We start from the raw sequence: 56,765 nt of genomic DNA, 5'->3' as shown, positions 1-56,765 counted from the left end.
CCGAGCTGATCGGCGACCTGGTCGAATGCAGCATCGGTGGCATCCTGATCGGTCACGTCTAGACGGTGGCCGATGGCTTGGACGCCGAACTCGTCGCTGATCTGCGCGGCTGTGTCAGATACGGTGTCGAGGAGGTCAAGAAGGGCGATGGAAGCTCCATCGGCGGCCAGGGCGCGCGCGACGGTGAGGCCAATACCGCGGCCTCCGCCGGTGATGATCGCTGTTTTTCCGGAGAGGTTGGTGTCCATGATGATGCTCCTTTTCTAGTGTGCGTCGAATTTCGATGCGTTGAAATTCCTGGGGGAGTTCGAGTGCGCCGTATTCCAGCCGGCTCGCGTTGCGGCGATGAACCGGCGTGCCGCGGCAGGCGGGTCAATCGCGCCGAGGACTCCGCTAGTCGATCCGGTGCCGTCCGCCCCCGCGGCCATAATCGCTTCCGCGATTTCGGGGGATCCGACGCCGCCAGCATGCATCATGAGCACGTCCGGATAGGCCCGATGGACCGACTGATTCGACTGTGCGATCCAGTTGCGCGGGGATCCACCGACTGTGCCGATGAGCTCGGGTGGTTCGAACAAGATGACATCCGGCTCCAACGATGCGAACCGCTCGGCATCCGATTCGGTCCCGGCGCACACGATTGCGGCCAGGCCGACCTCTTTGGCTCTGGCTACCGAGAGGCTGAGGGAATTGGGGTCGAGCGGGTTGCTGTCATGGTTCAGCATCACGCCGGCAGCGCCGGCATCGAGCAGCGCCTCCGCGGTCACGGTTCCGAATGACGGACCGGGCTTGTCCACGCTCATCTCCTGGGCGAAGACCAGGACGCCCGTGGACAGCCCGGCGATCAGTGACACGAACGCGGTGGGCACCGTCACCACGACGCTGACACCGAACTCGGCTCCGGCGGCTCCCGCGATTTTCGTGATCTCTTCAAGTTCCGCCAGACGGAGGAGATTCTTGGGGCCGATCTCGAAGAATGGCCCGCTCAGCGAGGAGTTCATGCGTCGAGCAGCGTTCGTAGGAACACAGCCGTTGCGGGAAGGGTCGATGCGGGATCGCCTTCCGTGGAGCACTCGAGGTTGAGGTAGCCGTCGTAGCCGACATCCCGAAGCGCCCGGATGATGCCCGGCCAGTCGAGGTGCCCGTGTCCGGGGAGGAGTCGGTTGTTGTCGCCGAGGTGCACGTGCACGATCTGGTCGGCTGCGGCGCGCAGTGTGGCCGGGATGTCCGCCTCCTCGATGGACATGTGGAACACGTCGGGCAGGAGCCCAGAGTTCGGATGGGCGACCGCCTCGATGATGGCCAGGTTGTCCGCCGCGAGGTTGAGATAACGGCTCTCATAGCGGTTCAGCGGCTCGAGCAGAACGCGCCCCTCAGACCCGTCCACGATGTCGAGCATCTCCTGATAGAAGGCGATGAAGTCGGTTGTCTGCCGCGCGTCGAGCTGTTGAAACGGCTCGAACAAGGGGAGCGGGTTCTGCGCACCGTACTGAAACTCGATTTCAGTGACCGCCCCGATCTCGGCGCATACCGCGGCGGCTTCCCTGTACATGGCGCGGCACCGGCCACGAAGATCAGCATCAGAGGACATCGCATTGCCGTAGATGTCGTCGGTGAGCACGAATTCGACTGGGCGCACGCCAGTGCGACTAGTCAGGGAGGACAATTCGCGACGGACAGTGTCGTTCCAGTCGGCGAGCGGCTGGAAGACCGCGATCGCGTCGTATCCCCAGTCGGCCAGCAGTACTGCTTTCTCGGTGAGAGTTGCTCCCGGAACCATTGGGGAGGAGCAGGCAAGCTTCATCGGTTTCTCCATCTTCCTTAGCCTCCGTAGAGGCGATTGAGGTAGCTCTCAAAAAGTCCGTACCGCGCTTCGTGCGCGGAAGATCGGGTCGTTGGGAATCGGGCCATTGAGGGCGGGTTGAGCGAGGCGACGTCATTGATCTCGTCGATGACTCCCGCCGCGACGAGTGCCAGGGCAGCCGCTCCGCGACAGGTCGCTTCACGTTCCTCGGGCACGACGACATCCACGCCACACACATCCGCTTTCAGTTGACTCCAAAATGTAGACTCGGCTCCTCCTCCTGTCGACACGATCTCGTTCACAGGCGCGGGGGTGAGGTAATCGATGTTCCTTCGCAGGAGATGAGCGATACCCTCCTCCACCGCGAACGCCATGTCGATGCGATCGTGTGAGAGATCCAGGCCGAGAAATGCACCGCGTGCCGCGGCGAGGAAGTCCGGCGGATTCACGCCGGTCAGGTATGGGAGGAAAATCGGCGCTTCTGGGGAGGATCGCTGCCGGAGCCGTCGTTCGAGCTCGGCGAACGGCATCCCACCGAGTCCCTGCTGCCTGAACCATTCCAGCGCCACGCCGCCGCTGTCGGCGCCATTAAAGAGAATGGTCTCTCCGGGACGGAGTCCGGCATGAAATGACACTTTTCGCTGAGCGTCGAAATCCCAGTCGTCGACGAGCATCGACAGGGACAGGACGGTTCCCGCAGACTCGCTCACCACTCCCGGCGCGTAGGATCCCGTTCCCACCATCGCGCAGAAGTGGTCGAGCGCGCCTGAGTTGACGCGATAGCTGCGCGCAGCGGGCAGCAGGTCCGCTACTGCCGAGGTGACCCGCCCCAGGTCCGCTCCAGCCGGTACAACCTCTGGGAGGGTTCCGTCTGGGATACCGCAGACGTCGAGCATCGCGTCCCAGTAGGTCCGTTGGCGCACGTCCCAGAAATAGGTGAACCCACGAGTGGTGACCTCTCCCATCGCGAGCCCGGTTAGACGTTGAACTACATAGTCCTTCACCATGAGCACGTGTGCCGAATCAGTGAGTGATGTCGGCTCATGGCGCCGGAGCCAGAGCATCTTCGAGGCCGGCCAGGTCGTGCTGGGGAACGGTTCACCGGTAACCGCGAACGCCGCGTCCTCTCCGAATAGGTCGCCCAGCGTGTCGGCCTCATCTGCGGCGCGCTCGTCAAGCCAGGACATCGCTGGCCGCACCGCCACCCCCTCACGGTCCGTCAGCACCAATGACTCCGCCTGACCGGTGAGGGACACGATGACGTCGTGATCATGTGTACCGCCAACCTGAACGGCGCAATCGGCGATCAACGAGACGATGCGGTCGAACAGTTCCGACGGATCGAACTCGACCCGCTCGCCGGTGCGCGTGTACCGAGCAGCCTCGAATGCTGTCGCCAGGGGACGTAGCTGTTCGTCATAAAGTACCGTCTTGAGATTGGTCGTGCCAATGTCGACCGCGTAGACGAGCACAATCAGTCGCCAAGAAGGTGAAACTGCACGGTTCGGGTGCGGGCGCGAACGGAGTCCAGATCACCGAAATACACCCGGCCGAACTCACCAAGAATGGCCGCCCCGTCGGTAACGGGGATGGTCTCAGACCTCCCAAGGATTGACGAGATGATGTGGCCGTCCGTATTAAGGCCCCACTCGGGCAGCTCACCGCGAAGATCGCCGGCATTCTTGATATGAATCGGTCCCGGGTGGAGGTATTGACCCTCGTGACGCGTGGGCGGCACGATTTTCGCCAGTACGTTCAGAGTGTCCTGGAGTAGCAGCTGCGTGCCGTAATAAGTTGTGTCCTCTGACTCTTCCTGCAACAGCACGCAGCAGCTGGTGTGCTGGGAGTAGACGACAGCAATCCCGTCCGAGAATTTGCATTCCTCGATGAACGATTGCAACTGATGGGTGACATCAAAGAATTCCTGACGAGCGGGAGTTTCGACTTCGATCGACCGGCGGTGACTGACCATGGGATACCTCTTCGTAGTCGAACTAGTGGGAACTTCACTCTCTCGTGACAGGTCGCTGAGGGGAATTACGAAACCACGATGAGGGGATAACCTACGGTTATCAATCGGATGGAGGTCAGCAAGTGCAGCAAGACGTGACGCTTCGGCTCCTGCGCTATTTCGAGGCACTTAGCGACGAGTTGAATTACCGTCGAGCCGCCGAGCGACTGTACATCTCTCAGCCCGCGCTCTCGGCCGCCATCCGGCAACTCGAACAGTTCGTCGGCGACCGGCTGTTCGACCGGGACACCCGATCGGTATCGCTGACTTCCTTCGGAAAAGCGTGGTTGCCATCAGTCCGGTCTGCCCTTCGAGAAATCGAGGCAGCGCTGGATTCGGCAGCAAGTCTCGCTGATCACGCTCCCGTTCGAATTGGGTACCTCATTGGGACCGGTGCCGACCTCCTCTTTCGACTGCTTGAACATGTCGATCAGGAACTGCCCGGAATCACAATTGAAACCACAGAGTACGACTTCTCTGATCCCACTGCGGGTCTTGATGGCGGGGCCTCGGATATCGCTCTCATCCGTCCGCCGGTGGATACGCAAGGGCTGGAAATGGCAGTCGTCGCGGAGGAATTCTGGGTCGCGTGCTTGCCGCGAGATCATCCGTTGGCAGAACGGGCGACGCTTCGGATCGATGAACTTTTGGACGAACCCATTGTGGTTGCACCTGAATCCGCCGGCCATTGGCGTGACTATTGGATGGCTGCCGATGCCCGAGCCGGCAAACCCGCCGTGATTGCTGCGGAGGCGGCGACTTACGAGGCAGAGACGACGCTCGTTTCCCGAGGTGTGGGGTTGAGCTTTACTACGTCGTCGATGATCCGCCTCTACGACCGGCCGGGCATCGCGTTCGTTCCAATTGTCGATCGCCCGGTGAGTTACACCACGCTGGCATGGAATCCGTCACGACTTACCGTGTCATCACGGAAGCTCGTTCAATTCATGCTGAGCCGAATCCCGAGGCCTCCGCTTCTGCGCTCCTAAGCGCGGATATGGAGGGTACGCGTTCCCGTCATAGAAGCTGGGCGAGACTAGCCATCTGGCGATAAGGGTCAGCGCCGGCCGGAATGAGGATCAGGTGGTCAGCTCCGGCTTCACTGAGCTGCGCGAGACGCGCTGTGGTCGATGCGACGTCTCCGACAACAGCGAGCTGGTCGACCCACTCGTCGGGAAGGCTGTTTGCGAAGTCCTCGCGCGAGTCGGCGGTCTTTCGAAGGCTTGCAAATTCCGCGGCAAACGATAGCGGCGAAATATGGGGCGCCCATTCGGGTTCACCGATCCAATGAAGGCCCTGTCGCGCGAGCGCACGCGCTCTCTCCGGTGACTCATCAACGGCGGCAATGTTGTATGCGGCGATCTTGTGGCCTGTACCCGGTTTTCCGATGTGTTTGCGCACAGTACGGATGTATTCGGGGGTAGCGGGCTCGGCGAGGATCGTGCCGTCCGAAATCCGCCCGGAAAGGGCCATGGACTTGGGGCCGCGTACTCCGGCGTAGATCGGCGGTACCTTAGCGGGAGGTGCGGCGAACCGAACTTCACGGAGTTTGACGTAACGGCCTTCAGCCGTCACTGTCTCGCCCGACAGAATGGCCCTCATCGCAGAAATGTACTCATCGAGGAGGGTCAGCGGGCTCGCTGGCCATGACCCGGTTTGACGCATCCAGGTCTGCATTCCATGGCCGATTCCCACGATGAGCCGTCCGGGAAAGATCGAACATATGGTCGAGAGGTCCATGCCGACAAACGCGACGTTGCGTGCCCCGGCCGGCAGAATCCCAATTCCGACACGAATGCGACTGGTGGACGCGAGGGCGATACCGGCTTGGGCGATTCCGCCCTGGAGGAAGCAGTCTTCTACGATCCACAACTCAGCGAAGCCTAATCGCTCTGCCTGCTGCGCATACTCGACGAATTCGGTAGCGGGCAGATCAGGAGGCGCCATAACGCCGATCGGGCTGCGCATGGAATTGTCCATTCTGATTGAAATGTTCCCTGCTCCTACTGTGACTGACCATAGTCGCTCACGCTGCAAGTACTGTTCCCGCGCCACCAGCGCGGAGTACTTCACCTTGCTCGTCACATCAGAAAAGCGAGCGCTAATGAACGCCATAACCTGGCGATTCAGCTGATAACCCCTACCTATTGGAAGATAACGGCTTCAACCTTCCGGTGGGAACTTTCTCACGGTTCACTTACGACACCAGAACAAGACCGTTCGGCCGCGGTCTCCCCGAAGCAAGGAGTACCTGCAATGCCCAAATCGTCGTCCACCAACTCTCCCCTCATCCCGCCTCCTGCTCGAGTGGGTGAGGACGAGGACTCGCGACTTGCAGAGTTCGGCTACAAGCAAAAACTCGATCGCTCCGTCGGGAGAGTCGCCTCGTTTGCGATCGGCTTCTCCACGATCAGCGCAACCACCGCCGTCTTCACCGGTTTCGCCGGCGGCTACGGAAATGCGGGTTCGCCATTTATCTGGACCCTGTTCCTTGCTATCCCGGTCTTTCTTCTTTGGACTCTGATTGCCGCCGACGTCGCCGCGAAGATTCCGCTGGCCGGTTATGCCTACCAGTGGACGAGTCGCCTCAACGGGCCCAGTCTCGGCTGGTTCACAGGGTTCGCGGCCCTCATCGGCTGGATCAGCGGCATCACCAGCCTTGGCTACATCTTTGCGGGGTATCTCGGCAGCGTCTTCGGGTGGAAGCTCACGCAGCCGCAGCAGATCTTCATTGCCATCGGGGTCGTCGTCGTGTGCGTGCTGATTAACGCCTATCGCGTGCGGCTGGCGACCTTCATCAACAACATAGGCGTTGCTCTCGAGCTCGTCGTCACTATCGTGGTCACATTGATCATCGCGGTGGTCGCGTTTGCTGTGCCCGACAATGCACAGCCGATCTCGGCGCTCTTTACGGGAACTAGCCCCGACGCGCAAACGCCGTACCTCTTCGCGTGGTTGGCAGCGTCACTCGGCCCGTTCTTCGGCCTGATCGGCGTGGAAGCGGTCGCAGACGTGGCTGAGGAGACAAAGAATGCACGCCGGGTGATTCCTCGCACCATGTTCATCGCCTTCGCAACCTCCTGCATCCTCGAATTCCTGATGTACCTCGTGTACGTTCTCGCGATCAAGGATCCCGCAGCGTTGGCGGGCAATTCGGCGCCGATCGAAGCGATCATCTCGCAGCAGCTCGGTCCGATCTTCGCCCGGATCGTCGTCGCCTTCGCGTTGACGAACATCGCGGTCTGCCTGCTTGCGAATGTCCTGGTGGGCACTCGCCTGCTTTACTCGCTCTCCCGCGACAACATGATGCCGTTCTCCCGGGCCCTGCGTTACGTGTCGCCGAAGCGGAAGACCCCGTCGACGGCTGTCGTCACGCTCGGCGCGGTATCCGTGCTGCTCCTGTTGTCCGCCCTGGTCAGCCAGCAGGCTTTCAACTACTTCCTTGGCATCGCCACACTCGCTTTTTTCACTACCTATTTGCTGCAGACGATAGGTCTGCTTGTCGCGACGGTACGAAAGAGGATCCCGGTGGCTGAACCAGGAACTTTCAACCTGGGTCGGGCTCGTATGCCGGTCCTCATCGTGAGCCTGGTCGTCTTCCTGATCGTCGAAGCGGCCCTGCTGTTCCTGCCGGCTTTCGCGGGCAACGGCCTGGTCTTCGCAGGCGTCCTCGCCGTGGCGGCGATCTGGTGGCTCCTAGTGCTGCGGCGCAGGCTCGCTGGCGGCCAGGCCGGTCCGCTCTACGCGCAGGATCACCCGGACGAAGTCCCAACTCCGAAGATCGGCTGAGCCCATGGTCGCGTGGATGATACTCACTGGAGTGGTCGCACAGCGACTGGTAGGTCGACCCCCGTCTACTCGGCGTGGCCCGTCGTTGGTATCAGCCGCGACCACGGAGTCCCAGTCATTGCCCTCACTTGCGCAGCGCAACGAAGGTAATCAAACGCACCGGTTATGTGACTAAACACTGTCGCGAACCCTTGCAGCAGACTGGTCGCGCCGATTGTGGGCGTACCTTCGCTGAGACAAACTATGTGCCATCACCACGGCGAGCAACACTCGGTCGGGTCGGCAACGGAGGCGATCCAGCGTGGCGGTAAAGGAGTTTCCTGCCCGCTGCCACACAAACGTCGAGTCATGCCTATCGGGGGCCGTGGCCTACACCTCCAATTTCGTTTTGGTGACTAGAACCTCTAGGCTAATATAGAGGGGTTCTAGGAAAAGGGAGGGCGCGAAAATGGCACGTGCAGGACTTACGTCGACACGCATCATCGCCGCTGCAGCGGACCTGGCCGACACGGGCGGATTCGACACGGTGTCCATGTCTGCCGTAGCTCGGCACTTCGTCGTCAAAGACGCCAGTTTGTACGCCCACGTGCGCAGCCTCCACGAGCTCCGTTCCGGAGTTGCAGTACTCGCGTTGGCGGAGCTTGCAGACGAAGTGAGTGCGGCACTGGCGGGCCGCGCCGGACGAGACGCTCTCGTCGCCTTCGCCAACGCGTACCGCTCGTATGCACAAAACCATCCCGGGCGATACGCGTCAACGCAGATAAGCCTTGAACCCAATGTTGCACAGCAGAGCGCTGCTCGCCGCCATGCGGACATGACGCGAGCCATGCTGCGCGGGTACGCACTGAGCGAACCCGACGAGACGGATGCCCTGCGCCTGCTGCACTCCACATTTCACGGCTATGTGCTGTTGGAGCGAAGCGGAGGGTTCGGTCACGGCACCAGGTCCGCCAAGGCGTCCTGGGACAGCGCACTGAATGCACTGCACTTCACGCTCGGTAACTGGCCATCCAGCTGAAACTGACTCACCATGGAAAGAAGGAGCTCCCTACTGTGAAAGAACTCAGCGCAGCTGACGTGCGCACATCCTTCGTCAATACGTCCCTTCGGGAACGGAAAGCAATCACCCTTCCAGCCGACTTCAACACCCTTGTCTGGGCGGACCTGGACTACCTGGGGTGGAGGGATCCCAAGCTCCCCACGGTCGGCTATGTCGTGAGCTACCTCGATGACGGCCCGACCGGGGTCATGCTCCGGCAGTCCGAGGGCCGGACTCGCTCGCGAGCGCAATGCTCGTGGTGCGAGGACGTCACCCTCCCCAATGACGTGCATTACTTCACCGCACGACGAGCGGGCCTCGCAGGACGGGCCGGCAATACGGTCTCGACTCTAATTTGCGCGCACTTCGAATGCTCCGCCAATGTGCGAAAGCTCCCTCCTCTCGCTTACACCGGGTTCGATCGGGACGCGGCGCGAGTCAAGAGGATCGAAAGCCTCGGACTGCGAGCGGGAAGGTTCGTCGCAGACCTCCGCGACTCCACCTGACCACCTATGGACGCCCTCAAGGCATCGCCCAGTCCAAGTCACATCATGCTCCTCTCTCCGCCTGAGGCTGCGATGAACACGGCCGTTGCTGCCACCGAATCACGTCTGGCCCACGACAGCATCATCGACAATGCGCCGGACGCACTCGACCCGGGCCCTAGCGCCATCGATTTGACCATGCCCGAAGGGCGTCGACTTGGCACCAATCAAAGAGGAGCGGACGTGGCTTGGAGCACCAGCCAACTGGCGCAACTCGCCGGCACCACCGTCAAAGCGGTACGGCACTATCACAAGATGGGTCTCCTCGATGAGCCTGCGCGAAAGACGAACGGGTACAAGCAGTATCAGGTCTCGCACTTGCTGCGACTGTTGCAGATCTCTCGACTTGCGGAGTTGGGCGTCTCACTAGCGCAGATCGCGTCCTTCGGTCGCGCGGGAACAGCGCCCGACGAGTCGATCCGCGTGGTGGATGCAGAACTTGCGGCCACAGTCGACCGGTTGCAGCGCATCCGTGTGGAGCTCGCCCTCATTTTGCAGCATCGCTCACCGGCCGAACTGCCCGCTGGATTCAGCGAAGTGGCGAAGGATCTGTCGGATGCAAATCGTTCGCTCGTCATGATCTGTGCTCGCGTGTTCGACGAATCCGCGATGGGTGACCTGCGCCGGGCAATAGAGCACGAGCCCCGCACCCCTGCAGGTGATGAGTTCGAGGCGCTCACCCCCGAAGCCGACCGGGAATCCCGGCAGCGGCTTGGCGAACTCCTCGCTCCGGCGATCACTCGGCAGATCGAGCGATCACCCTGGCTGCGAAATCCTGCGTCGAAGGCTCGTCGGGATGGCTTGGACGTCGAGGCCACCATCGCTGCCGCGATGCAGGAGATCTACAACCCAGCTCAGCTCGAGGTGTTGTATCGGGCCCACTTGGTCGGCACCGGAGATTCCGAAAAGCTGATGGCTCTCGAAGCGGCGCTGGACGGCGCATCGGCAACGCGGTGATCATTACTTCCCCGCGGCGCTGGCCAGCGAGATCGTGAGCTCAGTTCAAGGGGGAAACGTCTCCGCGCCGTTTCGATCACGGTCTCACGCGGAGCCCCGCCACTGATTCATTGGCAGCGGAAGCGATGAGGGCGTCGTTGTACTTCGCGTGCTCGGTCGATTTGTTGGACATCACAGCGACCACAACCGGCGCCCCTGCGCTAGGCCACACAATGGCGATGTCGTTCCGTGTTCCATAACCGCCGCTGCCGGTCTTGTCACCCACCGTCCAGTCAGAGGGCACGCCGGCGCGGATCAGGTTCGCTCCCGTAGTGTTGCCTCGAAGCCACTCTGTCAAAATCGCTCGCTTGGCTTGCGACAAGGCGCTTCCAAGAGCGAATTTACGCAGATCAGAACCGATGGCTCGTGGAGTCGTAGTGTCTCGAGGGTCACCCGGAGTGGCTTCGTTGAGTTCGGGTTCGACGCGGGCGACCTGTGTGGTTCGGTCACCGATCTCGATCAGCGTCTTTCCAAGGGCTGCGGGTCCACCGAGTCGGCGGAACATCAGGTTTGCGGCGGTGTTGTGACGGCGCTCAGCGAATTTCCCCAGTCTTGATCGTTGAAACTCCCCAGGTCGCGGGGTTAGGTTAGCGCAGGTTTGTGCCGGTGGTGATGCGGCGTAGTTCGTCGGATGCTGCGGTGTGGTTGCGGAGCCGGTAGGAGGCTCCGTCGAGGGTGATGACGACGGAGCGGTGGAGGATTCGGTCGAGCATCGCGGCGGCGACGGTGGTGTCGCCGAGGATCTCGCCCCAGGCTCCGACGGGCCGGTTCGTGGTGATCACGATCGACGTTTTCAGGTAGCGCTGGTTGATGACCTGGAACAGGGCTGACGCTGCCTCGGCTGGCAGCGGAAGGTAGCCCAGTTCGTCGATGACGAGGAGGGTGGGACCGGCGAAGAAGCGCATCATCGTGCCCCACTTGCCCTCGATCGCAGCCCTATGGCAGCGGGCGGCGAGGTCGGCGGCGGAGGTGAAGTAGGTGCGGTAGCCGGCCTGCACTGCTGCGTGTCCGAGGCCGGTGGCGAGGTGTGTTTTCCCGACGCCGGGCGGGCCGATGAGGAGCACGTTCGTCGCGGTGTCCAGAAACCGGCAGGTGCCGAGCTCGGCGAGCAGGGACCGGTCGATGCCGGAGGCGGCGTCGAGGTCGAAGTCGTCGAGGGTGGCGCCGGTGGGGAGGTTGGCGAACCGGAACCGGCCAGCCAGGCGGCGGGCGTCGGTGGCGGTGACCTCGACGGCGAGCAGGTGCTCGAGCGTCTGGGTCAGCGACCAGCCCTCGGCCTGCGCCTGGTCGAGGACGCGCGGCAACGCCTCGGCTGCGTCGGCAAGCTTCAGTTCGGCCAGGTGGCCCTTCAGCTGCTGATAGATACTCGCCGACGTCGCGGTGGTCATCGTGGTCGAGGCGGTCTGGGGTCTCGTCGGTGTTGTCATTGGAGTGTGTTCCTGTTCTTCGCGGCCTGCTCGTAGGCGGCCAGGTTGATCACGGTTGTGGTGGGGGCTGGGGTGCCGGCAAGTTCAGCGGCGGCGGCGCGGGCGCCGGTCCCCGGTGGGATGCGTTCCTTCTTCCGGTGCGGGCGCCCGGGAGGCGCCGACGCCAAGGCGATCGCTTCGAGTGCGGTGACGTGTCCGCTGTCGCGGATCGTCACCCCGAGCCCCGGCTCAGCAACTTGGTGGCGGGCGAGGACCACACCAGAGACTGTGGCGATATCGATGGTGTTCGCGCCGAGCCGTTGATAGACGACAACCTTCGTCGCGGCCAGCTCGGGCGGGACCGAGTACCGGTTGCCACGCCAGTCGATCAGCGCCTGCCGGGTCGCAGTGCGCTCTTCCGTCACGACGACGGGGAACAACGTCGGGGGCAGCGGGGCGAGGCGTTCCGCGGCGAACATGACCGCCGCGGTCGTGGACCCATCCCGGCCCTCGCGGCGCCGCCCGTCCTGGCGGGAGGCGAAAGTGGTGAGGCTGTGCTGCGCCTGCTCGGGTGTGAGCTCATCGGCCAAGTTTCGCCACCACCGCTGCGCCGCGGTGTGGTTGTTCTTCTCCACCACCCCTTTCCGGTTCCCGGAGCGGGGCCGGCATGCGACCACGCTGACGGCATGATGTTTGGAGAACGCGGCAAACATCGGCGTTAGATCACTCGTCCCGGCCTTCAGGACCGTGCTCATCCGGTCGAACCGCCAGGTCTTCGTCACACCGCCCAGCAGGCCCAGCAGCACCGTCATCGCGGCCAGCAGGTGCGGCTGGTCCATCGATGGTGAGATCACCGCCCGCCAAACACCGGAGTGCGCCAGCGACCCCACGAGGACGTAGGCGCGTTTCGTGGGAAACACCCACCCAGTCGGCGCGTCGGGCAACTCGACCCAGTCGAACTGGGTCTCTTCCCCGGGCGGGTGCTCGATGATCGCGTTCGGTCGTTTCGTCACATGCGCGCAGGCCGTGCATGTAGGCCGCAACCCGCGATCCCGAACCTGGCGAGTCAGCGTCGGGTAGGAGCCGGTAAAGCCCAGCGGTCGTAACTCGTCGAGCAGTGTCACCGCCCAAAGGTGCGGATCTTCGGTAAGCCTCGCCGCAACATAGGCGATGAACTTGTCGAACAAGTCCGGAGTGGCACGTTTGCGTTGCCCCGGAGCGGTCTGTCGGGCCAGATAAGCCCGGATGGTTTTGCGGTCGTGGTCGGTGCGGCGGGCAATCTCACTGATCGTCATCCCTTGTCGTTTGAGCGCGTGGATGTCCACGTCGTCCTCCTCTGAAAGCATAGGAGCAGGGCCTTTCTCGAGCTGGTGTGTGGTCGAAGACCATCAGCATCGAGGGAGGCCCGCTTCTATGTGCGGAAGCGACCCGGGGTGGGGAATTTCGGTGAGCAGAACTGGGGAATTTCAGTGAGCGCCGTCAGTTGTCGGAGTACTGCAGCGCCGCTGCGATCACGTCGCGGAGCGGCATCCCCGTTTCAACGTACTTCTCGGTGATCGGTGAATAGTCGACCAGATCCGCCTCCGTGTACCGAACCACTTGGTTAAGATCGTCAAGGGCGCTCTCCCTGAGAATTGCTCCCGCAGAAAGCACCTTGTGGGTTGACGCGTAAGCGAATCGTTCGTCCGCCCTGTACGTGACCGCCTTACCTGTTCCAGTGTCGATGGCGAAGACGCCGAGACGGGCGTCATATTTCTCTTCGAGGTTCCTCAATGCCGCCGAAGTGGCTTCAACAGTCGCCGACGTAGAGGTATCTGGTGCACTGCTCAGGAGTGAAGAGTGAGGTGCTGCCTCTGGGGAAGCGGCTGAGCAGCCGGACAGCACCGCAGCCGTTGCGACGAGACCGAAGATGGCCAGCGTGGTTCGAGAACGGTGCACGGCGTGATGTTCTCTCTTGACGGAATTTTACCCAGCTTGAGCGGGGCAAGTGGGCTGCAGGGTGATTGGGCCATTAGAAACTATGCCCTCGGGTCTGGGTCAGGCTGGGTGGTCGTCAACTAGTTGCGAAAAGGGGCCCGATGCCCGATCGGGATCGATTTGCCGAGTGTGATCCGAGACTCCTTGACTGTGCCCCAAGGGCATGGTCTTCAATCGAATATATCGGCGGATCGCAGGTTCGACTTGCCATCCGCGATGGCTCCCGACCGGATTGCGATCTCACAGCCTCCTTCCTTGCCGTGTTCGCCGCCGCGGCCTATAGAGCACTCAATCGATCCCAACGAAAAGACCATGACATGACCACGACCTTGAACCGCGAATTCGTCCCGAAACGAAACCGACCATTGGTGCCGGGCTGGCCCGAGATGCTGGCCGGAGCGCTCACGTACGGGGCGTCCTACCTCCTGGTCGCCGTGCTCTTGCCCCTCATCGAAGACGAGGGAGTAGCGGGGGTGGCGGGGTTTGTCGTTTCCGGTCTCATGGGGATCATCGCGCTGGCGGTGGCGGCTGTGATTCGAATCCGTGGTCTGTCGGCCTTCGGATTTCGCCGGACCAAAGTGCGGTACGTGGTCCTGGGTGCGGCCTTCGGGCTGGTCGCATTTGTTCTCGGCACGGTCATCGCCGTCGTCTACGCGATGCTGATCGGCGAACCGGAAAACGTCCAGGGCTCCTACCAGGCCGCGGCGGCCGGCGGAGTGCTGTCACTCGTCGTCACACTGGTGGCGGGATCGCTCATCACACCACTGGGGGAGGAGTCGCTGTTCCGGGGAGTCTTCGCCAACGGTTTAATGGCGCGCTTCGGCCCCTTGGTCGGAATTATCGCCAGCGCGGCGATCTTCGCGCTCGCCCACGGAATCAATCCAGTGTTTCCTATCGCGTTCGTAGTGGGCATCCTCGCCGCGGTGCTGTTTCGATGGTCGGGCTCGATCTGGCCCGGGATCATGCTCCACGGCGTGAACAACGCGATGGCCATTCTCGTGCCCGTGATTCTCGCCGACTCGGCAACGAACTAATTCCACTGCTTCGATCACGCAAGCCTGATACCGATGGGGCTTACCGGCGCCTTCGCCGAGGTCAGCCTCACCGCGACAAACGGTTGCGATGGCCTTCTCGTTCGGCGACCTCCCGAAGGGTCTTCATGACCCCGACCACCGCGGGTCTGCCCACATTGGCTCGCCGCGATGCGGCGACGATTCTGCGATTTTCTAGTCCGACAGTCGGCCGGGCGACCAGACCCGGCCTTTCGGCCACAGCCATTTCGGGAAGGACGGCCACCGATAGGCCGGCGATCACGTGGTCCAAGAGCACCCCGTAGCTTGAGAAACGGCCGGCGACGATCGGTTCGAAACCCGCAAGACGGCACTGACGCGGAACGAGTTCCCCGAGGTAGCTCCCCGTCACATCGAGGGCCCACCGGTCACCCGCCAGTTCCGCCAAGGGGATGACGTCCCGTTCGGCCGCTCGGTGGTCCTCGGGGAGTACGACCATCAGCGGGTCCGTCGCGAGGGGCATGACCACTAGCGTGGGGGTGAGCAGTGAACCGTCGTGTTCGTCGACAGTGACGACGATGTCGCAGAACCCCTGATGTAGCGCCAACGTGCTCTCGCGGGGCTCGATTTCGTGTATTTCAACTAACAGGCGCGGATAAACAAGCCGAAGTTCACGAACCGCAGTTATGAGGAGCGGCCGGACGGAACTGGCAAACCCACCGATGCGCAGCACACCGGCCACGCCATGCGCCTCATCGAGCAGTTCCGCCTCGATGGAGTCCAGATGGTCCCGCAGATCACGGGCCCGATCGACAAGCATTCGACCGGCCGGTGTCAGACGAAGAGTGCGCCCGGCCCGCTCCAGCAGCTGAACTCCGGTCTCGGCTTCGAGCACGGTGAACTGCTGGGAGACGGTCGACGGGCTCAGTAGTAGTTCCTCTGCGACCCCGCGCACCGTGCCCACCCGCTCGAACACGTCGAGCAGCCGGAGGCGCCATGGATTGAGTGTCATGCAGCACAGCATACTGTTCGATAAAACCGCACAACAGCGTCTAGATAGGCGCCTTTTCCGAACACCATCAACTCGCTAACCTGCTGCAATGACCGACTTTTTTTCTACTCCGGGCCAGGCGTCTTCTTCATTAAGGTCCACAACGTTCCGGGCCGACGCCGACAGGCATGTCCTCCGCTACGGCAGTGCTTTCGTCCCGGAGATCATCGACCATGCGGAAGGTAGCTTCGTCTACTCTGAATCCGGTCGGAAGATCCTCGACTTCACGTCTGGTCAGATGAGCGCAATCCTCGGACATTCCCATCCTGAAATTGTCGCAACCGTGCGACGCGAGGTGGCCCGGCTGGATCACCTCTACAGCGGGATGCTCTCCCGACCGGTGCTCGAGCTGTCGCGTCGCCTCGCTGAGTCTCTGCCGGAGCCGCTGGAGAAGACACTGCTGCTCTCCACCGGCGCGGAGGCGAACGAGGCCGCCATCCGTCTCGCCAAGCTCGTGACCGGCGGACACGAAATAGTCTCCTTCGCCCGCTCCTGGCACGGGATGACGCAGGGCGCGGTCGGAGCCACCTATAGCGCGGGACGCCGCGGATATGGGCCGGCCGCCCCCGGCAACTTCGCCATCCCGGCACCATTTGCGTATCGTCCGGACATTGTCGACGCGGACGGCAACCTGGACTGGCAGCATCAACTCGATCTCGCGTTCGCTCTCATTGACGCCCAATCCACGGGAGCGCTGGCCGCGTGCATAGTCGAGCCGATCCTCAGTTCCGGGGGAGTGATCGAACTGCCGCTCGGCTATCTCGCCTCACTGAAACTCAAGTGTGCAGAGAGGGAAATGCTCCTCATCCTTGACGAGGCACAAACCGGGCTCGGTCGCACCGGCACTATGTACGCATTCGAACGCGACGGAGTGGTGCCCGATATCCTCACGCTGTCTAAGACTCTCGGAGCCGGTCTGCCCCTTGCCGCAGTGATCACGTCGTCAGAGATCGAGCAGACCGCGTACGAGCGCGGGTTTCTCTTCTTCACCACCCACGTATCCGACCCTCTCGTCGCCGCGGTCGGATGCACCGTGCTCGATGTTCTCGAACGAGACAGCTTGGTCGAGCGAGCGGATCACCTGGGCAGAAAGCTTCGCGCCGGGCTGCTGCAGATTCAAAACCGACACCCCGTCGTTGGCGACGTGCGCGGACGTGGCCTGCTGCAGGGCCTCGAACTGTCACCCGAGAACAGCAGTGCGGGCCAACTCTCCGACGCTGACTCACTCGGGGCAGCGATCACGCGACAATGTTTCGATCTCGGCTTGCACATGAACATTGTCCAGCTCCCGGGTATCGGGGGCACTTTTCGGCTCGCCCCTCCGCTGACGAGCTCAGACCAAGAGATCGAGCTGGGCCTGGAGATTCTCGACCAAGCGATCGGCGAGAAAGCGCCGAGACCTTAGGGCAACCCTGGAGTGGGAGCATCCAATGCAGCCGGAACCCGGGCGCACCCAAAGGTGGCGTAATGAAGCGACCTGGGTTTGGTCCCGCCGCAGTGAGGCGGCTGTTCGAACGCCTCAGGAATTGAGCGCTGCAGTGGGCGGAGTCCGTGCGGCGCGGATGGCAGGGTAGAAGCCGGCGATTGCGCCGATGATGAGTGTCGCTCCGACGGCCACAGCGACAGTGACAGGCGGAAGGGCAAAGGGCCACCCGTTGATGAACGCCAAGAGGCTCGTCGCTGCTATGCCAAGCGCGCTTCCAAAGACACCGCCAAGGGCGGAGAGCAGAAGCGCCTCCGCCAGGAACTGGATGAGGATATGTCTGCGTGCTGCGCCGAGCGCCCTCCGGAGTCCGATCTCCCGGCGTCGCTCCAAGACAGAGATGATCATCGTGTTCGCCACTCCAATGCCTCCAACGAGGAGGGCGATAGATGCCAGGCCGAGGAGCAGCCCGCTGAAAGCGTCGTTGGCGGCGGTCTGTGCAGCGAGTGCGTCTGATGGTCGTGAGACGTCAACGTCACCGGGTGATTGCGGTGAGATTGTAGGGGCGAGCAGGGACCGGACTTGTCCGACGGCATCGCTCTCGGAACGTTGGTAGATGGTGGTTGGCGATCCGTGGTATTCGAAGAGTTGCTCGGCGACGTTGGCGCCGATGAGTGCTGCGGTGTCGAGTTCGGGGGCGAGCGCGGAGGGGGCCAGGATGCCGATAACGGTGAAGTACTTCCCGCCGATCCAGATCTGCGTTCCGGGCGAGACGACGCCGAGCCGGGACGCGGCGGTGTCGCCGAGGACGACGGTGGCGAAGTCGGAGGTTGCGGTGTTCAGCCAGTTTCCGGAGCGCAGCGTCGTCGAGGTCACACTGAGTAGGTCTAAATCGGCGACCATCGTCGTGAGACCGCCCGTGGCCGCGGGATCGGAAAGTGAACTGCGGTACACACTCACTGAGAGCCCCGAGGTGCTGCTCGCAGACTCGACCCCATCGATCAGGGCAACCTTTCCAAGCGCGTCGGAGGGCAGGGTGGTTTGCTGTCCGGTGATACTTTTGCCGGCGCTGGCGGTGAGCAGATTGGTGCCTAGCTGTGACAGCTGCTCGTTTAGTCGGGCCTGGCTCGAGGCGGAGATACCGACAACGGCGATCATTGCCGCGATGCCGATCGCGATTCCGAGCGCGGAGAGGACGGCTCGGGTAGGTCTGGCGCGTAGCCCTGTCGTTCCAAGACGCAGGATGTCGAGCGCCAGCAGACGGGAGCGTCGGGGGCTACGCGGTATCCCGGTGGCGGGCGATGGTTCAATTGTCGTGGTCACGTGTTTATCTCCTGGTTGGAGTCGCTGACGACCCGGCCGTCTCGGATCGCGATCCTGCGGGGAAGCTGGCCCGCGAGGTCGTTGTCATGGGTGATGACAACCACCGTGGTGCCCTGGGCATTGAGCTGGTGCAGAAGGTCGACGATTGCTGCTCCTGCGGCGCTGTCGAGGTTTCCGGTGGGTTCGTCGGCGAGCAGGAGCGGGGGATTGCCGACGATCGCGCGGGCGATGGCGACGCGCTGACGTTCGCCCCCGGAGAGTTGGTGGGGGCGGTGATCCCACCGGTGGTCGAGGCCGACACGGTGCAGAGCGGTCACAGCCTGCCTGCGGCGTTCGACACGCGGCTGGCCCGTATAAAGAAGACCGTCTGCAACGTTGTCGATGGCGGTGACGCCATCGGCGAGGTGAAATTGCTGAAAGACGAACCCGATTCGGTAGGCGCGCAGGGCGGAGAGAGCACGGTCGTCGAGATCGTTGATATTCAGGCCGTCTATGTGGGCGGTTCCCCCTGTGGGTCGATCGAGTGTGCCGATGAGGTTGAGCAGCGTGGATTTTCCCGACCCGCTCGGCCCGACGATCGCGACGAATTCGCCCGGGTAGATCTTTAGTGACACTCCGGCGCAGGCGAGGACGGGCGGCGTGCCGTATGCGCGCTGGACGTTGTCGAGTGAAATGACAGGCTTCATCGTTTCGGCACCACTACTCGTAGTCCTTCTGTCACATCGGATCCGGAGATCTCTACCCGACCACCCGCAAACAGTCCTGTTCTGACGGGGACCTGACGAGTTGTGTCGTCCTTATCAACGACTTCAATGCCGAATTGGTTTGGGGTGATGGCCAGTAGGGCGCCCACGGGGACCGATAGCACGTTCTTGCGAAGCTCGCTCGGTATATCGACGGTGACGGTTGCTTCTTGGAGGGCTGAAGAGGCGGCCGGGTCGTTCAATGTGATCACTGTAGGGATTACGGTCTGTTTTCCGCCAGTGTCACCCTCGATCTCAGTCGGGGTCCCAACGGACACGATCTTTCCAGTTGTTTTCTTGCCTCCAGGGAGGCGGACGACGACTGCGGCATCGAGGACAGCGAGTTGTTGGTCGGAGAGGCTCAGGTTGACGTCGACGATTTGAGTCGTTCCCGATGCCATGAATAGCTTCGCACCGGCGCTGACCAGGTCTCCGACGTTCGCGGTTACAGATCCGATACGCAAGTCGCCCGGTGTGAACACGATGGAACCGAAGGGCAACTCGCCCGTGCGGCTGATGCCGTTGGACTTCTGCCAGTCCATGGTTGCCTTGGCAGTGGCCCAACTGAAATGTTCGTCGGGTTCACCGGTGAAGAATCCGAGTTCGCTCAATGCCTGCTCCAGTTGCTTCACGTCTGATCCGTCGTTCATCCCGCTGGCGAAACTTCGCCAGGCGGGGGTGTCGCCGCGTAGGAGGAAGACGGGTGAATCGTCAATCGTGTACAAACGATCACCAGGGGACAACGAGGCGCCGGAACTGGGTAGCGCAGTTACCGTTCCCGAGAGTCCGGATTGAATCCCGCGCGAGCCTTTGTAGCGAAGTGTTCCCGATGCTGTGGTGTTTCCCTCGAGGTCTCCGCGCCTTGTGGTGTCGGTGGCGATCTGTGGTGGCTTCACTCCATGCGCCTCGATTCCGAGTGCTCGGGTTGAGGCGACCCATACTCCAGCACCCATCCCGCCAATGACTATTGCCGCTGCGACGATTCCGAGAACGAGTCGACGTCGGGATAGCTTCCGTATCGGCTGGGAGCGGGTCGTGTCGGGCGACGGCGATTTTCGGTTGCTGTTGATTTCCTGGTGCTCGGTCACTGGGTAACACTCTTTCCCGCAGTGGCGCATTTCTTGAGAACGCCTTGGTCGGCATCCATTGGGAGGCTCAATGATTCGCCAGCTGCGGGGTCCGGGACGTCGATTCCGTTGTCGCGGAAGCACTGTGCAACCTTGAGGAAGATCTCATGCTGTTCGGCATCGGAAGGGATTCCCTTGCCATCCGGGCCGGCGGGTGGTGCTCCGAGATCTACCTGGCAGGCCTTAGCAGATTCGAGGTAATGGTCGCCGGAACCCGCCGAAATTTGCCCGCCCTTGCCCGGATCGGGCATGTCGATTCCTTTGCCTCGCATGCACTCAGCGAATGCAAGTTGGTATTCCGCGTTGCTTGAGAACGAAGGCGAGTTCTCGGGACTTTTATTGGTGGGTTTGCTGGTGCTGCAACCAGCCAGGCTTGCGCCTACGAAAGCGAGCGACAGCAGGGTTGCGGTCAATTTGAGGTTCCGGCTCAAGAGCTTCATGAGGAGTCCTTTAGGATGAGGCCGCGGTCTCTCCGTCGGCGCTAGGCCAGTAGAGCAGAAGGCCTGTTCCCAAAGCGTTCAGGTATTCCTTTACGTCTTCATTACACCCGATGTGCTTGTCTGTTATGAGTTCGCGACCAGACGAAAGAGTGTGACAGTGCGTGTCTTAATAGCTGAGGATGATCCATATCTTGCCGATGCGATTCGAGTTGGCTTGAGGCGTGAGACGATCGCTGCTGACGTGGTCCATGACGGCGTAGCTGCACTGGAAGCAGTCGCGGGTGAGAGCTACGAAGTGGTTATTCTGGATCGTGACCTGCCCGGCGTGCATGGTGATGAGGTGTGTGCCACCCTGGCGAGGGACCACCCCGTCGTGCGCGTCTTGATGCTCACCGCTGCTCGCACACTGAATGATAAAGTGACTGGCTTCGAACTCGGCGCGGACGATTACCTGTCCAAACCCTTCGAGTTTCCCGAGCTTGTCGCCCGACTACGCGCGCTGGAACGCCGCAGCCAACCGGCCAGCCCTCCCGTGCTCGACGCGGATGGCATTCGCCTTGACGCGTTCCGACGAGAGGTCTACCGCTACGGCCGACTCATCCGCCTCAGCCCGAAGGAGTTCGCCGTGCTCCAGACTCTCATGAAAGCTGACGGCGGGGTTCTTGGAGCGCAAACTCTGCTCGAACAAGCTTGGGACGCCAACTCCGACCCGTTCACCAACACCGTTCGGGTGACCGTCTCCAACCTCCGCAAACGCCTCGGCCAACCCTGGGTGATCCAGACCGTACCCGGCATCGGCTACCGATTCGGCGCGATCGGATGAATTCAGAAGCACGCCCGCGGCATCCGCGCAGGCGCGTACTTACGATCCGAGCGCGCCTCTGCCTCTCCTATGCCGCCCTGGTGGCTGGATGCGGCGCCGTTCTCATCACGCTCGTGTACCTCTACATGCGGTACGTGCCCCGTTACGATCTGCCCACCGCACCCGCGACGGAACTTGATCCCTCCAAAGTCCCTGGCACTGTCCATGTGCAGCCCGCCAACCCGTTCCAGATCAGAACCATCGACGACTTTCTGGCGAACCTGCTGATCGCCTCGCTGATCGCACTGGGGGTGATGACTATCCTCGGTGGCGTCCTTGGTTGGCTCATGGCCCGCCGAATCATCAAACCGCTCGCAGCGATCAACGCCGCAGCCAAGCGCGCCGCCACCGGGACGCTTCATCACCGCCTGGAGATGGCCGGTCCCCACGATGAGATCCGGGACCTGTCCGCGACCATCGATCGTATGCTCGCCTCACTGGAGCGCTCTTTCGAGTCGCAGCAACGCTTTGCCGCCAACGCCTCCCACGAACTTCGCAGCCCACTTACGACTGTAAAAACGATGATCGACGTCACACTCGCGGACCCGGATGCCGACTCCATTGAACTTCGATCCCTCGCCGAACGAGTGCGCGACGTCAACCAATCCAACATCGACACCGTCGAAGCCCTCCTCGACCTCTCCAACGCAAGCGATAACGCACCCGAGCCTGAACGCGTCGACTTGACCGCTCTCCTCGACGAGGTCACAGCAGAACTCGCGCCCGAGATTGTGGACGGCGGCCTTGCATTAACGACTCGGACGTTTGGTGACTGGGCGTTCGGTAATCCTGTCCTACTCCGTCAGGCCGTCTCAAACCTCCTTCGCAACGCCATCCGCCACAATTACCCCGGTGGTCAGATCACCATCGAAACGTCAATGACCCCGACCATGACCCGTATCACTTTCGCAAACACTGGTGCCACCATCTCGCAGGACAGTATCGCGCAGCTCACCGAGCTCTTCGCCCGAGCACATGGCCGAATAGTCACCCGCGGAAGCGGCCACGGTCTCGGTCTTGCGATCGTACACACGATCGCGCGTGCACACGACGGATCGCTCTCTCTTGTGCCGCGATCCGATGGCGGGTTGACGGTGCACCTCGACCTCCCAACGCAGCGTGAACCTCTCCAGCGAGGCTCTTCTCTGGCCCCTGGAGACCTCTGGGCTGACCATAAAAGCACTCGTCTTCGATGACACCCGACCTGCAAAAAACGGCGATCTGAATCGGCCTGACTTTCGTTCCTAGCGAGAGCCTTATCCGGCGGGTGCCGGTTGGGCGGATTCTTTGTCTGCGTAGTATGCGTTCTCGACCTCGGTCGGGGTTCGCATGTCGAGCTCTGCGTGGAGTCGCTGGTTGTTCCACCACCACACGTATTCGAGGGTGGCGAGCTCGACCTGTTCGACTGTGCGCCACGGACCCTGCTGGCGGATCAGCTCCGTCTTGTAGAGGTTGTTGACGGCCTCTGCCATCTCATTGTCATAGCTGTCGCCGACAGTTCCGGTGGAGGGCACCGCGCCGAGTTCGACGATGCGATCGGTTCAGACCATCGCAATATAGTTCGCGAGTTCAACCGGTCGGAGTGACACGTAACCCCGGTGAGGTCTCCGCCTGCGTCCCACGCCGCCATATCGAGAGCCTGCATGGGCAGGATTTCGGCCCGCAGTGTCGCTGCGACGTTCCAGCCGACAATGCGACGCGAGTAGACATCAGTGACGAACGCGACATAGGCAAACCCTGACCACGTTGCGACATAGACCACGTCGCAGACCCAGAGTCGCCGCGGACCGGCGGCGGTGAAGCGGCGGTTGACGAGGTCCTTCGGCCGCTGCAGCGCGGGGCCGGACTTCGTCGTGAACACCTTCTTCGACTTGCGCACCCCGCGAACGCCGGCATCCCGCATGAGTCGCTCGACCTGGTCTCGACCGATCGCCCACCCTTGCCTGCGCATCAAGGCATGCATCTTCCGGCGCCCCTAGACGCCGTAGTTCTCCGCATGAAGACGAACGATCTCGGGCACCAGGAGATTGTCACGCAGCTGCCGCGCGGACGGCGTCCTGCCCGCAGCAGCGCGATAGCCGCGTGAGGTCAGGAATCCTCTCACTGCCGGGCGCAGGACCTGGCAGATGAGCTAGACCGGCGAAACGATCCCGGTGCTCGTTGATGAACCGGATCATCTCGTCGAGGGGCGGTCGAGCTCCTTCGCGAAAAACACGCTCGCGGCCTTCAAAATCTCGTTGGCCTTCCGCAGCTCGGCGTTCTCCCGCTGCAACCGTTTGATCTCCACGGCCGCCTCCGTGGTCACTCCGGACCGTTTGCCATGGCCAACCTCGTAGCGGCGCTGCCAAAGCCGCAACGTCTCCGGGCTCATCCCGAGCATTCCCGCGACGTGACGGATCGCGGTCATCAAATTCGGGTGCTCCGGCCGAGCCTCCGCGAGCATCCGCAGCGCCCGCTCACGCATCTCCGGTAAATACTCCCTGTTCATGATGTTCCATCCTTACTTCAAGAACGGAACGAAAGTCAGGCCGATTCAATACTGCCGGAAATTGAGGCCACGCGAACACTGCGAAATTCACTTGTCAATTTGGACGCTTTTGCCGAAGCGGACCATCGGCTACGGACGGCGAGCAACCGAGATCCTGCATAGCCTCGAGTAGTAGCTTGGGGCCTTCTGATGGGTCAGGGAAGCGGGGCAATTTCACATGAATGTCAACGGCAATGGCAAGAGAGCGGGGGTTGGTCGTTTGAATGTCAGGGCGGTTTCCGAGTCCACAGAGAACACAGTCGGCAGGACGCTGAACGATGCGGGTGCCGCGGTGAAGCTCACTCCTCTGGAATGGCGGCTAACGGCTGACGGAGCGACCTATTTCGAGGGGCAGTACCCCGGCGGGCGCAGCGACCCGAGTGCCGTCACGGCCTGTTCTGATTGGGCTATCGCGCTCGGGCTGAGCGAAGACGACTTCAGCTCATCCGATTCGTACCGTCTGTGGAGCGGCGAGGTCGGGGCGTGGGGCGTCTCGCTCTTTGCCGTCTCTGACGAGGCGCTCTACCGAGCCGAGTTCCCAGACCATTTCCCGAGGCCCGAGGCCCAGTAGAAGGGGGAGCCCTCAGGGTGATCCGGGATCGCGAGGACGACCTTCCCGCGAAGGAAATGGAACGGCCAGTCTCGAGTCGCGGTGAATTTTGATCGTCATCTCTGTCGGACCCGTTCAACCTCCGCGCATCAACACACCCAAAACGACGAATTCAACAATCGATCGGCGAATCATGACAGCCAGATATGCAGGACCAGAATCACAAGAGCCGAACCGGGACAGGGTGACACACTGGGCGGGTCACGTCGCTGGTTTCTTGCATTTCGGCATCCCGTTCGATTCGACTTCGATCGACGAGGAGGAGTGTTTTCCCATTGAGTCGCCCGCGTCGTCCGACGATGGAATAGTCACTGCGCGGGTTGCTCTCATGGGAATCGGTGTCGATCTCTTCTCAAACCTCCTCGAGTCGGATGGCGCTCTTCCGGCGGAGAGACCCGTCCGCGAGTCCATTTTGAGTTGGCGAGCAGACCTCGTTAATGAAGCCAATTGCTATCGGAGAGACCTGGTGAGAGCTGGCGGTCGAGTCGCGGGTGAGGCTGAATGGGCGTACTCCTTCGTGCTGAGCAAAGTCGGCCATCCGCATTCTGCTGCTGATCTACCACAATGCTCTTGACTAGAACCCCTAGGTTAATTTAGGGTAGACCTAGGAAAGGGAGGGAGGAACGATGGCACGTGCGGGACTTACTTCGACTCGCATCATCTCTGCCGCAGCAGACCTGGCCGACACGGTCGGATTCGACAAGGTGTCCATGTCCGCCGTCGCTCGGCTTTTCGACGTCAAGGACGCCAGCCTCTACGCCCACGTGCGAAGTCTGCACGAACTACGTTCCGGGATAGCAGTTCTTTCGTTGGCGGAACTAGCCGATCAGGTGAGTGCGGCGCTTGCGGGGCGAGCCGGACGTGACGCCCTGGTCGCTTTTGCCAACGCGTACCGCTTTTATGCGATGAATCATCCCGGGCGCTACGCGTCCACCCAGATGAGTCTGGATCCTGATGTTGCCGAGCAGAGCGCCGCTCGCCGCCATGCAGACATGACGCGAGCCATCCTGCGTGGATACACATTGAGCGAGCCTGCCGAGACGGACGCAGTGCGGATGCTGCACGCTACCTTCCACGGCTATGTCCTGCTGGAACGAGGCGGCGCCTTCAGCCACGGCTCCCGCTCCACCACCGCTTCGTGGGATAGCGCCCTGAGTGCGCTTCACTTCACGCTCAGTCACTGGCCACTTAGCTGACATCCGCTTACTACCCAGAAAGGACCCATTGTGAAACAGCTCACCGCTGCTGACGTGCGCGCATCCTTCGTCAATACGTCCCTTCGAGAACGGAAGGCTGTCACGCTTTCGCCCGAATTCGACGCACTCAGCTGGTCAGACCTCGACTACCTGGGATGGATCGATCCCAAGCTCCCCACCATCGGGTACGTCGTCACCGACCTCGACGAAGGCGTGACCGGGATCATGCTTCGGCAGTCCGAAGGTCGCACCCGCTCTCGCCCGCAATGCTCGTGGTGCGAGGACGTCACCCTCCCTAACGACGTGCACTACTTCACCGCTCGACGAGCAGGGCCCGCAGGACGAGCGGGCAACACGGTGGCAACGCTGGTCTGCGCCAACTTCGAGTGCTCCGCCAATGTGCGCAAGCTCCCTCCGCTGGCCTACACCGGCTTCGATCGGGAAGCGGCGCGACTCAAGCGAATCGAGTCGCTGGGACTGCGTTCGAAGAGATTCGTCGCGGACCTTCGCCACACCGCCTGACCTGTAAATAGGTGCCATCCGGGCACCGCTCCGTCCCAGGTCGGGATCACCACATCCCCTCGCCGTCCCAGGCACTCACTGCTGCCGGGCACGGCGATCCTTCTGCTGTACCCGCGTGAACTCATCGAGAAAGTCCAACGACCATGACAATGACAGACCGGCCGGTGCGGCAACGCGCCACTCATCCCAACTTGGTGGTGGGCTCCCTTGCTCTAGCGGGAGTGAGTGCATCGTTCATGCAGACGATCCTCATCCCCATCCAGCCCCAGCTGCCCCGGCTGCTGCAAGCTTCCGGCCAGGACACCGCCTGGGTCATCACCGCCACCCTCGTGGCCGCCGCGATCAGCGCGCCGATCGCCGGGCGCCTGGGAGACATGTACGGAAAACGACGGATCGCCATGGTCCTGCTCGTACTCCAGCTGTTCGGAGCCATCCTGGCGGCCCTGTCTGACACCCTCGCCCCGATGATCATCGCCCGGGTGCTCCAGGGCGTCGCCGCGGGCGTCATCCCCCTCGGAATCGCCATGCTGCGCGATGTCCTGCCCGTACAACGACTCGGATCAGCCATCGCTCTTGTCAGCGCGACCCTCGGAGTCGGCGGAGCGCTCGGTCTTCCCGTCAGCGCCCTCGTCGCTGACAATTTCGACTGGCATTCGCTGTTTTGGATCGCCACAGCACTCACTGTGGCCTGCCTCGTTCTCTACGCCACTGTGGTGCCCGGGAGCACGCTCCGTACGCCCGGTCGGCTCGATTTCGTCGGAATAGCCGGTCTCACGGTTGGGCTGGTCGGCACTCTGATCGCCGTGTCCCGCGGCGGCCAATGGGGCTGGGGCGACCCCCGAACGCTCACCCTTCTCGTCGGGGGAATAGTCGTCCTCATCGCCTGGGGGATGTTCGAGCTCCGCGTCGACGATCCGCTCGTCGACCTGCGAGTGAGCGCCCGCAGACCCGTATTGCTCACCAACCTCGCTTCTGTGGCGATGGGATTCGCGCTCTTCGCTGCGAATATCGTCTTCCCACAGTTGCTGGAACTCCCGCCCGGTAGCGGAGTTGGACTGGGGCTCTCCCTGGTCGGCGCGGCCCTCGTGCTCGCTCCCTCGGGCCTGGCGATGATGGCGATGTCACCGGTGTCCGGTCGCATCCAGCGGGCGAAGGGCCCGAAAACGCTCCTGATCGCCGGTGCATTCGTCATCGCGCTCAGCTACGGAGGCGCCCTGGTTTTCCACGCCGCCTTCTGGCAGATCCTGATCGTCAACACCCTTCTCGGCGTCGGAATCGGTCTTGGCTACGCCGCGATGCCGGCGCTGATCCTGCAGGCCGTTCCCCCGAGCGAAAGCGGTGCCGCCAACGGACTCAATGCACTCATGCGGTCCTTGGGAACCAGCATCGCCGCCGCAGTGGTCGGGGCCGTGCTCGCGCAGTCCGCCGCGAGCAGTGGCAGCACTTCGGGCCCGAGCGAGACAGGATTCATGCTCGCCCTGGCCCTCGGCCTCGCCGCGGCGCTGGTCTGCGTGATCTTCGCCGCCTTCATTCCACGGCCAAGGACTCCGCGGGACGGCCAGGTATCGAAGAGCTCCGCCAGTTCGACAGGAGCTGCTGCCCGCTAGTAGAGCTGCCGGACAACGATGCCTGTGACGACAAGTCGATTCTGAAGTCTTCCCGGCATCGCGCTCGAGGAGTGCGGATTCCAAGTTTGACATCCTCGACAATGCTCAGGCAGAGCTTGACCCTGCCCCGAGGTCGTGGTCTCTAGTGGTACTTACGGGTCCGAGCCACTGCTCGAATCCCCGGCTGAATAAAGGCTCACCGCGCTTTTGTCGCCCCGGCGTCGCCGCCTACACAAGGAGATCAGAATGTCCATCAACCCTTTCGGCTGGCTTCAAGACCTCGTCGGCGAGCTTCCGGAGCTGGTTCAGCCGCTCCTTGTCGCCGTCGTCGGCGCAATTCCGTTCATCGATGAAGCTGCATCCGGGCTGGGGATAGTCGCAGGCATGCATCCAGTAGTCGCCTTCACGGCCAATGTCGTCGGCAGCACTCTCGCGGTCGTGCTAGTCGTACTTCTCGGTTCGCGGGTGCGAGAGGCAGTCGTTCTACGTCGCGCGCGTCGCGGCGTTCCGGTCCAAGAGCCGAAGTTGCTGTCAGTGGGATCGAAATCGGGCGCGACCAATCAGGACCATCTGGCCGTCGCGTCGGATGCGGCACGGCAGCACGCGGCAGCGGATAAGGAATCAAAGGGCACGAAGCGACTGGCCGGGTGGCTGACCCGATATGGCGTCCCCGGGGCCAGCGTGCTTGCCCCGCTCGCGGTTCCGTTTGCTTTCACGGCGCTGTTCTTTATCGGAGCCGGTGTCAGCAAGGGGTGGGTCATCCTGTGGCAGACGGTCGCCATCGTGGTCTGGGCAGCGGCGGTCACTGTGTCAGCGACAGCTGCCGTCGCCGTGCTCGGCTACTGAACTAAGGGCATGGTGGCGCGACAGCAACTTGACCATGCCCCAAGGCCATGGTCTTGACTCAGGGGTGTCGGCCGATCCGCCGACTAATGGAAAGGAGCGGATGTGGCCTGGAGTACCAGCCAGCTGGCGCAACTCGCCGGCACTACCGTCAAAGCGGTACGGCACTATCACAAGGTCGGTCTTCTCGACGAGCCCGCGCGAAGGACGAACGGGTACAAGCAGTATCAGGTCTCACACCTGCTGCGGCTGCTGCAGATCTCCCGACTTGCGGAGCTTGGGGTCTCGCTCGCCGAGATTGCTTCCTTGGGCCGGGCGGACACAGAACCCGACGAGGCGATCCGTGTGCTGGATGCCGAACTGGCGGTCACCGTCGAACGGTTGCAGCGAATTCGCATGGAGCTCGCCCTCATCTTGCGCCATCGCTCACCAGCGGAATTGCCCGCTGGATTCAGTGAAATCGCGAGCAACCTGTCTGATGCCGACCGTTCGCTGGTAATGATTTACTCTCGGGTGTTCGACGAATCCGCCATGGACGAGCTTCGCCAGGCGATCAAACACGAGCCCCGCAGCAGTGCCGATGATGAATTCGAGGCGCTCGCCTCCGAGGCTAACCGGGAAACCCGGCAGCGACTGGGCGAACTCCTTGCTCCGGCGATCACTCGGCAGATCGAGCGATCGCCCTGGCTGCGAAACCCTGCGTCGAAGGCTCGTCGGGGTGGCTTGGACGTCGAGACCACCGTTGTTGCCGCGATGCAGGACCTTTACAACCCGGCCCAGCTCGAAGTGTTGTATCGCGCTCACCTCGTCAGCACCGGAGACTCCGAGAAGCTCGATGCCCTCGAAGCGGCGCTGGATGCTGCGGCAGCGACGGCTCGGGACGACTGATCTCCTCGGGGAGTCAGGGCACGAGGCGGTGACGCCACGCCCAGGCGGCGATCTCTACTCGGTTGCGAACTCCGAGCTTGACGCTGATGCTCCGGGCATGATTCTTGATCGTGGTTATCGCAACGAAGAGGTCTGCGGCAATTGCTTCATTGGTCTGTCCCTGGGCGATCGATCTCACCACATCCAGTTCTCGGGGTGACAAGTCGTGACGGACCGGCGTGGGGGAGAGCGAGTCGGCGATCTCGTCGAGCAAGCGCACGGTGATCGACGGTGACACGAGGGCGTCGCCGTTTGCGGCGGCGCGCACAGCTTCCACGAGGAGTCGCGGACCGGCGTCTTTCAAGAGGAAACCGGATGCTCCCGCCCGCAATGCGCCGCGCAGGTACTCGTCGGTATCGAACGTCGTCACGACGACAACCCGCGCAGAAGGGACTGCTGAGGGTTGAGGTGACTCGAGTAACCGAAACCCTCAGCAGTCCCGGCGACGGTGCTGATGGAAGCGGTGACGATGAGACCGGCCAGGGGAGGGTTCGCTGCCGAGACTGCAGGCAAGAGAAGGAGCGCGGTGAGGGAGCCGGTGTTGCTCACGAGTAGGGGATTCAGCCCCAGTTTCCACCCACGGGTGAATGTGATCACCGCGACGAACCCGGAGAACACGATAAGCGCGGGAACCGACCACGGCCAGGGCCACACACCCTCCGACGACACGTCAAGCGCTAGGAGGAACGCAGGCACGCAAAACAGGCCGATGGCGAGGCGAGGGCGAGCGAGGCTGACGATCGATGCGCTGCAAAGGGACGCACCGAGCGCCAGTGCCACCGGCAGTGGCGTGCCGTAGATCACGGTCTGGATGGGAACCAGAATGGCGAAGAGGGCGGCGAAAGTAATCGACAGGAGAGTCAGGACGGCCATCCTCGTCTTCACTGTGCGCGCCCCGTTCCCGCTCATCCGGCCAACGAACGTTCATGCTGAAATTCGGTCGACTCGATCGTGTGAGAATCGGCGACCGACCGGGTGAGCACCCGGCGCCGGCGGAACGCCATCACACGATCGATGACTACGCCGATCAGGAAAGCCAAGACGATGCCCAGAATCGAGCTGAGGAAGGGCTGATCCTGTAGCCAGCGGCCGGCGAGCAGTCCGATGCCCACGCTGTACACCGACCAAATGATCCCGGCGATCGCGCTGAGCGGGAGGAATCGGCGCCACGAGTACCCGAGCGCTCCAGCCGACATGTTCACTGCGACTCGTCCAACGGGGATGAAGCGGGCTCCGAGGATCAGGCCGGCACCACTGCGCTGCAGCCTGCCCTGTGCCCGCTCGAAGATCGCCCGGGCACGAGGCCGACGCATCCATCGAAAGCGCGTAATTCCCACAGCGCGTCCGATGGCATAGGCGACGTTGTCGCCGATCATCGCACCGACCGCAGCGATCAGGCACAGCACCAGCAGATTTGTACCGCCGGGGGACGCCGCCGCCGCAGCTGCGGCGATGAGCACGGTCTCACTGGGGATCGGGGGAAAGAAGCCATCGATCACGGCAATCGCGAACATGACGAGGTAGAGCCACGGGGAGACCGCGGCCTGAAGGATGAAATCGTTGATGATGTTCATGCCCTCGACGTTACGAATGGGCACCCGGTCCACACATACCTCTGGGGCATCCAGCACCCCCCACCACCGAGGGCTATCTGGTCAACTCCGGCGAGTTCATCCGAGGTCATCTCCGCGAGGTCGCCAACCTGCGCCCTGCCGCCTCTCGATTCGACCGACACCCGCTGGGCGTGGCTGCGCACCAATCTGGACAAGCTGTCTCCTCGGGCGATGAGCTCCTCGGCAAGCAGGCCGCCGATGCGGCCAGAGATACCGATGATGAAAATGTTCACTGCGGTTGATTCATGCCGTCGTGGTGTCAGCGACTCAGCCGACGATGGCGGTGACTTCTGCTTCGATCAGGATTCCCTCCTCGAACAGGATCTCGACGCCGATCAGCGCCGCCGGGAAGCTCGGCACATCGAACTCCCGCGACGCTTGGTCGATCCCTTCCTGGAAAGCCGCGTACATCTCTTTCTTCCAGCCGGCGGCATACCAGGTGATCCGAACCACATCGTGAAAGGTCGCATCCGCTGCGGCGAGCGACTTGGCGATATTTCGGTGCACCTGGGCCACCTGCCCGGCGAGATCACCCGGTGCCACGAGCTCGCCGTTCTCGTCCCACGAGACCTGGCCGGCGAGATACACCTGGCGGGTCCCCGTCGCGACAGCGACGTGGTGGTACAGCGGAATTCGGACGTGGCCGTCCGGATTGATGAGTGAGACAGTCACAGTATTTCCTTATCCAGTGGTGAAGCGGGGTCGCGAGCTCTGCTCACGGAAGAACGGTGTTCGCGCCGCATTGATCACGGTGTCGCGCCTAGTGCCGCCACCGCTTCTTTGGCGGCGGCAGCGATGAGGGCGTCGTCGTACTTCGCGTCCTCGGTCGATTTGCTGGACATCACAGCGAGGACGATCGGCGCCCCAGCGCTGGGCCAAACAATGGCGATGTCGTTGCGTGTTCCATAGCCGCCGCTGCCGGTCTTGTCCCCGACGGTCCAGTCAGAGGGCACGCCGGCGCGGATCAGGTTCGCACCCGTGGTGTTGCCTCGAAGCCACTCTGTCAAAATCGCTCGCTTGGCTTTCGGCAACGCGCTTCCTAGAGCGAATTTACGCAGATCGGAACCGATGGCTCGTGGAGTTGTGGTGTCTCGAGGGTCACCGGGGGTGGCTTCGTTGAGTTCGGGTTCGACGCGGGCGACCAGTGTGGTTCGGTCGCCGATCTCGATCAGCGTCTTTCCGAGGGCTGCGGGTCCACCGAGTTGGCGGAACATCAGGTTTGCGGCGGTGTTGTCGGAGTACTGCAGCGCCGCTGCGATCACGTTGCGAAGCGGCATCCCCGTCTCAACGTGCTTTTCGGTGATGGGCGAATAGGCGACCAGATCCGCCTGGGTGTATCGAACCACCTGGTCGAGATCTTCGAGGTTGCTCTCCCTGAGAATTGCTCCCGCAGAGAGCACCTTGTGGGTCGACGCATAGGCGAATCGTTCGTCTGCCCGGAACCTGACTGTGTTGCCCGAGCCGGTGTCGATAGCGAAGACGCCGAGACGGGCGTCGTAGTGTTCCTCCAGGTCTTTGAATGCCGCCGAAGTGGCTTCGACTGTCGCCGGCGTGGTGGTACGTGATGCGCTGCTCAGCGCAGACGAGAGACTTGTTGCCTCGGGGGTGGCGGATGAGCAGCCCGACAGCATCGCAGCGGTCGCAACAAGACCGATGATGGCCAGCATGGGTTTTGAAGGGTGCACGGTGTGATGTCCTCTTTTGATGGGAATCCTCCCCAGCTCGTGCGGGGGCAGGTGGGTAGCGCGGTGACTGGGCTAGTAGAAACCATGCCCTCGGGGCAGGGTCAAGCGATGTGGTCAGAGCCAGCCGCGGTCGTGGGCGTGACGAGCGGCATCGTGCCGCGTCGCAGTGCTGATTTTTTGCATACTGCTGGACAGGTAGTTGCGAACTGTGCCTGATGCCAGATGAAGTCTCTTGGCGATGTCCTTGACCGAGTAGCCTTCGCGCGCCTCCCGGAGGACATCGAGTTCGCGGTCGGTGAGGGGACAGTCGTCCACGACCGATGCTTCGAGAACGTCGTGGGCAATCCAACGTCGCCCACCGTGCAGCTGGATGATGACTTCGGCAATGTCCTCAGGATCGGCTGATTTACTCATGAATCCACGAATACCGAGCTTGAGTGCCCGTCGAAGTACGCCCGGCCGGGCGTGGCGCGTGAGCATGAGCACGGCTTGGTTCGGCAAAACCCGAAGGATTGCCTCGGCGGCGGCGAGCCCGTCCATGCGCGGCATCTCGAGGTCGATGACGAGAACGTCGGGATGCAGACGCAGTGCTGCCTCGACGGCCGCAACTCCATTTTCCGCTTCCTCGACGACGTCGATCGTCCCCCCGAGGGGGAGCAGAGCGGCTAGTGCTGCTCGTAGCAGTTGCTCATCGTCGGCGAGCACGACGCGGATCCGTTTCTCTGTCATCGGTGCGCGTCCTCGTCGGGGAGGGTGCGAAGTGTTGCCGAGTCGTTGTTGTCATTGGTGCCGAGAGTGGCCGAAACGGCAAAGCGCCCCGGGGCCGTATCAATACGCAGCTCGCCGCCCGCGAGCTCGATGCGTTCGCGCAGTCGAGCGAGCCCCCGCAGCTTGGGTTCGGTTCCTTCCGTTACGCCATCATTCGACACCTGGACGTGTGTCGGTGATACCACAATCGAAACGCAGCTGGGATGAGCATGTCGCAGCAGATTGGTTGTGGCCTCACGCAGCACGTGCGCCAGAAGCGGATGAGAGATCACTATTCGCCCGCCTTCTTGCCTCACCTCCACTTCGATTCCGGCCGCCTCGCACAGTCGCCGTGCGTTCTCCAGTTCCGCTGAGAACTTCATTTCGTGTCGGGCGTAGGCAAGCTCTCGCGTTTTCCCGATCGTGTCATCCACAAGGTGGCGGATCTCTTCAAGCTCGGCACTTGCACGGTGTGGGTCATTATCGACCAGCCGCTGAGCGAGCGCCGTCTTCAGCTTGATGACGTGCAGTGTGTGCCCCTGGATGTCGTGCAGGTCGCCAGCGAACCGCATCCGTTCCCGAGCGACTGCGAGTTCCGCTTCCGTTTCCTTGGCGCGCTCGAGGCGGCGCACCAGCTGCCATGATCGTTCACTCACCGCTACGACGCCGGAGATGAAGAGGGTGCCAGCGAGCGGCAGCACAATGTAGGAATCCACCTGCGACCAGGAGGCTTGCCGCGGCACGAGGACGGCGGCGCCCAGCACGCCTGCTCCGAGCGAGAAAACGATCGTCAAGAGCAGTCGGTGATTCTGAAACCGGGCTATCAGCAGCGCTCCCACGAGGGAGAACGGCACGAACCCGAGCGGGCCCGTCACGGTCAGGGCGCCAAGGAGCCAGGCGGCACCGGTGAAGGCAAAGCTGATCATGACGATGGGCGGATATCCGTCAAGACTCCAACTTCGCAGCACGCCCAGCGCCAGGAGGAGTCCGGCCGCGACGATCACTCCCTCCAGCCAGGAATCCGCGGTCAGGAAGACACCGATGATGCACAGCGGAGCGATCGCGACGATCGCTGTGAGCATCGCGATCCGCCGCATGCGGCGGGACATAGCCGCTTCCTCAGGAGCATGCTTACTGGAGATCACTTCGGCTCCCTGTTGTCTGCGCTGTTCTCTGGCGCTTGAGCGCCTTCATGACGAATGCCTTCGCGATCAGCGCGGCCACGACGAGCCCTAGAGCCACAAACTGCAAGCCCTCGTGCTTCGTGAAGATCACGGCGATGGTAGCGGGCAAGGATGTGAAGAGCCCAGTGCCGTTCCGTATCCCGAAGTAGGCCAGGAAGACCGCGGCACCCAGGGCGACGACGCCGTTCAACGCGAGATTGAGAAGTTTCATAAGCACTAACACTCGCCGCCGCCCGACATCGCCGGTAGTGACACAGTGTCATGGATCCCGGTGACACGGCGGCACTGCAGCGCAAGTGCGTGCTCGAGTGCAATGGGATGCATGACAGAACACCACTCGCGGAAGCGAACAATTCAGGCATCGGTCGCGCTGACAGTCGTGTCGCTGACCGTACTGCTCTCGGGATGCACGGTGGCAGAAGCATCCCACGCTGCACGCGACGGTATTGGGGGCCTCGCACCGTTCACGACGGATGCCAGCGACAGCACCCCAGGGACTGGAGCGCTCGCGAGCCCGACAACGGCGGTGCCCGCAGCATCCATAGTGCGCGCAGCCGCCGGAATCACGAATTCTACGAATCCCCGAGTGCCGGAGGGTGCGGCGTGGTCGCAGGAGTATTTCCCGTCCGCCGATAACACCAAGACTGAGTTACACGCCGATGTGCTCCTGCCGGAAGAACTGCCCGAGGGTGCAAAAGTCACCCCCATCGTCTCTGTCGGCCCGTACTTCAGCCATATCGGGCAAATCAGTCCGGAACTCCACGAGCAAGCCGGGCCATCCAAGCGGTTCACGGATCTGATAACCGAGGGCAAGGCGCTGGAGCGCGGTTATGCGGTCATTCTTGTGGACGGCCGCGGGTTCGGGGGCTCCACGGGGTGCCAGGATGCGGGCGGACCCGGTGAACGGGCCGACGTGAAGGCGGCCATCGAATGGGCGGCCGCGCAGCCGTGGTCTACCGGCAAGGTCGGCATGTTCGGCAAGTCTTACGACGCGCTCACCGGCCTCATCGGAAACGATCTGCAGCTCGAGCAACTCGGCGCAGTCGTGGCACAGGAGCCCATCTGGGACATGGAACGCAACTTCTGGTCGGGCGGCATTCCCCGCGCGACGACTGTCAGCATCGGCACTGTCTATGCTGGCTCGGCATGGCTGCCGGGAATGCCCGATGACGACGCGCACTACAAGGCAAACGCCGCTCTCATCGACCCAGCGTGTCGCTTGCAATACATGGCGGATTTGATCTCCGCGGATCCCGGGTACTGGGGTGAGCGGGTCTTCGCATCCCTCGCCAAGGGCAGCGATACGCCTCTGCTCTTCACCCAGGGATTCACCGAATGGAACACCGAGGCCGAAGGCATGCGGGAATTCCTCGACAATCATGAGGGACCGGAGCGAGGATGGCTCGGGCCGTGGGATCACGTTCGCGGAAACGATGTGAACCCTGCCGACGGGAAGCTCCTGATGGGTCGCGCGGGCTGGTACGACGAGGTCTTCGCCTTCTACGACGAGCACCTCAAAGGCGCGGAAGCGCGCCCCGAGCTGCCGGCTTTCGCCGTGCAGGACAACTCCGGTGCCTGGCGCAGTGAGAAGACGTGGCCGGCGGCGGACCGCACGCAGAAGATCCACCTCGACAACGGCAGCTATTTCGACGATGGCGCTGCGCGGAACACCGGGAAGCCGAAGGCGGATCCGAACAGCTTTATCAGCTGGTCGAAGCCGGTGACAAAGCCGACTCGGGTGACCGGAACGCCAGGGGTGACTTTTGCGGCACGGGGCCACGGAAATGTCCTGGTTCGCCTGTACGACGTAGCCCCGGACGGGACGGCGACCTGGTTCAACGAACAGGCCGCAGCCGTGGTGCCGGGAACTCGCCCATTGGAGCTCAGGTCGAACGACTGGACGCTAGCGACGGGACATCAGCTCGCCATCGAGATCGGCACGATCCGGCCCGCGGGAGCAAATCCGCACCTCAGCACCGACTGGATCGATTCCCCCAGTGGCACGAAGATCCGCGTTTCCAACCCGGTGATCAGCCTTCAACTGGACGATCCATCCGCAGATGTGTCGACGCAGGGCGATCGGGCGAAGTACCTGGACACGTACCTCATTCTCGCCGGCGACGAGCTCACGCCGACGAGAGGCAGCTTCGTCCTGGGAAGCGCATAGCTTCCCTCGGTATCCGAGACCCCTTGACTGTGCCCCAAGGGCATGGTCTTCAATCGAACATGTCGGCCGATCACAGGTTCGGCTCGCCACCCGCGAGGGTGCCCGGCCCGATCGCGATCCCATAGCGTCCACGCTCGCCGTGTTCGCCCCCGGCCCATAAAGCAATCAATCGATGACTAAGAAAAGAGCATGACATGACCAGCACTATGAACCGCGAGTTCGTCTCGAGACGAAACCGACCGACAGTGCCGGGCTGGCCCGAGATGCTGGCCGGAGCGCTCACGTACGGGGCGTCCTACCTCCTGGTCGCCGTGCTCTTGCCCCTCATCGAAGACGAGGGAGTAGCGGGGGTGGCGGGGTTTGTCGTTTCCGGTCTCATGGGGATCATCGCGCTGGCGGTGGCGGCTGTGATTCGAATCCGTGGTCTGTCGGCCTTCGGATTTCGCCGGACCAAAGTGCGGTACCTGGTCCTGGGTGCGGCCTTCGGGCTGGTCGCATTTGTTCTCGGCACGGTCATCGCCGTCGTCTACGCGATGCTGATCGGCGAACCGGAAAACGTCCAGGGCTCCTACCAGGCCGCGGCGGCCGGCGGAGTGCTGTCACTCGTCGTCACACTGGTGGCGGGATCGCTCATCACACCACTGGGGGAGGAGTCGCTGTTCCGGGGAGTCTTCGCCAACGGTTTAATGGCGCGCTTTGGCCCCTTGGTCGGAATTATCGCCAGCGCGGCGATCTTCGCGCTCGCCCACGGAATCAATCCAGTGTTTCCTATCGCGTTCGTAGTGGGCATCCTCGCCGCGGTGTTGTTTCGATGGTCGGGCTCGATCTGGCCCGGGATCATGCTCCACGGCGTGAACAACGCGACCGTTGCGCTCGTCCCCGTAATTATCGCTGCCGGCGCAGCGAAGTGATTCCGATGAACAGATCTCAGAGGCCTGATCCCGACCCGCCAGCCATCAGCCCGTCGTCGATCGATCTGCCCCCCACTCGATCCCTGGACATCACCGGCTGGCTGGACCTGCGATCGTGACGAGCAACGCACGGCCTAACGGCCGGCCCCGTCGGGCGCTCGTGATTGGTCTCACGGGTGCTCTAGTCACGGCGGTGATCGCGGCCGGGCTGACGGCGGCACCGAAGCAATAATGGCGATCAACTGCGTCGACGAGGACAAGCAGTCCTCGAAAGACCTCGCACAGCTGCGATCGGATACCTACAAGCAGCCACCGTTTATGGATCCGGGCACCGCCGTCACCAAAGCAGCCCGCGACAAGTGCGCCGATTGGCCCTCGACTGGCGAGCTGGGTTCCCCGTATGCGCAAGACATCGACGGGCTTCCCCCAACACTGGTCGTGTCGATCACGGGCGACCCGACCACCCCGCACTCGGGAGGTATCAGCCTCGCAAAATCCCTGGGAAGCACCCTACTGACGGTCACGGGCGAAGGCCACACCGTCGTCTCGGGCGGCGCGAACGCATGCGTCGACGAGATCGCCGCGGCGTATCTCGTCGACCTCGAGCTGCCACAGGGCAAGCTGGCCTGCACGGTGTGAGGCGCTGCGATATCCGAGCCCACAGGGGCATGGTCTTAGACGGAGGTGACTTCCGCTGCCGGTACCGGTAGGAGAGAACGGACGAGAGATGCCCTGGAGCACTCGAGAGGTCGCCGAGCTCGCTGGCACGACCGTGAACACCGTGCGCCATTGCCACCGCTCGGGACTGCTCGACGAGCCGGACCGGACGTCGAACAGGTACAAGAAGTACGGCGTGCGGCACCTCGTGCGATTGCTGCAGGTGCGGCGCTTACGCGACCTGGGCGTGCCGCTCGCACGCATCGAAACTGTGGGTTTCGGAGAGGAGTCCCCGGAGGCCGCGCTTCTCGCGATCGATGCGGACCTCACCGAGAGCATCGAGCGATTTACGCGAGCACGCACAGAGGTTCGGGCGACCATCGAGGGATCGTCGGCGACGGATGTGCCTTCGGGCTTCGAGGAAGCGGCATCCAGTCTGTCTGTGTCGAATCGTTCGCTCGTGCTCGTCTACTCACAGCTCTATGACGAGAGGGCGATGACAGGCCTCAAGACCATGATAGAGTCCGGCCCCGACAGCGTGGATGTTGCATTCGACACCCTTGGCGCGGATGCGGACGAGGCGACGAGACAGCTGCTTGCCGAATCGCTCGCGCCGAAGTTCGCGAAACATATAGCCGACTTCCCGTGGGTGACGGAGCTGGTCGGTCATCTCTCGAAGGGGCGACGGGTGGTCAAGGAGACAGTCGTCGAGACGCTCATCGAGCTGCATAACGCGGCACAGCTGGACGTGCTGGGACGGGCGACTCTCATCGCGCAGTCTCTGAGCGCGGATGTGTGACAGGCATGTCGGGGGCACTGGCGAAGTGCCGTGCGAAATGACCTTCGATCGCAAGGTGGAGGCGGATCTGGTTGTCGGGGTTGTCGAATCTATGGCCCTCGTCGGTGGCGATCACGTACTCCACCGGGATCCCGCGCTCGCGGAGCGGCATGACGATGTTGTCGGATTCGGCCTGGACCACCCGGGCATCGTTGGCGCCCTGAGCGACCAGTAACGGGGTGGTGATCCGGTCGATCATGGAGATCGGCGATCGCGCCACCATGTCCGCCGCGGCAGCCGGGTTATTGGGGGCGCCCACGTACCGGAACCGACTGTTCACGTTGTAGGGGCGGAGGAACGGGGGCAGTGTGCGTAGGAGGTTCTCTAGGTCGGATACCCCGACGTAGTCCACGCGGCGGCGAAGTAGTCGGGTGCGAGGGCGACGCCGATGAGTGCGGCGTAGCCACCGTAGGAGCCTCCCATGATGCCGATGCGTCCGCGGGTCGGCATGACCGTGCGCGATCGCCCAGTCGACGGCGTCGATCAGGTCGGTGTGCATTGCGCGGGCGAACTCACCGATAGCGGCGACGGTGTGCCGGTTGCCGTATCCTGTGGAGCCGCGGAAGTTGACCTCGAGCACGGCGTACCCACGATTGGCCAGCAGCTGTACCTGCGGGTTGTAGCCCCAGGTGTCGTGCATCCAGGGTCCCCCGTGCACGAGCAGCACGAGGGGCGGCGCATCCTTTCCGGTGCCGACGGGGAGAGTGAGAAACCCGTGCAACGGAAGGCCGTCACGGGCGGTCAGGGCGATCGGTATCATCGGGGCGAGGTCGGCCGGATCGAGGTCCGGGTGCGGGCGGAATAGCAGTCGGCTCTGCCCGGTGGCGTGGTCGTAGAACCAGGTCGCAGGCGGGTCGCGGTCGTGGACGAAGGTGGCGACCCAGCGCTGCTCGGAGAGATCGGACGAGAGCGTGCCGAGCACGCCGTCGGAAAGCTTCCCGAGGTTCGCATAGACCTCCCTGAAGCCCTCATCCAGAATCTCGATGCGGGGTCGGTCACCCACGAATCGTGCCGCGATGACCTCGCCGGTGCGTCGGCTGGTGAGCACCGTCGGCGGCAGAACTCCCGGCGCGATCGTGCCGAGGATGTCGAGACTGTGGCCCTCGACCGCCGCGATCACCGTCTCTTCGCCGGTTTGGCGGTCGATTCGCATGAGCCGCAGGTCGTCCGAGTCCGTGTAGACGCCGATCAGAAGCCCTCGATCGTCGGGGGTCACCAGTTGCGGCTGAATGCCAACGGGTTACCCTCCGCCGCCGAGCCGTCGGAGCAGCCGGCGTTCTCCATGCTCACTGTCGATCCCGAAGACCTCGAGCGTGCCGTCCTCGGCCATCCGGGTCGTGAACGCAGGCGCTCCGCTGCCATCCAGCAGCACGATCTCTGCCGGGTCGACTTGCTCGTAATGCAGCGTCGTCTCGCCGGTGGCGACATCGATGCGGAACAGGTCGATTGCCATCGGCCGTTTGTTCATCGCCACGAGCACGCTGCCAGGTCGCGAGGGCAGCGGATCGGTTCCGAAGACCAAAGATCCCGGCGGCAGCGGCGTCAGATCGATCGCAGGCCGCTCTGGTGCGGCAAGATCGACCCGGAACAGGTGCCAGTCCTCATTACCGTCGGTGTCCTGCAGGTAGAGCAGCCATCTCGAGTCGTCGGTCCAGGAGTAGCTGCTGATGCCCCGCCGGGAGTCATGGGTGACGAGCACGGCCGTGGCATGGTCTTCGTCCGCACCGCGCAACCAGACATTCCGCCGACCCAACGCCGACGCCAGGTAGGCGATCCGCAATCCATCCGGCGAGATCGTGGGCATCGCGAATGCCGGATCGGCGAAGAACTCGTCCACGCCGATGTGTCGGGTCACGGATCTGTCATCAGCGGTCTTAGTGCTTCTCCTTGATCGAAAGGCTCCTCGACGTGCACAGCACTTCGGGCTGCGGGGCCGCTCAGTCCGGGCGCGCGAGCGTGGCCAGCGTGGTCGCGAACGCCGTACTGAGCACCTGGGCGACGAGCGTGGCGACAATAACGTCTGACGCGGCCTTCGCCCCCCACTCGCCGCGTTCGAACTCCTTTCCCCTGGTGTAGATGTCACCCGACCAGGGAATGTCGGCATGCATCGCAGGGAGATTCTTGCTCGCGGAGAGCAGGGCGATGACTGCGGCCGTGCGGCTATCGGGTGCGGTGCCGTCTGCAAGCGCCGCCCGCACCGGGCCGAGCAGGCGCTCCCGGGTACCGGTGTCGCCTCCCTCGAGCGCGTGAGTCGGAATGATCCCGAGAAAGCGGCGCGGAACCCGGAGAACCTCGCCCCTCTCGACGAGCCGGTTCAGGGTGCTCTCCCTCGACCGAGTGCCGATATCGACGACCAGCGGTCTGATTCCTATCCCGGTTGTCGGGATGCGCTCCCACGCTCCTCGCAAAAGCAGATCTGCGGGTGGGTCACCGACAGCCCGAGCCCTGCGCTGACCGTCGTCGAGTTCGATGTGCCCGCGGATGGCGAGCTCGGCGAGCAGGGCGCCGCCGAGGGTGTACATCAGTGGCAGTCCCTCACCGGCAATGGTTCCATCGCGAGGATTGAAGAGGAGGAGCATGACGACCTCTGGGAGGGTCGCCTGCGCACGCGAAGTGGCCGGCGGGCCATCCGACGATGGCAGGGTTGCGTCAGACATTTCGATCCTCGGTTGCGTCGTGTGCCGGCCGTCGTCCGGTGCAGGTCATCGTGCCCTCCACTTTCTGTAGGGAACTCAGTCAAGACCATGTCCTAGGGACAGGGTCAAGTTCACTTCGTCGTTTCGCGGCCGACCGGGCCGGGAACAGTGCGCCCTGCCGCGATGACGCCGATTGTCATCGACACCGCGCTAACGCGATCCCCTCACCCCGGCCAAGAGAATTCCGCGAGCAGAACCCTTCTGTGTCGTTGGTAGCGGCGGTTGGAGCCAACCGCCGATATCGCCTGCCGCTAAACCATCTGTTCATAGGTAGCTGCCTATGGGTAGTAGGCTATCCATATGACCACCACACCGCTCTCGCCAAGGGCCGTCATCGCGGATGCCTCTGAACTCGCGGACCTCGATGGATTCGACGCCGTCACCCTGTCGGCAGTGGCCCGCCGACTCGGAGTGCGAGCTCCCAGCCTGTACTCCCACGTGCGAGACCTCGCAGACCTGCGCGATGGCATCACCGCGCTCGCCCTCGGCGAGTTGTCCGACCTCGTCGCGGTCGCGATCGCCGGACGGTCGGGTCGAGAAGCGCTTCGCGGATTTGCCGACGCGCACCGGACATACGCGACCCGGTCACCCGGGCGGTGGCAGTCACTGCAGCGGCGGGCGGGACCGGCCGCTGTCCAGTCGCCCGCAGCTCGACGTCTGGTCAACCTGACGGACGCCGTGCTGATCGGATACTCACTCTCGACCGTCGACCGGGTGCACGCGACCCGGATGATCGGAAGTACGATCAACGGCTTCCTCGCTCTCGAACGGGTCGGCAGCTTCGATCACCGCGCTCCCGATCCGCAGAACACCTGGTCTCTCACGCTCGATGCGCTCGACCGGATGCTCTCGACCTGGCCACCAATCCCTTCCACCGAGCTATCAGACCACGGAGCACAATCATGATCATCACTCCCATCGCGACCGACCTCCTCCGCGGTGCCCAGGAGACCGAGAGCACGTCCCGGGGCCTGCGCCCGCACCGCCTGCCTGCGTGGGTGCGATCGCAGTTTCCCGATCCCCAGCTGATGATGATGGAGGCCCAGCCCTCCGGCGTGCGCCTCTCCTTCTCCACCTCAGCGCGGTCCATCGAACTGCTCACCCACCCCACGCGTCTCGCCTATCGCGGCGCGGATCGGCCGCGCGGCCGTGTCGATCTGATCATCGATGGCGAGTTCGTCGCCAGCGACACTCTTGCCGACGGGGACTTCTACGAAACCGACCTCCAGACCGGCCTGACCGAATTCCATGCCGGCACCTCGCACCTGTCCACATTCAGCGACCTGGGACCGGGGGAGAAGGTGATCGAGCTCTGGCTGCCTCACAACGAGTCGGTGGAGCTGACCGAGATCCGCACCGATTCCCCGATCGCTGCAGTCCCACCGGCTGGCCGAGTCTGGATCCATCACGGAAGCTCCATCAGCCACGGTTCGAACGCGCTCACCCCGACCGGCACCTGGCCGGCCGTGGCCGCCCGCCGAGGCGGCCTCGATCTGCACAGCCTCGGCTTCGGCGGCAGTGCTCTCGTGGATCCGTTCATCGCCCGGGTGATCCGGGACACCCCGGCCGACCTCATCAGCGTCAAGCTCGGAATCAACATCGTCAACCTCGACTCGATGCGACTGCGGACCTTCGTGCCGGCGGTCCACGGATTCCTCGACACGATTCGGGAAGGACATCCGACCACCCTGCTGATGGTCATCTCGCCCATCTTCTGCGGCATCCACGAGAGCACCCCCGGGCCGGGCGCGGTGGATCCGGACTCGATCGGCACGGGTGCTGTGCGATTCATCGCGACCGGCGAGAGCGGGGACGAGCGGTTCGGTCGCCTGAATCTCCGAGTGATCCGAGAGGCCCTCGCGTCGATCGTGGAGAGTCGCTCGCACGACCCGAACCTGCATTACCTGGATGGGACCCGCCTCTACGACTCGGAGGATGCCGTCACCCATCCGCTCCCGGACGCCCTGCACCCCGACGCGGCGACGCATCGGCTCATCGGCGAACGGTTCGCCGACTATGCCTTCGCCTCAGCCGGCCCGTTCGCCGCTCGCTGAACCGAATGGGTTGGCCACGCATTTGGGAGGATCTCGACGTGGTCAGAGTATTTCGTTGGCTTACGTATATGCGGACATCGCTAGGGGTAGCGTCACTTCCCTCGAACTTGACGGACGAATATGCCCATAGAGGCATCGTTGGCCTCTGACGAGGTCCCGGCGCGTCCTGCTCGGCGCCGAAGTCGGACCGCCTTTCAAAATTCCTCATCGCTCGTTGCTACGGATGGCGCGGCCCGGCATTGCCGAGGAGACGAGTTCCGAATGGCGGACAACGAAAGTGCCGGCTACCATCACATGCACGATGCCCGTCGACGCGCTGGTCTGCGTGAAATCAGCGCGATCGGAGACGATGGCCGGGTCGAAGATTGTAAGGTCAGCGTCCGCTCCGACCTGTACTCGACCCTTACTCTGCATCGCTGGCGCAGCATCCCGAAGGATCGTCGCTGGAATGAGCGTGCACCGGCGAATCGCTTCTGTTAGGGAGAAGACTCCCAATTCGCGAACCAGCCAACCGAATGTTCGCGCGAAGCAGCCGGCGCTGCGCGGATGGCTGAACGCCTCGACAGGGAGCGGCCAGTCGTCGTGGAGGGGGCGACCGTTGGCCACAAGCGGCATTGCATCGGATGCGATCGCACCGCCGGGCAGCGTGAGCCCACGCAACAGTTTGGCAAGATCTCCGGGATCGTCGGCATCGAGCAGATCCACAACACACAGGCCGCGGGGATCTATCTCCCGCAGCCGCGTCAGACGTTCGAGATCGGCCACTCTTTCCCCGGTGGGCATGTAGCGGACTGCCCGCGCCCCAATCCCCAAGCGGTGAAGTTTGTCGGGCTCGAAGAACGCCGCGCCGATGGCGGTTGATGCTCGCCCGTACGGATAGGCCTCCGTCGTCACAGTGTTTCCGGCCGATTGGGCCTTCTCCAAAGCACCGGAGATGACGTCGATTCTGCGCAGCGAGGTGCTGTTGACATGGCAGAGGTGCATCGCAGCGCCGGTTCCGGCCGCTGAGGAGATGATTTCCAGCGCACCATCGAGGGATGAGCCCGGTTCCACTTCCGACATCTGTCGCGAATGTGTGAAGGTCGGAACGCCAAGTCGCTGCGCCAATTGCGCTGTGCGGAAATACTCGTCCCGTCCGCTGTCGGGGGCGTAGCCGAGCAGCACGCCCACGCCGAGTCCGCCTTCGCTCACCCCCTGCTCGACCAGCGCCAGAATCTGCGCCACCTCGTAGTCGCTGGCGAGGGAGTTGAAGCGCTCGCCGGATTGATGGCGCTCAAAGACATGAACGGCATTCGGGAGCGGGTCCACATCTCGATTGTCTGGCAGATTCACCCGGTCGAGTACCGCCATTCTGGCAAGGGCCCAGGAGGCGGAGAATCCGAAATTGATGGGGCGACCTTCCGTTTCAGCCCGGTCGTAGTAGAGGCCTACAGGCAGCGCGCCACCTTCGAGGTCCAGTGCCGTGGTGACGCCGTCCTGGGCCTGAAGTCGAAGGCCGAGGGGAGATTGTGCGTGCGAGTGCAGATCGATGAATCCGGGGGCAACCACCAGTCCGCTGACATCGACTACCTCATCCGCGCCGGCGCGATCGGGCCCGATATAGGTGATGACGCCGTTGCGGATACCCACGTTTCGAATGCGGTCGAGTCCGGTCTCGGGGTCGATCACGCGTCCACCGATGAACAGCACATCACACAGAGTTACTGGGGAACGGTCGGTTCGATCGAACATTATGCCTTTCGCTGCGGCTGGCCGATCGGTCTCACGATAGAGCCGCTGTAGCCGCCAAATCGTGTTATAGCGGACAGAAATGCGCGGAATGACCAGTGCAACTGCACTATCCGGGGCGGATTAGATACTCTTCCGAGAGTCATCGCGCCACGGTATGTCGGATCGAACAACTTGGTGTCGATCCCACTGTGTAATTGGACAAAAGTTCCGCTGAGCCCGTCACCTAGCGTGGGTCCATGGACGCGATCTCCGACGTAGCCGAGTTCTTGGAAAGAGAGTTGGCCAACCTCTCCGAGCGACGGGGTGTGCCTGGTGCGGCAGTCGCAGTGCTCGTCGGGGATGACATCGTCGACCGTGCTGCGGGTGTGCTCAGTCGCAGCAACGGCATCGCAGCGACGCCCGATTCGGTGTTCCAGATCGGGTCGATCACGAAGATCTGGACAACCACTCTGGTGATGCAACTAGTGGACGACGGCCTCCTCGACCTCGATTCGCCGATAGTGAACTACCTGCCGGGCTTCTCGACCAGCGACCCGACCGCCACCGCGGTGATAACCGCGCGCATGCTGCTCAGCCACACAGCAGGTTTCGAAGGCGACCTGTTCCTCGATACCGGCAACGGCCCGGACGCGGTGCAGAAATTCGTTTCGGCGATCGTGCCCGTTCGTCAGCTGTTCCCACCTGGCGAGCTGTTTTCGTACAACAATACGGGCTTCTCGCTCCTGGGTGCCGTGATCGAGCATCTGCGAGCAGCCGACTACGAAAAGGTCCTAGTCGATCGGATTGTGACACCGCTCGGGTTGACCCATGTGGCGCCCAGCGCCTACGAGGCCGTGCTGCACGGCGCGGCCGTCGGTCATATCACCGACCCTGAAGGCAGCCAGATCAGCGCGTCCACTTGGGCGCTCGCGCGGTCCAACGAACCTGCCGGCGCAATGCTCGCCATGAGACCACGTGATCTCGTCGCGTTCGCGAGGATGCATATCCACGGGGGTGTCAGCCCAGACGGCGCCCGCTTGGTGTCGCCGGCGAGCGTCGCGGCCATGCGAACTCCACAGGTCGAGCTGCCCGAGATCGGCCTGAATGCGGACCAGTGGGGGTTGGGCTGGCAATTGACAGACACTTCGGCCGGCCAGATGATCTCCCACGATGGGGGAACCATCGGACAGTCGGCTTTTCTCCGGGTCCTCCCGGAGAGCAACATAGCGGTTGCCTTGCTGACCAACGGGGGAGACTCGATCGGCCTCTTCGGCGACGTCGTGGGTACGGTGCTGCGCGAGCTCGCCGGCGTCGAACTTCCGCCCCGACCGACGCCCCCATCGGATGCAGAAATCGTGGACGCATCCGCGTATGTCGGCCGCTATCGCGACACGATCTACGACATCACGATCAGCCAGACAGAAGACGGCCGCCTCTGGCTGGAACGAGTGCCGAAGGACATCCTCGCCGAGATCGGAGAGCAACCGCTGCGAAGCGAGCTGGCCCACCTCGACGGAGCGACGTTCATCCAAATTGACGGATCGCTGGGCGTTCATCCGGTCTATGCCTTCGTCGGTGATGACGCGGCGGGCCACGCCAAGTACATCCACTACGGCCGGGTCATCGCCTACGCCGGTCCCTGACTTCGTTTGGCCGCTCGCGTGCCACCCACAAAAACCGCACCACCGATGATCGCCCTCGCTCAATCACACGAAAGGATTCGCCATGAAGTCCACCACGAAAGCGGCAGCTGTATTGCTCGCCGCAACGCTCACTGTTTCAACCCTGGCAGGATGCTCCGCCGGCGGTCCAGGAGGGAACTCTGGGGACGCCTCGTCGTATGTCGCCGGCGGCGCGTTCACCATGGCCCTCGCGGCGGACCCGGGAAGCCTCGATCCGCAGGCGTCGGCGGTTAGCGCACTGTTCCAGCTGAGCAAGTTCGCCTACGACTCTCTGGTGAGCATCGACGGCAAAGGCAAAGTCGGTGCGCAGCTGGCTACCGAATGGAGGTTGGACGGCACCAAGGCCACCCTCACGATGAAAAAAGGCGTCACTTGTGCGGACGGTTCGACTTTCACAGCGAAGACAGCGGCGGACAACATCAACTGGGTGGAGGACCCCGAGAACAAGAGCCCCTTTCTCGGCGTGTACGTCCCAACGGGCCTGACGGCCACCTCGACGGCCGACGCCCTCGTGCTCACGCTCGCCGCACCGGCACCCTTCCTGTTCCAAAGCCTCGCGAGCCTGCCTATGGTCTGCGCCTCGGGCCTTGAAAACCGCGCGTCGCTCGCTTCCAAGACGGATGGCACGGGGCCCTACACACTGGCCCAGGCCGTACCGAACGATCACTACACCTACAAGATCCGCAAGGACTACACCTGGGGTCCCGGCGGCGAAGGAACGAAAACTAAGGGCCTGCCCGCAACCCTGACGGCCAGGATCGTAACCAACGAGACGACCGCGGCGAATCTTCTCCTCTCGGGGAGCCTAAACGCAGCTCAAATCATCGGACCGGATGCACAGCGCCTCGACGCGGCCAAGCTCTTCACGCAGGACAATCCCGCGCTCATCGGTGAGGCGTGGTACAACCAGAACGCCGGGCATCCCGCGGCCGATCCGGCGGTACGAGCTGCACTTACCCAAGCTCTCGACCTCAACCAGCTTCGAAAAGTGCTGACCTCCGGCAAGGGCCTGAAAGCGACAGGATTGGCGGTCGTCCCTCCCGCGAGCTGCACGATCGACTCGGTCTCCTCCGCGCTGCCAAAACACGATGTATCCGCCGCGAAGTCCGCACTTGACGCAGCGGGCTGGGTCGCGGGATCCGATGGGATCCGCGCCAAGGACGGCAAGAAGCTCGACCTGAACTTCGTCTACGACAGCGTGCTCGGTTCCGGCGGAACTGCCGCGGCCGAACTCGCCGTGAAGCAGTGGAAGGCGATCGGCGTCAAGACCGACGCCACGCAGCTGTCGTCAGCCGAGGTCTCCGACAAACTCTTCACCACCGGAGACTGGGATATCGCTTGGGAGCAGCTGAACGTGAGCAGCCCCGACCAACTGGTCGGTTTCCTTTCCGGGCCGGCGGCACCCAACGGCACCAATTTCGCCGGCATCGACAATGCCACATACACGGCCGGGGTCACCAAGGCGACGAGCACCGTCGGCTCCGACGGCTGCCAGATCTGGGCCGACGCGGAGTCCGCCCTTGTCAAAAGCGCCGACGTGGTGCCCTTCGCCAACAACGTGGTGAAGACCTTCGGCAAGGGTGCGAAGTTTACCCAGGTCGGCGAGATCGATCCTCTGTCGATCCGAATGCTCGGCTGAGCACGGCCATTCGCGTCGGTGTGAGCGGCGCGGTCCGAAACCGATAGAGAGGAAGACTGTGACGATATCAACAAGTGCCCCCGCGACGACGGAGGTGATCGCCCGCCGGATAGCGAACAACCGGTGGGTGCGATTCGCCTTCCGTCGCGCTGGGCGCTTGCTGGTGTCGTTGTGGATCCTGGTCACCGCGTCGTTCCTGATGATCCATTTGATCCCTGGCGACCCGATCCGAGCCGCCATGGGACCGAATGCGACGGTCGCCATCGTCAATGCGCGCCGCGCGGCACTCGGGCTGGACGATCCGCTCTGGCTGCAATACGTGCACTATCTGCAGGGCGTGCTGAGCGGCGACCTCGGGCTCTCGATCGGATCCCAGATTCCCGTCACGCAGATCATCGCCCAGCGCCTGCCCGCCACCGCCGAGCTCGCCATCGCGGCCTTCCTGATGGCGGTCGTGATCGCGGTCCCGCTGGGGGTCGGTGTCGCCGTCATCACTCGCCGCGGGCGTCGGCGGGGCGCCGAACTCGGTTTCTCCGCGGTATCGATCTTCATCTCGACGATCCCTGACTTCCTCCTCGGAGTGGCGCTTGTCTTCGTCTTCGGAGTGCAGCTGGCATGGTTGCCGGTCGCGGGCCGGACGGACCTCTCGTCATTCATCCTGCCCGTGATAGCGCTCGCCCTCGGTTCGTCGGCCGTGCTCGCGCGCATCGTTCGGGTCGAGATGTTGGGCGTGCTCGAAGCCGACTACGTGAGAACGGCGAGAGCGAAACGGCTGCCCCTGTGGCGCATCTATTTGGTGCACGCGCTCCCCAATGCGGTGACGGCGTCCCTCACCCTCGGGGGACTCCTGTTGTCGGCCCTGGTCGCGGGCACAGTGCTGGTCGAGAGCGTCTTCGCCTGGCCGGGCATCGGATCGACGATCGTCCAGTCGATTCAAACCAAGGACTATCCACTTGTCCAGGGAACGGTGCTCGTATACGGGGTCGGTGTACTGCTCGTCAACACCCTCGTCGATATCGCCTTAGCCCTCCTCGATCCACGGTCGACGGTGAGTGACGGATGATGTGCAGAAATCCCTTCCTGAGAGTGCTGCGCACGCCGCTCGGTGCGACTGCGGGATTACTGATCACGACAGTGCTGCTCACCGCGATCCTCGCCCCGGTGCTGTGGGGCACCAATGCCGACGTCATCGACACGAATAACCTGCTCGCCGGCCCGTCCGCCGCCCACCCTATCGGAACCGACAATCTCGGCCGCGACCTCTTGTTCCGTGTACTGGTAGCCAGTCGCTTGTCAATCGAGCTCGCGCTCGTTGCCACTCTGATCTCGGTCAGTATCGGCCTGGTCCTCGGAGCAGCGCCGATACTGCTCGGTCGTGCTCTCGGAAAGGCCGTCACCTGGTTCGTTGGCATTGCAGTGGCGTTCCCGGGCCTGCTGCTCGCACTCTTCTTCGCGGTCATCTTCGGCGTGGGCGAGCTAGGCGCGGTCCTCGCCATCGGCTTCGCCGGGGCCCCCAGCTTCGCCCGGTTGTGCCAGACCCTGATCGGTGGCGTCGCGGGCCGTGACTACGTTGCAGCCGCACAGGTCGGCGGAATCGGCCGCGTCCGCGTTCTCGTGCGTCACATCCTCCCCAACATCGCCGAGCCGCTGGTGATCAACGCGACGATCGGCGCAGGCGGTGCACTCCTCGCCTTCGCCGGGCTCTCGTTCCTGGGTCTCGGCGTGCAAGCGCCGGCCTACGACTGGGGCCGTCTGATGATGGACGGACTCAGCGGCATCTACGTGCACCCGCTCGCCGCCCTTGGTCCCGGCGCTGCGGTGGTTATCGCTGGTCTCGCGTTCAATCTCGTCGGCGAAGCCACGGCCAAAGCGCTGGGAGTGCAACACATCGGACCGCTCTCCAGCCTGTCGCTCCGGGCCCGGGCGGCATTGCCGCGGCCGGCACTGCCGGAACCACGGAACCAGACGCGCCCGCACGGCGACGAAATGGTGCTCGAAGTCGAAGAGCTGCGGGTCACATTCCCGGGGCCTACGGGTCTAGTACGGGCCGTGCGCGGAGTGACCTTCGCGCTCAGTCGGGGCGAGGCGGTGGGGGTTGTCGGCGAATCCGGCTCCGGTAAGTCTCTCACCGCACTCGCGATCGCCCAGTTGGTCGAGGAGCCGGGCCGAGTGCGGGCCACGGCTCTCAACTTCCTCGGTAAAGGCGTGCTTGACGGCGGCGCAGTGACACACCGAAGGCTGCTGGGCACTTCGTTCTCTTTGGTTTTCCAGGACCCGATGTCGTCGTTCAACCCGACCCAGCGAATTGGTCGACAACTCGCGGAAGTCGCTCGATTCCACCAGGGGATGACCCGTCGGGCCTCGCTTACCCGGGCAATCGACCGGCTCCACGCGGTGCGGATCGTCGATCCCGAGCGCAGGGCACACCAGTACCCTCATGAATTCTCCGGGGGAATGCTCCAACGGGCGATGATCGGGATGGGACTCATGGGCTCCCCGAAGCTCATCATCGCTGACGAGCCGACGACGGCGTTGGATGTCACAGTGCAGCGGCAGGTGCTCGATCTGCTGCAATCGATCCAGAAGTCTGACGATGTCGCGCTACTCCTGATCAGTCACGATGTGTCGGTTGTCGCCGAGATCTGCGACCGGGTCCTGGTGATGTACGCCGGTCGGATCATCGAAGACCTTCCCGCTGCCGACCTGACCTCGGGAGCACGGCACCCATACACTCGTGCTCTGGTCGCGGCCGTGCCGGACATGCAATCGGATGTCTCCCAACCGCTCACCACCGTACCCGGGCGTCCGGTGGATCCGGCCAACGTGCCCAGCGGGTGTGCCTATGCGGCGCGGTGCCCTCTCGCCGACGCTCACTGCCGAGCTGTGGATCCTGACCTGGTCGAGGACGCCTCGGGACGCCGAGTGGCTTGCTGGCATCCCGGCGACCCGATCCCGCTCTCCGTTGTCCGAACCAGCCAGATCGGTGGGAAGCGATGAGCGCGCTGTCATTCGACGATGTCACTGTGAAGTTCGGAAGCGGCCGCCGCCTGACGACGGCGGTGAACGGAGCGAGCCTCACGATCCCCGACGGCCAGATCGTCGGCCTGGTGGGAGAGTCGGGGTCGGGGAAATCGACTCTAGCCCGCGCCGCCGTCGGTCTCGTGCCCCTGCACTCCGGACGAATACTCCTCGACGGACAGCCGGTGCCCCATCGTGGCTCGCGAAGGCCCTTGCAGATGGTGTTTCAGGATCCGTATTCCTCGCTCGACCCGCGCATGACGATCGGTGACTCGATCGTGGAACTCGCCCCGCGAGGACTCTCCCGCTCCGAACGACGCGCCGAGGTTTCACGGTTGCTCGAACTGGTGCACCTGGAACCGAACCGGGCCGCTGCCTATCCCGCGCAGCTGTCGGGCGGCCAGCGACAGCGAGTGGCGATCGCCCGCGCACTCGCCGGACGTCCCGAAGTCGTGATCGCCGACGAAATCACCTCCGCCCTGGATGTGTCCATCCAGGCAGCGGTACTGAACCTAGTGCGGGAACTTCAACTCGAACTCGGCCTCTCAATGCTGTTCATCTCCCACAACCTGGCCGTGGTGCGCTACGTGGCCAGCCATGTCGCGGTGATGCTTCATGGCGAGATCGTCGAACAGGGTCCCACCGCGCAAGTGCTCGAGAATCCGCAGCACCCGTACACCCGCGAACTTCTCACTGCCGTTACCAGCAGGCGTCCATCCGCGACAAAGGAGCAACCATGACTAGAAGACTGCGCATCGATGACCTCTACTCACTCGCGATTCCCTCACAGCCGGCGTTCTCCCCTCAAGCCGACCGCCTCGCGTACGCGGTGCGGCGAAACGACGCGGACAGTGATGCGGGAAGCAGCGCTCTCTGGATACGGGATCGAAGCGGCGAGCCTCGACAGCTCACCCATGGCACGACCGATGTGTCACCCGCGTGGTCTCCGGATGGGGCGACGCTCGCCTTCCAACGGGAGGGTCAGGTCTGGCTGCTCCCTGTCGATGGGGGAGAGCCGCACCAGGTGACGAGTCTGCCACTCGGCGCTGGCGCTCCGGCGTGGAGTCCCGACGGATCGACGGTCCTCTTCATCGCACCGGTCGATCCCATCGGCGCGGGGGAAACAGCCCCGATCGTCACCGACGGAATCGAATATCAGATCGACGGAATGGGTTTCGTGCGCGATACCCGCATGCAACTCCACGTTGCAGACATTACTTCTCGAGTGGTTCGCCAGCTCACCGACGGTGATGAGCACGTTTCGGCTGCAGCGTGGTCCCCGGACGGTGAGTCGATCGCCTTCACCGCTCGACTAACAAGCGACGACGATCTCACCCCCAGGTCGGCGGTCCATCTGATCTCGGTCCAAAACACCAAGGCATCGTCTCGACCCGTGGCCTTCCAGGAGGGTTATGCGGCCACGGTCGGGTTTGCTCCCGACGGACGCCTGATCGTAGTCGGTTACGAGGGGATCTTGGTCGGCCATGCCGGACTATTCATCGTTGACCTCCACTCCGGCTCGGTTCTCCGACTTGGCGCATCGCTCGATCGCAACGTCATGGCCGGGGCACCCGCCTATCCGGGTGCGGTTCCGGCAGTGACCCCAAACGGTGACGTGCTCTTCGCTGTTCGTGACCGCGGCTGCACCCATCTCTATGCTGTGCCCCTCGACGGTGGAGAGCCACGGCTGATCCACGGGGGCGAAGGCCACGTGGTCGGTGGATTGTCGGTCGCCGGCAGCGCAGTGGCCATTGCCCTGGCCACGCCGACATCCTTCGGAGAAATCATCACCATCGACCCGGAGACAGGCGTCGAATCACAGGTCACGGGACACGGCGCCGAACTGGGCGAGGTCGAACTGTTTGCGCGCGAGCCGCGAGGGTTCAACATCAGCGACGGTCTCACCGTACAGGGCTGGATCATCCGCGACCCCGACTTGACGGAAGCCGGCCCGTTGCTTGTCGACGTTCACGGGGGACCGCACAACGCCTGGAATGCGGCGGCCGACGAGATGCACTTTTATCAGCAGGAGCTCGTTGCGCGCGGGTGGACCGTGTTGCTTGTCAATCCACGCGGGAGCGACGGGTACGGCGAGTCCTTCTATACGGCCGTCTTCGGTGCCTGGGGGGAAGCGGATGCGAAGGACTTCCTCGAACCGGTCGACCAGCTGATAGCGGAAGGAGTAGCCGACGCGAGCCGGCTTGCCATCACGGGCTACAGCTATGGCGGATTCATGACCTGCTATCTCACCAGCACGGACACGCGGTTCGCGGCGGCGGTGACCGGAGGCGTGGTGGCCGACCTGGTGAGCATGGGCGGCACAAGCGACGACGCCCACTTTGTCAACGACCTCGAACTCGGCGCCATGCCGTGGCGCTCGAGGGACAGGAAGCGGCTTGCAGAGTTGTCGCCGTACACCCGAGTCGATCAGGTCCAGACACCCACGCTGGTGCTGCAGGGCGGAGCGGATGTGCGCTGCCCGATCGGCCAGGCGCAGCAGTGGCACTACGCTCTCCGCGAGCAGGGCATCCCCACGAGCCTCGTCGTCTATCCGGGTGAGAGTCACATCTTTCCCCTGCTCGGGAGACCGAGTAGTCGAGTGGACTACTCGAGCCGCGTCGTGGACTGGGTGGAGCGATTCGCCGGTGACAGCTCGGGTCCGCGTCCGGCGAGGCTCGACGCTGCACATTGGGAACGCCGTCTCGCGTCCCTCGCACAGAAGCACGGCGTCCCCGGGGCGCAGCTAGGCATCCTTCGGATAGCGGGGCAGGGAGACGAGTCTTCCTTGGATAACCGGCCGGACGATTTCATTGATGCTGCAGCCGGAGTGCTCAATGCGAACACCGGTCAACCCGTCACGGTGGACTCCCTGTTCCAAATCGGGTCCATTTCAAAGGTGTGGACAGCGACCGTGATCATGCAGCTAATTGAGGAGGGCAAGCTCTCGCTCGAGACCAAGGTCCGCGACGTGATACCGGAGCTAAGACTCGCCTCCGACGAGCTCACTGCCGAGCTGAACATCTGGCACCTGCTCACGCACACGAGCGGAATCGACGGCGATGTGTTTACCGATACCGGCCGCGGAGATGACGCCCTCGACAAGTACGTTCGCGCTCTCGTGGATGCCGCGCCGATGTACCCGCTGGGGGCTACTTTCTCGTATTGCAATTCTGGTTACAGCATTCTCGGCCTCGTCATCGAGAAGCTCACCGGGCTCGTCTGGGACGCCGCCCTGCGCGAAAGACTATTTACTCCCCTCGGCCTGAAGAGCACGGTCACGCTGCCGGAAGAAGCCTTGCTCTTCGCGTCGGCAGCCGGGCACATCGAGGGCGGTGATTCCCCGGTGGTCACGCCGCAGTGGATGCTGCCCCGCTCGCTCGGTCCGGCCGGACTCATCGTGTCCACGGTGCACGACCTGCTCCAGTTCGCCCGCATGCACCTGAGGAACGGAAAAGGCCCCGACGGGCTGTCCGTTCTCTCCGCGGCGATGGCGCAGCAGATGACCGAGTTTCAGACAGACCTTCCCGACAAGTATCTGCTCGGTGACTCGTGGGGACTCGGATGGATCCGATTCGATTGGCACGGCCATCGCCTGATCGGTCATGACGGTAACACCATCGGCCAGGCGGCGTTCCTCCGCGTGCTTCCCGAGGCCGGGCTTTCCGTGGCCCTTCTCACCAACGGAGGCAGCGCGCACGATCTCTACGAAGAGCTCTACGGCGAGATCTTCCTTGACCTCGTTGGGGTGCCGCTCCAACCGTCGCTCGCGGTTCCGGAGATGGCCGTGACCGTAGACATCGCACCGCATGTCGGCGTATACGAGCGTGCGTCGGTGAGGATGGAAATCCTCACAGACGAGCGAGGACCGGTCATGCGCACGACGATCCTCGGGCCGTTAGCGGCGCTCGAGGCGGATCCAACGGAGGACCTGGTGATGACCTCGGTTTTGCCTGGACTGTTTGCGGTGCGCCCAGAGGGCATGGACTCCTGGATTCCGGTGACCTTCTACGAGTTGCCCGGCGGAGAACAGTACGTTCACTACGGCGCTCGAGCGACCCCGAAACGGAAGGACTGACATGCCCGGCGCTAGCTCGCTACTCGATGACATTCGAACCCTGGTCGAGACCGAGTCGCCGTCGGACGACCTCGCCGCAGTGGCCGCCTCCGCTGCGGCAGTTGCGGACGTGGGCACCCGGCTCCTCGAGTCGCCGCCGGAGTCGATCGTCATCGATGGACGCACCCACCTGCGCTGGGCCTTCGGAGATGCGTCACGGGTGTTGGTGCTCTGTCACCACGACACGGTCTGGCCCGTGGGCTCGATCGAGAATCATCCATTCACCGAGCGCGATGGGGTGTTGCGGGGTCCCGGCGTCTTTGACATGAAGG

The 56,765-nt window shown here is 63.2% G+C and carries 56 protein-coding genes and 1 pseudogene (2 of these 57 only partly in view); 28 read left to right on the top strand and 29 right to left on the bottom strand.

Translation table 11 applies throughout. The features are described from left to right. The 5 genes in view from ACVXZ4_RS13305 to ACVXZ4_RS13285 are tightly spaced (at most 17 nt apart) and all read right to left on the bottom strand, a layout consistent with a single transcriptional unit that may run on beyond the window. On the bottom strand, positions 1-248 hold the 5' end (the start) of the coding sequence (locus tag ACVXZ4_RS13305; protein WP_461795310.1) for an SDR family oxidoreductase. The gene continues 520 nt to the left of window position 1, outside the view; 248 of the gene's 768 nt are visible here — the first part of the coding sequence; its start codon is at positions 246-248; the stop codon falls past the left edge of the window. 15 nt (positions 249-263) lie between these two features. Then, entirely contained in the window at positions 264-1,001 is a 738-nt protein-coding gene (locus ACVXZ4_RS13300) for a triose-phosphate isomerase (RefSeq protein WP_461795309.1), read from the bottom strand. Further along, positions 998-1,804, bottom strand: a complete 807-nt coding sequence (locus ACVXZ4_RS13295) for a TIM barrel protein (RefSeq protein ID WP_461795308.1) — start codon at positions 1,802-1,804, stop codon at positions 998-1,000. Before ACVXZ4_RS13295 ends, ACVXZ4_RS13300 begins: the two co-directional genes overlap by 4 nt. Positions 1,805-1,821: 17 nt before the next feature. Next, a complete protein-coding gene (locus tag ACVXZ4_RS13290; protein ID WP_461795307.1) occupies positions 1,822-3,276 on the bottom strand; it encodes an FGGY-family carbohydrate kinase in 1,455 nt (484 codons plus the stop codon). 2 nt (positions 3,277-3,278) lie between these two features. Next, entirely contained in the window at positions 3,279-3,776 is a 498-nt protein-coding gene (locus ACVXZ4_RS13285; RefSeq protein WP_461795306.1) for a secondary thiamine-phosphate synthase enzyme YjbQ, read from the bottom strand. A gap of 122 nt (positions 3,777-3,898) precedes the next feature. On the opposite strand from ACVXZ4_RS13285, the gene ACVXZ4_RS13280 reads away from it, so the two are divergent. After that, the gene (locus ACVXZ4_RS13280) at positions 3,899-4,804 is read left to right on the top strand and encodes a LysR family transcriptional regulator (RefSeq protein ID WP_461795305.1); all 906 of its coding nucleotides are present in this window, start codon (positions 3,899-3,901) and stop codon (positions 4,802-4,804) included. A 28-nt stretch (positions 4,805-4,832) separates the two neighbouring features. Here ACVXZ4_RS13280 and ACVXZ4_RS13275 read toward each other — a convergent pair whose 3' ends face one another. Then, a complete protein-coding gene (locus ACVXZ4_RS13275) occupies positions 4,833-5,930 on the bottom strand; it encodes an LLM class flavin-dependent oxidoreductase (protein ID WP_461795304.1) in 1,098 nt (365 codons plus the stop codon). A 141-nt stretch (positions 5,931-6,071) separates the two neighbouring features. On the opposite strand from ACVXZ4_RS13275, the gene ACVXZ4_RS13270 reads away from it, so the two are divergent. The 4 genes from ACVXZ4_RS13270 (at position 6,072) to ACVXZ4_RS13255 (ending at position 10,145) form a co-directional block, all read left to right on the top strand. Beyond that, positions 6,072-7,604 (top strand): APC family permease, encoded by a 1,533-nt coding sequence (locus ACVXZ4_RS13270; RefSeq protein ID WP_461795303.1) that lies wholly within the window; start codon positions 6,072-6,074, stop codon positions 7,602-7,604. 448 nt (positions 7,605-8,052) lie between these two features. Further along, positions 8,053-8,622, top strand: a complete 570-nt coding sequence (locus ACVXZ4_RS13265) for a TetR-like C-terminal domain-containing protein (RefSeq protein ID WP_461795302.1) — start codon at positions 8,053-8,055, stop codon at positions 8,620-8,622. Positions 8,623-8,657: 35 nt separating this feature from the next. Beyond that, positions 8,658-9,149, top strand: a complete 492-nt coding sequence (locus ACVXZ4_RS13260) for an FBP domain-containing protein (protein ID WP_461795301.1) — start codon at positions 8,658-8,660, stop codon at positions 9,147-9,149. 72 nt (positions 9,150-9,221) lie between these two features. Next, positions 9,222-10,145, top strand: coding sequence for a MerR family transcriptional regulator (locus ACVXZ4_RS13255; RefSeq protein ID WP_461795300.1), 924 nt, complete (start codon positions 9,222-9,224; stop codon positions 10,143-10,145). Positions 10,146-10,221: 76 nt separating this feature from the next. Here the strand turns inward: ACVXZ4_RS13255 and ACVXZ4_RS13250 are convergent, their stop codons facing one another. From ACVXZ4_RS13250 to ACVXZ4_RS13235, 4 genes are all read right to left on the bottom strand, one after another. Then, positions 10,222-10,689 carry a serine hydrolase gene (locus ACVXZ4_RS13250; RefSeq protein ID WP_461795299.1) on the bottom strand — a complete coding sequence of 156 codons (468 nt, stop codon included), beginning with the start codon at positions 10,687-10,689 and terminating at the stop codon, positions 10,222-10,224. A gap of 82 nt (positions 10,690-10,771) precedes the next feature. Next, entirely contained in the window at positions 10,772-11,611 is an 840-nt protein-coding gene (istB, locus tag ACVXZ4_RS13245) for an IS21-like element helper ATPase IstB (protein ID WP_461795240.1), read from the bottom strand. After that, a complete protein-coding gene (gene istA, locus ACVXZ4_RS13240) occupies positions 11,608-12,915 on the bottom strand; it encodes an IS21 family transposase (RefSeq protein WP_461795241.1) in 1,308 nt (435 codons plus the stop codon). Before istA ends, istB begins: the two co-directional genes overlap by 4 nt. A gap of 154 nt (positions 12,916-13,069) precedes the next feature. Then, the gene (locus tag ACVXZ4_RS13235) at positions 13,070-13,363 is read right to left on the bottom strand and encodes a serine hydrolase (protein ID WP_461795298.1); all 294 of its coding nucleotides are present in this window, start codon (positions 13,361-13,363) and stop codon (positions 13,070-13,072) included. 521 nt (positions 13,364-13,884) lie between these two features. Here ACVXZ4_RS13235 and ACVXZ4_RS13230 point away from each other — a divergent pair. Continuing rightward, positions 13,885-14,601 (top strand): lysostaphin resistance A-like protein, encoded by a 717-nt coding sequence (locus ACVXZ4_RS13230; protein WP_461795297.1) that lies wholly within the window; start codon positions 13,885-13,887, stop codon positions 14,599-14,601. A 67-nt stretch (positions 14,602-14,668) separates the two neighbouring features. Here the strand turns inward: ACVXZ4_RS13230 and ACVXZ4_RS13225 are convergent, their stop codons facing one another. Continuing rightward, complete coding sequence (locus tag ACVXZ4_RS13225) at positions 14,669-15,553, bottom strand: LysR family transcriptional regulator (protein WP_461795296.1); 885 nt, start codon at positions 15,551-15,553, stop codon at positions 14,669-14,671. Positions 15,554-15,677: 124 nt separating this feature from the next. On the opposite strand from ACVXZ4_RS13225, the gene ACVXZ4_RS13220 reads away from it, so the two are divergent. Then, positions 15,678-17,033 (top strand): aspartate aminotransferase family protein, encoded by a 1,356-nt coding sequence (locus tag ACVXZ4_RS13220; RefSeq protein WP_461795295.1) that lies wholly within the window; start codon positions 15,678-15,680, stop codon positions 17,031-17,033. A gap of 114 nt (positions 17,034-17,147) precedes the next feature. On the opposite strand, the gene ACVXZ4_RS13215 is transcribed toward ACVXZ4_RS13220, so the two are convergent. The 4 genes from ACVXZ4_RS13215 to ACVXZ4_RS13200 are packed head-to-tail and all read right to left on the bottom strand — an operon-like array spanning position 17,148 to position 20,684. Beyond that, positions 17,148-18,374 carry an ABC transporter permease gene (locus tag ACVXZ4_RS13215; protein ID WP_461795294.1) on the bottom strand — a complete coding sequence of 409 codons (1,227 nt, stop codon included), beginning with the start codon at positions 18,372-18,374 and terminating at the stop codon, positions 17,148-17,150. After that, the gene (locus ACVXZ4_RS13210) at positions 18,371-19,060 is read right to left on the bottom strand and encodes an ABC transporter ATP-binding protein (protein ID WP_461795293.1); all 690 of its coding nucleotides are present in this window, start codon (positions 19,058-19,060) and stop codon (positions 18,371-18,373) included. The genes ACVXZ4_RS13215 and ACVXZ4_RS13210 overlap by 4 nt, the downstream gene beginning before the upstream one ends. Beyond that, positions 19,057-20,205 carry an efflux RND transporter periplasmic adaptor subunit gene (locus ACVXZ4_RS13205; RefSeq protein ID WP_461795292.1) on the bottom strand — a complete coding sequence of 383 codons (1,149 nt, stop codon included), beginning with the start codon at positions 20,203-20,205 and terminating at the stop codon, positions 19,057-19,059. Before ACVXZ4_RS13205 ends, ACVXZ4_RS13210 begins: the two co-directional genes overlap by 4 nt. After that, the gene (locus ACVXZ4_RS13200) at positions 20,202-20,684 is read right to left on the bottom strand and encodes a hypothetical protein (RefSeq protein ID WP_461795291.1); all 483 of its coding nucleotides are present in this window, start codon (positions 20,682-20,684) and stop codon (positions 20,202-20,204) included. The genes ACVXZ4_RS13205 and ACVXZ4_RS13200 overlap by 4 nt, the downstream gene beginning before the upstream one ends. 157 nt (positions 20,685-20,841) lie before the next feature. On the opposite strand from ACVXZ4_RS13200, the gene ACVXZ4_RS13195 reads away from it, so the two are divergent. Further along, a complete protein-coding gene (locus ACVXZ4_RS13195) occupies positions 20,842-21,507 on the top strand; it encodes a response regulator transcription factor (protein WP_461795290.1) in 666 nt (221 codons plus the stop codon). Then, a complete protein-coding gene (locus ACVXZ4_RS13190) occupies positions 21,504-22,742 on the top strand; it encodes a sensor histidine kinase (RefSeq protein ID WP_461795289.1) in 1,239 nt (412 codons plus the stop codon). Before ACVXZ4_RS13195 ends, ACVXZ4_RS13190 begins: the two co-directional genes overlap by 4 nt. Positions 22,743-22,802: 60 nt before the next feature. On the opposite strand, the pseudogene ACVXZ4_RS13185 reads toward ACVXZ4_RS13190, so the two are convergent. Continuing rightward, positions 22,803-24,034: pseudogene (locus ACVXZ4_RS13185) on the bottom strand (IS3 family transposase). A 217-nt stretch (positions 24,035-24,251) separates the two neighbouring features. Here ACVXZ4_RS13185 and ACVXZ4_RS13180 point away from each other — a divergent pair. The 6 genes from ACVXZ4_RS13180 (at position 24,252) to ACVXZ4_RS13155 (ending at position 29,739) form a co-directional block, all read left to right on the top strand. Further along, positions 24,252-24,644, top strand: coding sequence for a hypothetical protein (locus ACVXZ4_RS13180; protein WP_461795288.1), 393 nt, complete (start codon positions 24,252-24,254; stop codon positions 24,642-24,644). 665 nt (positions 24,645-25,309) lie between these two features. Further along, a complete protein-coding gene (locus tag ACVXZ4_RS13175; RefSeq protein ID WP_461795287.1) occupies positions 25,310-25,879 on the top strand; it encodes a TetR/AcrR family transcriptional regulator in 570 nt (189 codons plus the stop codon). A 30-nt stretch (positions 25,880-25,909) separates the two neighbouring features. Beyond that, the gene (locus ACVXZ4_RS13170) at positions 25,910-26,401 is read left to right on the top strand and encodes an FBP domain-containing protein (protein WP_461795286.1); all 492 of its coding nucleotides are present in this window, start codon (positions 25,910-25,912) and stop codon (positions 26,399-26,401) included. A gap of 143 nt (positions 26,402-26,544) precedes the next feature. Beyond that, positions 26,545-28,008, top strand: coding sequence for an MFS transporter (locus ACVXZ4_RS13165; protein WP_461795285.1), 1,464 nt, complete (start codon positions 26,545-26,547; stop codon positions 28,006-28,008). A gap of 246 nt (positions 28,009-28,254) precedes the next feature. Further along, complete coding sequence (locus tag ACVXZ4_RS13160; RefSeq protein WP_461795284.1) at positions 28,255-28,854, top strand: small multidrug efflux protein; 600 nt, start codon at positions 28,255-28,257, stop codon at positions 28,852-28,854. A gap of 102 nt (positions 28,855-28,956) precedes the next feature. After that, positions 28,957-29,739, top strand: a complete 783-nt coding sequence (locus ACVXZ4_RS13155) for a MerR family transcriptional regulator (RefSeq protein WP_461795283.1) — start codon at positions 28,957-28,959, stop codon at positions 29,737-29,739. A gap of 13 nt (positions 29,740-29,752) precedes the next feature. Here the strand turns inward: ACVXZ4_RS13155 and ACVXZ4_RS13150 are convergent, their stop codons facing one another. The 9 genes from ACVXZ4_RS13150 to ACVXZ4_RS13110 all read right to left on the bottom strand — a co-directional run bounded on the left by ACVXZ4_RS13150 (position 29,753) and on the right by ACVXZ4_RS13110 (position 35,218). After that, entirely contained in the window at positions 29,753-30,148 is a 396-nt protein-coding gene (locus ACVXZ4_RS13150) for a LuxR C-terminal-related transcriptional regulator (protein WP_461795282.1), read from the bottom strand. Next, positions 30,145-30,651 carry a hypothetical protein gene (locus ACVXZ4_RS13145; RefSeq protein ID WP_461795281.1) on the bottom strand — a complete coding sequence of 169 codons (507 nt, stop codon included), beginning with the start codon at positions 30,649-30,651 and terminating at the stop codon, positions 30,145-30,147. The genes ACVXZ4_RS13150 and ACVXZ4_RS13145 overlap by 4 nt, the downstream gene beginning before the upstream one ends. Positions 30,652-30,683: 32 nt before the next feature. Then, positions 30,684-31,352 (bottom strand): DedA family protein, encoded by a 669-nt coding sequence (locus ACVXZ4_RS13140; RefSeq protein WP_461795280.1) that lies wholly within the window; start codon positions 31,350-31,352, stop codon positions 30,684-30,686. After that, entirely contained in the window at positions 31,349-31,624 is a 276-nt protein-coding gene (locus tag ACVXZ4_RS13135; RefSeq protein ID WP_461795279.1) for a hypothetical protein, read from the bottom strand. Before ACVXZ4_RS13135 ends, ACVXZ4_RS13140 begins: the two co-directional genes overlap by 4 nt. A 34-nt stretch (positions 31,625-31,658) precedes the next feature. Beyond that, entirely contained in the window at positions 31,659-32,063 is a 405-nt protein-coding gene (locus ACVXZ4_RS13130) for a RidA family protein (RefSeq protein ID WP_461795278.1), read from the bottom strand. A 74-nt stretch (positions 32,064-32,137) separates the two neighbouring features. Further along, the gene (bla, locus tag ACVXZ4_RS13125) at positions 32,138-33,022 is read right to left on the bottom strand and encodes a class A beta-lactamase (protein ID WP_461797983.1); all 885 of its coding nucleotides are present in this window, start codon (positions 33,020-33,022) and stop codon (positions 32,138-32,140) included. Positions 33,023-33,190: 168 nt separating this feature from the next. After that, complete coding sequence (locus ACVXZ4_RS13120; RefSeq protein WP_461795277.1) at positions 33,191-33,805, bottom strand: response regulator transcription factor; 615 nt, start codon at positions 33,803-33,805, stop codon at positions 33,191-33,193. Next, positions 33,802-34,932, bottom strand: a complete 1,131-nt coding sequence (locus ACVXZ4_RS13115; protein WP_461795276.1) for a sensor histidine kinase — start codon at positions 34,930-34,932, stop codon at positions 33,802-33,804. Before ACVXZ4_RS13115 ends, ACVXZ4_RS13120 begins: the two co-directional genes overlap by 4 nt. Positions 34,933-34,954: 22 nt before the next feature. Beyond that, a complete protein-coding gene (locus ACVXZ4_RS13110) occupies positions 34,955-35,218 on the bottom strand; it encodes a hypothetical protein (protein ID WP_461795275.1) in 264 nt (87 codons plus the stop codon). A 111-nt stretch (positions 35,219-35,329) separates the two neighbouring features. Here ACVXZ4_RS13110 and ACVXZ4_RS13105 point away from each other — a divergent pair, with 111 nt between their 5' ends. The 4 genes from ACVXZ4_RS13105 (at position 35,330) to ACVXZ4_RS13090 (ending at position 39,541) form a co-directional block, all read left to right on the top strand. Next, on the top strand, positions 35,330-37,174 hold the full coding sequence (locus tag ACVXZ4_RS13105) for a CocE/NonD family hydrolase (RefSeq protein ID WP_461795274.1): 1,845 nt from the start codon (positions 35,330-35,332) through the stop codon (positions 37,172-37,174). A gap of 194 nt (positions 37,175-37,368) precedes the next feature. Further along, positions 37,369-38,085, top strand: a complete 717-nt coding sequence (locus ACVXZ4_RS13100) for a lysostaphin resistance A-like protein (RefSeq protein ID WP_461795273.1) — start codon at positions 37,369-37,371, stop codon at positions 38,083-38,085. A 231-nt stretch (positions 38,086-38,316) separates the two neighbouring features. Continuing rightward, positions 38,317-38,724, top strand: a complete 408-nt coding sequence (locus ACVXZ4_RS13095) for an alpha/beta hydrolase (protein ID WP_461795272.1) — start codon at positions 38,317-38,319, stop codon at positions 38,722-38,724. A gap of 88 nt (positions 38,725-38,812) precedes the next feature. Then, positions 38,813-39,541 carry a MerR family transcriptional regulator gene (locus ACVXZ4_RS13090; protein WP_461795271.1) on the top strand — a complete coding sequence of 243 codons (729 nt, stop codon included), beginning with the start codon at positions 38,813-38,815 and terminating at the stop codon, positions 39,539-39,541. Here the strand turns inward: ACVXZ4_RS13090 and ACVXZ4_RS13085 are convergent. The 3 genes from ACVXZ4_RS13085 to ACVXZ4_RS13075 form a co-directional block, all read right to left on the bottom strand. Beyond that, a complete protein-coding gene (locus ACVXZ4_RS13085; RefSeq protein WP_461795270.1) occupies positions 39,510-40,796 on the bottom strand; it encodes an alpha/beta hydrolase family protein in 1,287 nt (428 codons plus the stop codon). The genes ACVXZ4_RS13090 and ACVXZ4_RS13085 overlap by 32 nt on opposite strands. Positions 40,797-40,820: 24 nt before the next feature. Then, complete coding sequence (locus ACVXZ4_RS13080; RefSeq protein ID WP_461795269.1) at positions 40,821-41,435, bottom strand: TolB family protein; 615 nt, start codon at positions 41,433-41,435, stop codon at positions 40,821-40,823. A gap of 82 nt (positions 41,436-41,517) precedes the next feature. Beyond that, entirely contained in the window at positions 41,518-42,237 is a 720-nt protein-coding gene (locus tag ACVXZ4_RS13075; protein ID WP_461795268.1) for a GOLPH3/VPS74 family protein, read from the bottom strand. A gap of 339 nt (positions 42,238-42,576) precedes the next feature. Here ACVXZ4_RS13075 and ACVXZ4_RS13070 point away from each other — a divergent pair, with 339 nt between their 5' ends. Then, the gene (locus ACVXZ4_RS13070) at positions 42,577-43,182 is read left to right on the top strand and encodes a TetR/AcrR family transcriptional regulator (RefSeq protein WP_461795267.1); all 606 of its coding nucleotides are present in this window, start codon (positions 42,577-42,579) and stop codon (positions 43,180-43,182) included. Next, on the top strand, positions 43,179-44,330 hold the full coding sequence (locus tag ACVXZ4_RS13065; RefSeq protein WP_461795266.1) for a GDSL-type esterase/lipase family protein: 1,152 nt from the start codon (positions 43,179-43,181) through the stop codon (positions 44,328-44,330). The genes ACVXZ4_RS13070 and ACVXZ4_RS13065 overlap by 4 nt, the downstream gene beginning before the upstream one ends. Before the next feature lie 204 nt (positions 44,331-44,534). On the opposite strand, the gene ACVXZ4_RS13060 is transcribed toward ACVXZ4_RS13065, so the two are convergent. After that, positions 44,535-46,061: an amidohydrolase family protein gene (locus tag ACVXZ4_RS13060; RefSeq protein WP_461795265.1), complete on the bottom strand. Its 1,527-nt coding sequence runs from the start codon at positions 46,059-46,061 to the stop codon at positions 44,535-44,537. A 236-nt stretch (positions 46,062-46,297) separates the two neighbouring features. Here ACVXZ4_RS13060 and ACVXZ4_RS13055 point away from each other — a divergent pair, with 236 nt between their 5' ends. The 7 genes from ACVXZ4_RS13055 to ACVXZ4_RS13025 form a co-directional block, all read left to right on the top strand. After that, the gene (locus ACVXZ4_RS13055; protein WP_461795264.1) at positions 46,298-47,683 is read left to right on the top strand and encodes a serine hydrolase; all 1,386 of its coding nucleotides are present in this window, start codon (positions 46,298-46,300) and stop codon (positions 47,681-47,683) included. Positions 47,684-47,996: 313 nt separating this feature from the next. Continuing rightward, the gene (locus ACVXZ4_RS13050) at positions 47,997-49,361 is read left to right on the top strand and encodes an ABC transporter substrate-binding protein (RefSeq protein WP_461795263.1); all 1,365 of its coding nucleotides are present in this window, start codon (positions 47,997-47,999) and stop codon (positions 49,359-49,361) included. Positions 49,362-49,419: 58 nt separating this feature from the next. Beyond that, positions 49,420-50,424, top strand: coding sequence for an ABC transporter permease (locus ACVXZ4_RS13045; RefSeq protein WP_461795262.1), 1,005 nt, complete (start codon positions 49,420-49,422; stop codon positions 50,422-50,424). Then, entirely contained in the window at positions 50,421-52,358 is a 1,938-nt protein-coding gene (locus ACVXZ4_RS13040; protein ID WP_461795261.1) for a dipeptide/oligopeptide/nickel ABC transporter permease/ATP-binding protein, read from the top strand. Before ACVXZ4_RS13045 ends, ACVXZ4_RS13040 begins: the two co-directional genes overlap by 4 nt. Next, complete coding sequence (locus tag ACVXZ4_RS13035; RefSeq protein ID WP_461795260.1) at positions 52,355-53,119, top strand: ABC transporter ATP-binding protein; 765 nt, start codon at positions 52,355-52,357, stop codon at positions 53,117-53,119. Before ACVXZ4_RS13040 ends, ACVXZ4_RS13035 begins: the two co-directional genes overlap by 4 nt. Continuing rightward, entirely contained in the window at positions 53,116-56,454 is a 3,339-nt protein-coding gene (locus ACVXZ4_RS13030) for a serine hydrolase (RefSeq protein ID WP_461795259.1), read from the top strand. Before ACVXZ4_RS13035 ends, ACVXZ4_RS13030 begins: the two co-directional genes overlap by 4 nt. A 1-nt stretch (position 56,455) precedes the next feature. Continuing rightward, positions 56,456-56,765: the beginning of a M20/M25/M40 family metallo-hydrolase gene (locus ACVXZ4_RS13025; RefSeq protein ID WP_461795258.1), read on the top strand. It continues 800 nt past the right edge of the window; the window shows 310 of its 1,110 coding nt (coding positions 1-310); its start codon is at positions 56,456-56,458; its stop codon lies off the right edge, out of view.

Source organism: Lacisediminihabitans sp. FW035 (genome assembly GCF_054880895.1).
Note: the sequence above shows the minus strand (reverse complement) of the source record. Positions and strands in the feature narration are given on the sequence as shown.

Bases quoted from the DNA above. Each gene is read 5' to 3' on its own strand.
- ACVXZ4_RS13285 (WP_461795306.1), bottom strand. From the start codon at position 3,776: ATGGTCAGTCACCGCCGGTCGATCGAAGTCGAAACTCCCGCTCGTCAG.
- ACVXZ4_RS13075 (WP_461795268.1), bottom strand. From the start codon at position 42,237: ATGTCTGACGCAACCCTGCCATCGTCGGATGGCCCGCCGGCCACTTCG.
- ACVXZ4_RS13100 (WP_461795273.1), top strand. From the start codon at position 37,369: ATGACCAGCACTATGAACCGCGAGTTCGTCTCGAGACGAAACCGACCG.
- ACVXZ4_RS13220 (WP_461795295.1), top strand. From the start codon at position 15,678: ATGACCGACTTTTTTTCTACTCCGGGCCAGGCGTCTTCTTCATTAAGG.
- ACVXZ4_RS13200 (WP_461795291.1), bottom strand. From the start codon at position 20,684: ATGAAGCTCTTGAGCCGGAACCTCAAATTGACCGCAACCCTGCTGTCG.
- ACVXZ4_RS13145 (WP_461795281.1), bottom strand. From the start codon at position 30,651: ATGGCCGTCCTGACTCTCCTGTCGATTACTTTCGCCGCCCTCTTCGCC.
- ACVXZ4_RS13210 (WP_461795293.1), bottom strand. From the start codon at position 19,060: ATGAAGCCTGTCATTTCACTCGACAACGTCCAGCGCGCATACGGCACG.
- ACVXZ4_RS13275 (WP_461795304.1), bottom strand. From the start codon at position 5,930: ATGGCGTTCATTAGCGCTCGCTTTTCTGATGTGACGAGCAAGGTGAAG.
- ACVXZ4_RS13105 (WP_461795274.1), top strand. From the start codon at position 35,330: ATGACAGAACACCACTCGCGGAAGCGAACAATTCAGGCATCGGTCGCG.
- ACVXZ4_RS13300 (WP_461795309.1), bottom strand. From the start codon at position 1,001: ATGAACTCCTCGCTGAGCGGGCCATTCTTCGAGATCGGCCCCAAGAAT.
- ACVXZ4_RS13030 (WP_461795259.1), top strand. From the start codon at position 53,116: ATGACTAGAAGACTGCGCATCGATGACCTCTACTCACTCGCGATTCCC.
- ACVXZ4_RS13295 (WP_461795308.1), bottom strand. From the start codon at position 1,804: ATGAAGCTTGCCTGCTCCTCCCCAATGGTTCCGGGAGCAACTCTCACC.
- ACVXZ4_RS13070 (WP_461795267.1), top strand. From the start codon at position 42,577: ATGACCACCACACCGCTCTCGCCAAGGGCCGTCATCGCGGATGCCTCT.
- ACVXZ4_RS13140 (WP_461795280.1), bottom strand. From the start codon at position 31,352: ATGAACATCATCAACGATTTCATCCTTCAGGCCGCGGTCTCCCCGTGG.
- bla (WP_461797983.1), bottom strand. From the start codon at position 33,022: ATGCTGTCGGGCTGCTCATCCGCCACCCCCGAGGCAACAAGTCTCTCG.
- ACVXZ4_RS13250 (WP_461795299.1), bottom strand. From the start codon at position 10,689: ATGTTCCGCCGACTCGGTGGACCCGCAGCCCTTGGAAAGACGCTGATC.
- istB (WP_461795240.1), bottom strand. From the start codon at position 11,611: ATGACAACACCGACGAGACCCCAGACCGCCTCGACCACGATGACCACC.
- ACVXZ4_RS13040 (WP_461795261.1), top strand. From the start codon at position 50,421: ATGATGTGCAGAAATCCCTTCCTGAGAGTGCTGCGCACGCCGCTCGGT.
- ACVXZ4_RS13110 (WP_461795275.1), bottom strand. From the start codon at position 35,218: ATGAAACTTCTCAATCTCGCGTTGAACGGCGTCGTCGCCCTGGGTGCC.
- ACVXZ4_RS13115 (WP_461795276.1), bottom strand. From the start codon at position 34,932: ATGTCCCGCCGCATGCGGCGGATCGCGATGCTCACAGCGATCGTCGCG.
- ACVXZ4_RS13190 (WP_461795289.1), top strand. From the start codon at position 21,504: ATGAATTCAGAAGCACGCCCGCGGCATCCGCGCAGGCGCGTACTTACG.
- ACVXZ4_RS13090 (WP_461795271.1), top strand. From the start codon at position 38,813: ATGCCCTGGAGCACTCGAGAGGTCGCCGAGCTCGCTGGCACGACCGTG.
- ACVXZ4_RS13265 (WP_461795302.1), top strand. From the start codon at position 8,053: ATGGCACGTGCAGGACTTACGTCGACACGCATCATCGCCGCTGCAGCG.
- ACVXZ4_RS13120 (WP_461795277.1), bottom strand. From the start codon at position 33,805: ATGACAGAGAAACGGATCCGCGTCGTGCTCGCCGACGATGAGCAACTG.
- ACVXZ4_RS13270 (WP_461795303.1), top strand. From the start codon at position 6,072: ATGCCCAAATCGTCGTCCACCAACTCTCCCCTCATCCCGCCTCCTGCT.
- ACVXZ4_RS13035 (WP_461795260.1), top strand. From the start codon at position 52,355: ATGAGCGCGCTGTCATTCGACGATGTCACTGTGAAGTTCGGAAGCGGC.
- ACVXZ4_RS13230 (WP_461795297.1), top strand. From the start codon at position 13,885: ATGACCACGACCTTGAACCGCGAATTCGTCCCGAAACGAAACCGACCA.
- ACVXZ4_RS13165 (WP_461795285.1), top strand. From the start codon at position 26,545: ATGACAATGACAGACCGGCCGGTGCGGCAACGCGCCACTCATCCCAAC.
- ACVXZ4_RS13095 (WP_461795272.1), top strand. From the start codon at position 38,317: ATGGCGATCAACTGCGTCGACGAGGACAAGCAGTCCTCGAAAGACCTC.
- ACVXZ4_RS13175 (WP_461795287.1), top strand. From the start codon at position 25,310: ATGGCACGTGCGGGACTTACTTCGACTCGCATCATCTCTGCCGCAGCA.
- ACVXZ4_RS13055 (WP_461795264.1), top strand. From the start codon at position 46,298: ATGGACGCGATCTCCGACGTAGCCGAGTTCTTGGAAAGAGAGTTGGCC.
- ACVXZ4_RS13180 (WP_461795288.1), top strand. From the start codon at position 24,252: ATGAATGTCAACGGCAATGGCAAGAGAGCGGGGGTTGGTCGTTTGAAT.
- ACVXZ4_RS13160 (WP_461795284.1), top strand. From the start codon at position 28,255: ATGTCCATCAACCCTTTCGGCTGGCTTCAAGACCTCGTCGGCGAGCTT.
- ACVXZ4_RS13255 (WP_461795300.1), top strand. From the start codon at position 9,222: ATGAACACGGCCGTTGCTGCCACCGAATCACGTCTGGCCCACGACAGC.
- ACVXZ4_RS13065 (WP_461795266.1), top strand. From the start codon at position 43,179: ATGATCATCACTCCCATCGCGACCGACCTCCTCCGCGGTGCCCAGGAG.
- ACVXZ4_RS13060 (WP_461795265.1), bottom strand. From the start codon at position 46,061: ATGTTCGATCGAACCGACCGTTCCCCAGTAACTCTGTGTGATGTGCTG.